Annotated in this window: 53 protein-coding genes and 1 riboswitch (1 of these 54 cut by a window edge); of the genes, 36 read left to right on the forward strand and 17 right to left on the reverse strand. The window is 69.8% G+C overall.

Annotated elements, in window-relative coordinates; genetic code table 11:
- Positions 1–88 precede the first annotated feature (88 nt).
- From folC to ABD798_RS22715, 4 genes are read left to right on the forward strand one after another with little or no spacing between them, the layout of a single operon-like run.
- Positions 89–1,468, forward strand: coding sequence for a bifunctional tetrahydrofolate synthase/dihydrofolate synthase (gene folC, locus ABD798_RS22700; protein WP_344878014.1), 1,380 nt, complete (start codon positions 89–91; stop codon positions 1,466–1,468).
- Positions 1,465–1,638 carry a hypothetical protein gene (locus ABD798_RS22705; protein ID WP_344878016.1) on the forward strand — a complete coding sequence of 58 codons (174 nt, stop codon included), beginning with the start codon at positions 1,465–1,467 and terminating at the stop codon, positions 1,636–1,638. The genes folC and ABD798_RS22705 overlap by 4 nt, the downstream gene beginning before the upstream one ends.
- Positions 1,635–2,024 (forward strand): DUF4233 domain-containing protein, encoded by a 390-nt coding sequence (locus ABD798_RS22710; RefSeq protein WP_344878018.1) that lies wholly within the window; start codon positions 1,635–1,637, stop codon positions 2,022–2,024. Before ABD798_RS22705 ends, ABD798_RS22710 begins: the two co-directional genes overlap by 4 nt.
- A 37-nt stretch (positions 2,025–2,061) precedes the next feature.
- The gene (locus ABD798_RS22715; RefSeq protein ID WP_344878020.1) at positions 2,062–2,766 is read left to right on the forward strand and encodes a M50 family metallopeptidase; all 705 of its coding nucleotides are present in this window, start codon (positions 2,062–2,064) and stop codon (positions 2,764–2,766) included.
- Between the two features lie 394 nt (positions 2,767–3,160).
- On the opposite strand, the gene ABD798_RS22720 is transcribed toward ABD798_RS22715, so the two are convergent.
- Positions 3,161–5,791, reverse strand: coding sequence for a glycoside hydrolase family 3 protein (locus tag ABD798_RS22720; RefSeq protein WP_344878022.1), 2,631 nt, complete (start codon positions 5,789–5,791; stop codon positions 3,161–3,163).
- 131 nt (positions 5,792–5,922) lie between these two features.
- On the reverse strand, positions 5,923–6,801 hold the full coding sequence (locus tag ABD798_RS22725) for an SPFH domain-containing protein (protein WP_344878024.1): 879 nt from the start codon (positions 6,799–6,801) through the stop codon (positions 5,923–5,925).
- A gap of 133 nt (positions 6,802–6,934) precedes the next feature.
- Here ABD798_RS22725 and ABD798_RS22730 point away from each other — a divergent pair, with 133 nt between their 5' ends.
- Both ABD798_RS22730 and pulA read left to right on the forward strand, forming a co-directional pair.
- Entirely contained in the window at positions 6,935–9,196 is a 2,262-nt protein-coding gene (locus ABD798_RS22730) for a M64 family metallopeptidase (protein ID WP_344878026.1), read from the forward strand.
- A gap of 116 nt (positions 9,197–9,312) precedes the next feature.
- A complete protein-coding gene (pulA, locus tag ABD798_RS22735; RefSeq protein WP_344878028.1) occupies positions 9,313–12,009 on the forward strand; it encodes a pullulanase-type alpha-1,6-glucosidase in 2,697 nt (898 codons plus the stop codon).
- Between the two features lie 10 nt (positions 12,010–12,019).
- Here the strand turns inward: pulA and ABD798_RS22740 are convergent, their stop codons facing one another.
- Entirely contained in the window at positions 12,020–12,511 is a 492-nt protein-coding gene (locus ABD798_RS22740) for a winged helix-turn-helix transcriptional regulator (RefSeq protein ID WP_344878030.1), read from the reverse strand.
- 218 nt (positions 12,512–12,729) lie between these two features.
- On the opposite strand from ABD798_RS22740, the gene ABD798_RS22745 reads away from it, so the two are divergent.
- Positions 12,730–13,497 (forward strand): SGNH/GDSL hydrolase family protein, encoded by a 768-nt coding sequence (locus tag ABD798_RS22745; protein ID WP_344878032.1) that lies wholly within the window; start codon positions 12,730–12,732, stop codon positions 13,495–13,497.
- Between the two features lie 66 nt (positions 13,498–13,563).
- Here the strand turns inward: ABD798_RS22745 and ABD798_RS22750 are convergent, their stop codons facing one another.
- Positions 13,564–14,301, reverse strand: a complete 738-nt coding sequence (locus ABD798_RS22750; protein ID WP_344878034.1) for an alpha/beta fold hydrolase — start codon at positions 14,299–14,301, stop codon at positions 13,564–13,566.
- 94 nt (positions 14,302–14,395) lie between these two features.
- On the opposite strand from ABD798_RS22750, the gene ABD798_RS22755 reads away from it, so the two are divergent.
- Both ABD798_RS22755 and ndk read left to right on the forward strand, forming a co-directional pair.
- A complete protein-coding gene (locus ABD798_RS22755; protein ID WP_344878036.1) occupies positions 14,396–15,643 on the forward strand; it encodes a cytochrome P450 in 1,248 nt (415 codons plus the stop codon).
- A gap of 54 nt (positions 15,644–15,697) precedes the next feature.
- The gene (gene ndk, locus ABD798_RS22760) at positions 15,698–16,108 is read left to right on the forward strand and encodes a nucleoside-diphosphate kinase (RefSeq protein WP_344878038.1); all 411 of its coding nucleotides are present in this window, start codon (positions 15,698–15,700) and stop codon (positions 16,106–16,108) included.
- A gap of 25 nt (positions 16,109–16,133) precedes the next feature.
- On the opposite strand, the gene ABD798_RS22765 is transcribed toward ndk, so the two are convergent.
- From ABD798_RS22765 to ABD798_RS22775, 3 genes are read right to left on the reverse strand one after another with little or no spacing between them, the layout of a single operon-like run.
- Complete coding sequence (locus tag ABD798_RS22765) at positions 16,134–16,772, reverse strand: TetR/AcrR family transcriptional regulator (RefSeq protein WP_344878040.1); 639 nt, start codon at positions 16,770–16,772, stop codon at positions 16,134–16,136.
- Positions 16,769–18,253 (reverse strand): AMP-dependent synthetase/ligase, encoded by a 1,485-nt coding sequence (locus ABD798_RS22770; protein WP_344878042.1) that lies wholly within the window; start codon positions 18,251–18,253, stop codon positions 16,769–16,771. Before ABD798_RS22770 ends, ABD798_RS22765 begins: the two co-directional genes overlap by 4 nt.
- Positions 18,254–18,262: 9 nt before the next feature.
- A complete protein-coding gene (locus ABD798_RS22775) occupies positions 18,263–19,450 on the reverse strand; it encodes a lipase family protein (protein WP_344878044.1) in 1,188 nt (395 codons plus the stop codon).
- A gap of 163 nt (positions 19,451–19,613) precedes the next feature.
- Between ABD798_RS22775 and ABD798_RS22780 the strand changes: the two genes are divergently transcribed.
- The 6 genes from ABD798_RS22780 (at position 19,614) to ABD798_RS22805 (ending at position 25,190) form a co-directional block, all read left to right on the forward strand.
- Positions 19,614–20,546 carry an ABC transporter ATP-binding protein gene (locus ABD798_RS22780; protein ID WP_344878046.1) on the forward strand — a complete coding sequence of 311 codons (933 nt, stop codon included), beginning with the start codon at positions 19,614–19,616 and terminating at the stop codon, positions 20,544–20,546.
- A gap of 10 nt (positions 20,547–20,556) precedes the next feature.
- Positions 20,557–21,381, forward strand: coding sequence for an ABC transporter permease (locus ABD798_RS22785; protein ID WP_344878048.1), 825 nt, complete (start codon positions 20,557–20,559; stop codon positions 21,379–21,381).
- Between the two features lie 25 nt (positions 21,382–21,406).
- The gene (locus ABD798_RS22790; RefSeq protein WP_344878691.1) at positions 21,407–22,237 is read left to right on the forward strand and encodes an ABC transporter permease; all 831 of its coding nucleotides are present in this window, start codon (positions 21,407–21,409) and stop codon (positions 22,235–22,237) included.
- Positions 22,238–22,411: 174 nt separating this feature from the next.
- The gene (locus ABD798_RS22795) at positions 22,412–22,591 is read left to right on the forward strand and encodes a hypothetical protein (protein WP_344878050.1); all 180 of its coding nucleotides are present in this window, start codon (positions 22,412–22,414) and stop codon (positions 22,589–22,591) included.
- Positions 22,592–22,837: 246 nt separating this feature from the next.
- Positions 22,838–23,170: an endonuclease domain-containing protein gene (locus ABD798_RS22800; protein ID WP_344878052.1), complete on the forward strand. Its 333-nt coding sequence runs from the start codon at positions 22,838–22,840 to the stop codon at positions 23,168–23,170.
- Between the two features lie 55 nt (positions 23,171–23,225).
- Positions 23,226–25,190 (forward strand): TIGR03960 family B12-binding radical SAM protein, encoded by a 1,965-nt coding sequence (locus ABD798_RS22805; protein ID WP_344878054.1) that lies wholly within the window; start codon positions 23,226–23,228, stop codon positions 25,188–25,190.
- Here the strand turns inward: ABD798_RS22805 and ABD798_RS22810 are convergent.
- Both ABD798_RS22810 and ABD798_RS22815 read right to left on the reverse strand, forming a co-directional pair.
- The gene (locus ABD798_RS22810) at positions 25,177–25,680 is read right to left on the reverse strand and encodes a DUF6578 domain-containing protein (RefSeq protein WP_344878056.1); all 504 of its coding nucleotides are present in this window, start codon (positions 25,678–25,680) and stop codon (positions 25,177–25,179) included. The two genes, ABD798_RS22805 and ABD798_RS22810, sit on opposite strands and share 14 nt — an antisense overlap.
- Positions 25,680–27,083 (reverse strand): S8 family peptidase, encoded by a 1,404-nt coding sequence (locus tag ABD798_RS22815; RefSeq protein ID WP_344878058.1) that lies wholly within the window; start codon positions 27,081–27,083, stop codon positions 25,680–25,682. Before ABD798_RS22815 ends, ABD798_RS22810 begins: the two co-directional genes overlap by 1 nt.
- Positions 27,084–27,293: 210 nt before the next feature.
- On the opposite strand from ABD798_RS22815, the gene ABD798_RS22820 reads away from it, so the two are divergent.
- The 8 genes from ABD798_RS22820 to ABD798_RS22855 all read left to right on the forward strand — a co-directional run bounded on the left by ABD798_RS22820 (position 27,294) and on the right by ABD798_RS22855 (position 36,269).
- Entirely contained in the window at positions 27,294–28,064 is a 771-nt protein-coding gene (locus ABD798_RS22820) for a TIGR03936 family radical SAM-associated protein (protein ID WP_344878060.1), read from the forward strand.
- Positions 28,065–28,246: 182 nt separating this feature from the next.
- Complete coding sequence (locus ABD798_RS22825) at positions 28,247–31,159, forward strand: translation initiation factor IF-2 N-terminal domain-containing protein (RefSeq protein ID WP_344878062.1); 2,913 nt, start codon at positions 28,247–28,249, stop codon at positions 31,157–31,159.
- Positions 31,160–31,427: 268 nt separating this feature from the next.
- The gene (gene rplU / locus ABD798_RS22830; RefSeq protein ID WP_086825198.1) at positions 31,428–31,736 is read left to right on the forward strand and encodes a 50S ribosomal protein L21; all 309 of its coding nucleotides are present in this window, start codon (positions 31,428–31,430) and stop codon (positions 31,734–31,736) included.
- Positions 31,737–31,750: 14 nt separating this feature from the next.
- Complete coding sequence (rpmA, locus tag ABD798_RS22835; RefSeq protein ID WP_344878065.1) at positions 31,751–32,014, forward strand: 50S ribosomal protein L27; 264 nt, start codon at positions 31,751–31,753, stop codon at positions 32,012–32,014.
- Between the two features lie 91 nt (positions 32,015–32,105).
- The gene (obgE, locus tag ABD798_RS22840) at positions 32,106–33,551 is read left to right on the forward strand and encodes a GTPase ObgE (RefSeq protein ID WP_344878067.1); all 1,446 of its coding nucleotides are present in this window, start codon (positions 32,106–32,108) and stop codon (positions 33,549–33,551) included.
- An 11-nt stretch (positions 33,552–33,562) separates the two neighbouring features.
- Positions 33,563–34,672: a glutamate 5-kinase gene (gene proB, locus ABD798_RS22845; RefSeq protein ID WP_344878694.1), complete on the forward strand. Its 1,110-nt coding sequence runs from the start codon at positions 33,563–33,565 to the stop codon at positions 34,670–34,672.
- A gap of 120 nt (positions 34,673–34,792) precedes the next feature.
- Entirely contained in the window at positions 34,793–34,963 is a 171-nt protein-coding gene (locus ABD798_RS22850) for a hypothetical protein (RefSeq protein ID WP_344878069.1), read from the forward strand.
- A gap of 787 nt (positions 34,964–35,750) precedes the next feature.
- Entirely contained in the window at positions 35,751–36,269 is a 519-nt protein-coding gene (locus ABD798_RS22855; protein WP_344878071.1) for a hypothetical protein, read from the forward strand.
- Between the two features lie 580 nt (positions 36,270–36,849).
- Here ABD798_RS22855 and ABD798_RS22860 read toward each other — a convergent pair.
- From ABD798_RS22860 to ABD798_RS22870, 3 genes are all read right to left on the reverse strand, one after another.
- Complete coding sequence (locus ABD798_RS22860) at positions 36,850–37,080, reverse strand: hypothetical protein (protein WP_344878073.1); 231 nt, start codon at positions 37,078–37,080, stop codon at positions 36,850–36,852.
- A gap of 320 nt (positions 37,081–37,400) precedes the next feature.
- A complete protein-coding gene (locus ABD798_RS22865) occupies positions 37,401–38,603 on the reverse strand; it encodes a TIGR03618 family F420-dependent PPOX class oxidoreductase (protein WP_344878075.1) in 1,203 nt (400 codons plus the stop codon).
- Between the two features lie 33 nt (positions 38,604–38,636).
- On the reverse strand, positions 38,637–40,739 hold the full coding sequence (locus ABD798_RS22870; RefSeq protein ID WP_344878077.1) for a RecQ family ATP-dependent DNA helicase: 2,103 nt from the start codon (positions 40,737–40,739) through the stop codon (positions 38,637–38,639).
- A 93-nt stretch (positions 40,740–40,832) separates the two neighbouring features.
- Here ABD798_RS22870 and ABD798_RS22875 point away from each other — a divergent pair, with 93 nt between their 5' ends.
- The 11 genes from ABD798_RS22875 (at position 40,833) to ABD798_RS22925 (ending at position 51,007) form a co-directional block, all read left to right on the forward strand.
- The gene (locus ABD798_RS22875) at positions 40,833–42,137 is read left to right on the forward strand and encodes a glutamate-5-semialdehyde dehydrogenase (protein ID WP_344878079.1); all 1,305 of its coding nucleotides are present in this window, start codon (positions 40,833–40,835) and stop codon (positions 42,135–42,137) included.
- 24 nt (positions 42,138–42,161) lie between these two features.
- Complete coding sequence (locus ABD798_RS22880; protein ID WP_344878081.1) at positions 42,162–42,746, forward strand: TetR/AcrR family transcriptional regulator; 585 nt, start codon at positions 42,162–42,164, stop codon at positions 42,744–42,746.
- A 48-nt stretch (positions 42,747–42,794) separates the two neighbouring features.
- The gene (locus ABD798_RS22885) at positions 42,795–44,006 is read left to right on the forward strand and encodes a cytochrome P450 (RefSeq protein WP_344878083.1); all 1,212 of its coding nucleotides are present in this window, start codon (positions 42,795–42,797) and stop codon (positions 44,004–44,006) included.
- Positions 44,007–44,021: 15 nt separating this feature from the next.
- On the forward strand, positions 44,022–44,246 hold the full coding sequence (locus tag ABD798_RS22890) for a ferredoxin (protein ID WP_344878085.1): 225 nt from the start codon (positions 44,022–44,024) through the stop codon (positions 44,244–44,246).
- Positions 44,247–44,412: 166 nt separating this feature from the next.
- Complete coding sequence (gene nadD / locus ABD798_RS22895; protein ID WP_344878086.1) at positions 44,413–45,012, forward strand: nicotinate-nucleotide adenylyltransferase; 600 nt, start codon at positions 44,413–44,415, stop codon at positions 45,010–45,012.
- 16 nt (positions 45,013–45,028) lie between these two features.
- Complete coding sequence (gene rsfS, locus ABD798_RS22900) at positions 45,029–45,412, forward strand: ribosome silencing factor (RefSeq protein WP_344878088.1); 384 nt, start codon at positions 45,029–45,031, stop codon at positions 45,410–45,412.
- Positions 45,409–46,020, forward strand: a complete 612-nt coding sequence (locus ABD798_RS22905; protein WP_344878090.1) for a histidine phosphatase family protein — start codon at positions 45,409–45,411, stop codon at positions 46,018–46,020. The genes rsfS and ABD798_RS22905 overlap by 4 nt, the downstream gene beginning before the upstream one ends.
- 3 nt (positions 46,021–46,023) lie before the next feature.
- A complete protein-coding gene (octT, locus tag ABD798_RS22910) occupies positions 46,024–46,728 on the forward strand; it encodes a diglucosylglycerate octanoyltransferase (protein WP_344878092.1) in 705 nt (234 codons plus the stop codon).
- Between the two features lie 11 nt (positions 46,729–46,739).
- Positions 46,740–47,585 (forward strand): DegV family protein, encoded by an 846-nt coding sequence (locus ABD798_RS22915; RefSeq protein WP_344878094.1) that lies wholly within the window; start codon positions 46,740–46,742, stop codon positions 47,583–47,585.
- A gap of 333 nt (positions 47,586–47,918) precedes the next feature.
- Positions 47,919–48,674: a ComEA family DNA-binding protein gene (locus ABD798_RS22920; protein WP_344878096.1), complete on the forward strand. Its 756-nt coding sequence runs from the start codon at positions 47,919–47,921 to the stop codon at positions 48,672–48,674.
- Positions 48,671–51,007, forward strand: a complete 2,337-nt coding sequence (locus tag ABD798_RS22925) for a DNA internalization-related competence protein ComEC/Rec2 (protein ID WP_344878099.1) — start codon at positions 48,671–48,673, stop codon at positions 51,005–51,007. The genes ABD798_RS22920 and ABD798_RS22925 overlap by 4 nt, the downstream gene beginning before the upstream one ends.
- 63 nt (positions 51,008–51,070) lie before the next feature.
- On the opposite strand, the gene thrC is transcribed toward ABD798_RS22925, so the two are convergent.
- Positions 51,071–52,333 (reverse strand): threonine synthase, encoded by a 1,263-nt coding sequence (gene thrC / locus ABD798_RS22930; RefSeq protein WP_344878101.1) that lies wholly within the window; start codon positions 52,331–52,333, stop codon positions 51,071–51,073.
- Between the two features lie 11 nt (positions 52,334–52,344).
- Positions 52,345–52,476, reverse strand: a riboswitch (SAM riboswitch).
- Between the two features lie 152 nt (positions 52,477–52,628).
- Between thrC and holA the strand changes: the two genes are divergently transcribed.
- Positions 52,629–53,609 (forward strand): DNA polymerase III subunit delta, encoded by a 981-nt coding sequence (gene holA / locus ABD798_RS22935; protein WP_344878103.1) that lies wholly within the window; start codon positions 52,629–52,631, stop codon positions 53,607–53,609.
- Positions 53,610–53,722: 113 nt separating this feature from the next.
- Here holA and ABD798_RS22940 read toward each other — a convergent pair whose 3' ends face one another.
- Both ABD798_RS22940 and ABD798_RS22945 read right to left on the reverse strand, forming a co-directional pair.
- Complete coding sequence (locus tag ABD798_RS22940; protein ID WP_344878105.1) at positions 53,723–54,127, reverse strand: SSI family serine proteinase inhibitor; 405 nt, start codon at positions 54,125–54,127, stop codon at positions 53,723–53,725.
- A 153-nt stretch (positions 54,128–54,280) separates the two neighbouring features.
- On the reverse strand, positions 54,281–54,691 hold the full coding sequence (locus ABD798_RS22945) for an SSI family serine proteinase inhibitor (RefSeq protein ID WP_344878107.1): 411 nt from the start codon (positions 54,689–54,691) through the stop codon (positions 54,281–54,283).
- A 350-nt stretch (positions 54,692–55,041) separates the two neighbouring features.
- Here ABD798_RS22945 and ABD798_RS22950 point away from each other — a divergent pair, with 350 nt between their 5' ends.
- Positions 55,042–55,602: an RNA polymerase sigma factor gene (locus ABD798_RS22950; RefSeq protein WP_344878109.1), complete on the forward strand. Its 561-nt coding sequence runs from the start codon at positions 55,042–55,044 to the stop codon at positions 55,600–55,602.
- A 175-nt stretch (positions 55,603–55,777) separates the two neighbouring features.
- Here ABD798_RS22950 and rpsT read toward each other — a convergent pair whose 3' ends face one another.
- Both rpsT and ABD798_RS22960 read right to left on the reverse strand, forming a co-directional pair.
- A complete protein-coding gene (gene rpsT, locus ABD798_RS22955; RefSeq protein ID WP_344878111.1) occupies positions 55,778–56,038 on the reverse strand; it encodes a 30S ribosomal protein S20 in 261 nt (86 codons plus the stop codon).
- A 151-nt stretch (positions 56,039–56,189) separates the two neighbouring features.
- Positions 56,190–57,671, reverse strand: the 3' portion of a protein-coding gene (locus tag ABD798_RS22960) for a glycoside hydrolase family 3 N-terminal domain-containing protein (protein ID WP_344878113.1). Its footprint extends 831 nt past the window's final position; the window shows 1,482 of its 2,313 coding nt (coding positions 832–2,313); the start codon falls outside the window, past its right edge; it ends in the stop codon at positions 56,190–56,192.

The following is a 57,671-nucleotide window of genomic DNA, read 5'->3' on the forward strand; positions in this document are numbered from 1 at the left end:
CGGGGGCGAGGGGCATATGCGCCGGTCGTAGACTTGGCGGACGTGAACCGGACCCCCGTGCACCGAACCCCGTCGGGGGAGTGACGAAGTGCCTCGAACCGATCCCGCCGCCCTCGCCGCCTACGCCGCGGTCGAGGCCGAGCTGAACCAGCGCTGGCCGGAGACGAAGCTCGAACCGTCCCTGGACCGCATCCGCGCCCTGGTGGACCTGCTGGGCGAGCCGCAGCGCTCCTACCCGGTGCTGCACCTCACCGGCACCAACGGCAAGACCTCCACCTCGCGGATGCTGGACGCGCTGCTGACCGGCCTCGGGCTGCGCACCGGCCGCTACACCAGCCCGCACCTCCAGCTCGCCACCGAGCGCATCAGCGTGGACGGGGCGCCGATCAGCGTCGAGCGCTACGTGGAGGTCTACCGCGACATCGAGCCGTACCTCGGGATGGTCGACAAGGCCTCCCAGGACGCCGGGCAGCCGTCGCTGAGCAAGTTCGAGGTGCTGACCGCGATGGCCTTCGCCGCCTTCGCCGACGCCCCGGTCGACGCGGCCGTCGTCGAGGTGGGCCTCGGCGGCTCGTGGGACGCCACCAACGTGGCCGACGGGCAGGTGGCTCTCATCACACCGATCGGCGTCGACCACGTCGAGTTCCTGGGCGATGACGTGCTCAAGATCGCCGAGGAGAAGGCCGGGATCATCAAGCCCGGCTCGGTCGCGGTGCTCGCCGAGCAGACCGGCGACGTGGCCGCCGTGCTCCTGCAGCGGTGCGTCGAGGTGGACGCGACCGTGGCCCGGCAGGGCATGGAGTTCGGCGTTCTGGAGCGCGAGGTCGCCGTGGGCGGGCAGATGCTCAAGTTGCAAGGCCTGAGCGGCGTCTACGACGAGATCTTCCTGCCGCTGCACGGTGAACACCAGGCGAAGAATGCCTCGCTCGCACTGGCCGCCGCCGAGGTCTTCTTCGGTGCCGGGCCGGATCGGCAGCTCGACATCGAAGCCATTCGGGTGGCGTTCGCCGGTGTCTCCACGCCTGGGCGGATGGAGCGGATGCGGGCAGCACCTGCGGTTCTGGTCGACGCGGCGCACAATCCACATGGTGCCCGCGCGCTCGCGGCCACCATCACGAGTGAGTTCGCGTTCCGTCGACTGATCGCTGTAGTCGGGGTGATGCGCGACAAGGATGCTTCCGGCATCCTGTCAGAGCTGGAACCGGTGGTCTCCGAAGTGGTGCTCACCCAGAACTCGTCCCCGCGCGCGATGGACGCCGACGAACTCGCCGGCATCGCCCGCTCGGTGTTTGGCGAGGACCGCATCGTCGTCGAGCCCAGGCTCGAGGACGCTATCGAGGTCGGCGTGCAGCTGGCCGAGGAGACCGACTCCCCGGACGAAGTCCTGTCCGGTGGCGGTGTGCTGATCACCGGTTCCGTGATCACAGCTGGGGATACCCGCGCACTTTTTGGCAAGGAGCCGTCATGAAGTCCTGTTCCCGTCCCACGACGCCGGTACACACGGCCAACCGGGACGCCGAGTTCGATGATCGTCCCTGGCGCGTCGTCCGCGGGTTCTCCGTGGTCAAGGTCGCCCAGGAGCGCGCCATGCGGTCCGTCGTGGCGGGTGGCCCCGCCAACCGGCGGCGCTCGCGATGACGGAGGCGCCGACGACGCCCGGCCCCCAGGTACGGCGGAAGGACCCGTGGAAGGGTCTTCGCGGCATCCAGGCGGGAACACTGGTGATGGAGGCGATCACGGTGGCGCTGTCGCTGCTGGTCATCGCCAAGTTCGACGGCATCACCAGCACGGGCGCCATTCTGGTCGGCGCGCTCGCGGTGGCGATGGTCGTGGCCAGCGGGGTTCAGGGCAAGCCGTGGGGCGTCGGCCTCGCGGTCGCCCTGCAGGTCCTGATGATCGCCTCCGGTTTCGTGGTTTTCGCACTCGGCGTGCTCGGAGTGGTGTTCGCCCTGGTCTGGGGCGCGCTGCTGTGGCTGCGTCAAGATCTTCGACGTCGAGAGGCCGCGCACGCCGCGGCCTCCTGACGCTTCCCCGCCACCCCGCTTCTGCTAACAGTGTGGGGTGGACTTCTGGACGGAACTCATCGGGAACCAGGCCGCGCCACCGCCGCCGGTCGTCCTGGTGACGGGCGCGCTCGCCCTGGTCGTCGTGCTCTCGGGCACGCCGTGGCGGGTCGCCCGCAACATCATCACCATCGTGCACGAGGCCGGGCACGCGCTGGTCGCGGTCCTGGTCGGCAGGCGGCTGAACGGGATCAGGCTGCACTCGGACACCTCGGGTGTGACCGTCTCGCGCGGCCGCCCCACCGGCCCCGGCATGGTGTTCACCTCACTGGCCGGCTACATCGCCCCGTCGCTGGTCGGCCTCGGCTTCGCCGCGCTGCTCGGCTCGTCGCGGATCACCCTGCTGCTGTGGGTGTGCACCGCGGTGCTGCTGCTCATGCTGATCATGGTGCGCAACGCCTACGGCGCGCTGTTGCTGCTGGTCACCGGTGGCGCGCTGGTGTCGGTGTCGCTGCTGACCACCAGCGGCGTTCAGGCGGCCTTCGCCTACCTGATCACGTGGTTCCTGCTGCTCGGCGGAGTGCGACCGGTCAGCGAGCTCCAGCGCAAGCGCAGCCGTGGCCGCGCGCGGGACTCCGACGCCGACCAGCTCGCCCGGCTCACCAGCACCCCCGCGATCACGTGGGTGCTGGTCTTCTTCGTCGTCACACTCGGCTCGCTCGGCCTCGGCACCGCGTGGATGCTCACCGGCATCCTCTTCTGACCCGCTGAGGCGAGTTGGGTGGTCTTCAAATCCCACGAACCCCACCCGCAGCGGTCGCCAACCGCCCCCTACCTCGCGAGCGCGGAAGGTAGTGGGCGGTTAGCGATGTTCTGCGAGGGGGTTGGGCGTACTTGAAGACCACCCAACCTTTCGCCCGTGGCATTCGCTGACGTCGGCGACCCGGTGTGGTCTGTCCCTGTGACGGCAGAAGGGCCAGCCGTGTGGCTGGCCCTTCTGAGTAAAAACGGGGGCTCTGCTTGAGCTACACCGGCTTTCGCCGGGCCGGGACTCGCACCTCGGACCTCCCCGCTCCGGTTACCGGGTTACCAGGTGTGTGACTTCTGGCGGGTAGTCCGCCGTCCAGCCGGAAAGCTGGCTTCGAGTTCCTGTACCACTACGTGAGGTCTGTGCACTTCTTCGCGTCGGGGTCCGCTCCGGCCTTGGGGACCCAGCGGATGTTGGCGAAGGACGCCTGGAACGCGGCGTCGGTGTAGACCAGGAACGGGGTGTTGACGGTCTCCGGGTCCAGGCCCTTCTCGGCGAAGCAGGCGATCGGGATCTTCACCGTGGACTTGGTGCCGACGGGCAGGTCGGTGAAGAGCTTGGTCGCGGCGACCTCGCCCTGGCACGGGTACACGCAGTGCGAGCTGATCACCGTGCGGCCGGCGGGTTTCTGGCCGACGATGACGTCGAAGGTCAGCGCGGCGTTGGCGTTGAGGTAGCCGCGCAGATCGGTGCCACCGGCGGGGTTCTGCAGGAAGACCTGGCCGGGTGCGGTGCCGTTCCAGGTGACCTTGAGGCCGTCGCCCTGGAGGTTCACGTCGGTCGGGACGGTGGTGATCGACGCGTGCGATGCGGTGCCGTCGGGGCCGATCTCGGTGCCGCCCCAGTTCTCCGGGGAACCGATGAAACCCTTGTACGGCGCGATGTCCTGGCGCACGAAGACTTCCAGGTCCTCATCGGCCTCGCCGCCGCCACCGCCGCCGCAGTTGGCGGGCGAGGTCTCGGGGAGCTTGCCGACCCTGCCGGTCTCCCAGTTGTTCAGGCCGTAGCCGAGCCGGAACAGCGGGTCGTAGCCGGCGGTCTCCGGGTTCAGCGGGGTCTGGCACGCCTCCTTCGGCCAGGAGTACGGCAGCTTGCCGGTGTAGCCGATGCCGGTGTTCCACCCGCGCACCAACATGTCCGCGACGCCACCGCCCTCGGTGCCGGGCAGCCACGCGGCGACGAACGCGTCGGAGCGGTTGAGCTCCTTGTTGACGTGCATCGGGCGCCCGGAGACGTAGACGGTGACGACCGGGGTGCCCTTGCCGCTGACCTTGTCGAGCACGGCGAGGTCGTTCGGGTAGAGCTTGGCGGCCTCCAGCGTGCGCTTGCCGATGTCGCCGTTGCCCTCCGCGTACGGGGTTTCGCCGATCACGGCGATCACGGCGTCGAAGCCCTTGGGGTCGACGTCGCCGTTCTCGCTGAAGGTCACGTTCGCCTTGCCGAGCGCGTCCTTCAGGCCACCGAGGATGGTGGTGCCGTTGGGGAAGTCGGCGTTGGTGTTGCCGGTGCCCTGCCAGGTGAGCGTCCAGCCACCGGTCTGGTTCTGCAGGCTGTCGGCGCTCTTGCCGACGACGAGCACCTTGGCGCGGGGCGACAGCGGCAGGACGCGGTTGTTGTTCTTCAGCAGCACCTGCGACTTGCGCACGGCCTCGCGGGCGATCTTGCGCGCGTCCTTGGCGTCGGGCTTGCCCGCGTGAGCGCGCGCGGAGGGCTTGGGCGCGTCGAGCACACCGGCGCGAGCCTTCACGCGGAGGATGCGGGTGACGGCGTCATCGATGCGCGCCAAGGGGATCTGGCCGCTCTCGACCTGCGCGACCGTGTTGGTGATGAACGCCTTCCAGTCGTGCGGGACCATGAAGACGTCGATACCGGCGTTCACCGCGCGGGCGCAGCTGGCGTTGGTGCAGCCCTCGACCTGGCCGTGGCCGTTCCAGTCGGAGACCACGACGCCGTCGAAGCCGATCTTGTTCTTGAGGATGTCGTTGAGCAGCAGCTTGCTGCCGTGGATCTTGCCCTCGGTGATGCCGAGCTCGGGGTTGGTCCAGCTGTTGAACGAGGCCATCACGGTCTGCGCGCCCGCGGCGAGCGCGCCGTAGTAGCCCTGCCCGTGCGTGTTGATCATGTCGGCCTTGGACGAGGGGTTCACGCCCTGGTCCTTGCCGCCCTGGGTGCCGCCGTCACCGATGAAGTGCTTGGCGGTGGCGATCACGCCGTTGCCGCCGATGCCCCTGGTGTTGTCGCCCTGAAGGCCGCGCACGGCCTCGTAGCCGTAGGCGCGGGTGATCCTGGGGTCCTCGGAGAAGCCCTCGTAGGTGCGGCCCCAACGGTCGTCCTTCACCACGGCCAGCGTCGGCGCGAACGCCCAGTCCTGGCCGGTCGCGCGGACCTGCTCGGCGGTGGCCTGGCCGATGTCGCGGATGAGGCACGGGTCCTGCGCGGCGCCGAGGCCGATGTTGTGCGGGAAGACCGTGGTGCCGAAGACGTTGTTGTTGCCGTGCACCGCGTCGATGCCCCAGATGGCGGGGATCTTGGTGCGGCTGCTGACCGAGGCCTGCCAGTACGCGTCGGCCAGGTCGAGCCACTGCTTCGGCGTCGCGTGCTTGTTCTTGTCCGGCCAGGAACCGCCGCCGTTGAGCACGGTGCCGATGGAGTACTGCTTGACCTCCTCCGGCGTGATCGCGGCGATCTCCGGCTGGGTCATCTGGCCGATCTTCTCGGCCAGGGTCATGTTCTTGAGCAGCCCGGCGACGCGGCGCTCCACCGCGGCGTTGTCGGTGATGTTGCTGCGCACCTTGGGCCAGTCGGAGTAGGTCGGCAGCTTCTGGTCGATCCGGGCGCAGCCGTTCCAGCCGAGGTCGGGCTTGCCGACTACGGGTTGCCGCGCGGTGTCGGGCGCGGGGGCGGCCTGTGCCAGCCCCGGTGCCGTGCTCAGCCCCAGCAGGGCGGCGAGCCCCACGGCGAGCAGACGTGATCTGGCCATGACGATCCGATCTTGAGCGGGACACGGTCAGGAGGCGGCGGCGCCGATCCTGACCGTCCCGTCACGGCCGTGTCAAGGTTTTCATGAAAGCGCTCTCATAGGTCCAGGCTGGGCGTTTGCCTCATTCGCGGTCACTTCGGCTGGACGATGATGGGGGAGCCCTGGGGCACCGGGAGCACCTGGACCTTGCCGGACTTGATCGCCTCGTTCACCGCCTGCTGCTGCTGGTACTGCTGGTAGCCCGCGATGCCACCGGGGAAGTTGGCCGCGGCCTGCTTGTCCACCTCGGCGGCCTGGCTGCGCAGCTCCGCCGCCTGCTTGTCGGTGAGGCCCTGCACCAGGGCGGGCTGGATGCTCGGCTTCTGCAGCAGCACCGAGTTGATCGTGATCAGCTCCACGCCGAGGGTGAGCGTCTTGAGCGTGGCGGGCAGCTGCGTGAGCACGTCCTTCTCCCACTGCGCCTTGGAAGCGGCGTCCGTGTAGAGCTTCTGCCACGGGTACTTCAGCGCCTCGTTGTCGGTCGCGCGGTCCAGCGCGGCGCCGACGTAGTTGCGCAGCAAGGAGGTCCAGCCCGGCTTCATCTGCTCGCCGCCGTCGTCCGGTGCCGCGTCGTACTTGTAGGCGATCAGCTCGTGGAACATCTGGAGCTTGCCGCCGGGCCACTTCTTGCCCGTGGGATCGGTGAACTCGGCGCAGTCGGTGTTCAGGGTGAACTTCACCGTGCCGGTCACCTTGATCTCCTGCGAGTCCTGCGTGGTGGAGGTCAGCGGCGCCGAGTCGATCCCGTCGCCCTCGCCGAAGGTGAAGTCGCGCTGGCCCGCCGGGTAGTAGTAGTGGTCGTCGTTGACGTCGCTGAAGTCGAGGTCGTTCTCGCACTCCACGAAGTTGCGCGAGTCGAAGGGGCCGTTGCCGTACTGCAACGACACCTCGCTGGAGGTCGGGTTGGCGATCGAGCAGCCCGTGGCGAACAAGGCCAGGGCGAGCAGGGTGACACTGGCACGGGTCCTCATTTCCGCTTGGTACCACGGAATCCGCGGGACCCCTCCCGTACTGCCCAAGTCCAGATCCGATCGGTAGGGCTCCGTCATGAAGGGGCCATGAGGGGGATAGGCGAGGCGGCCTCGCGTACCTAGGCTCGCTGTCGTGCTGAGCCGAATCGCGGGCCTTGTCGGAGCGTTGACCATCGCGCTGAGCGGCGTGCCCGCGCAGGCCCAGACGGCCGATCCGCCGGGGACCGTGGTGCCCGTGCAGGTGTCCGGCGACCCGGCGAAGCGCTTCAACCTGGTGATCGTGCCCGACGGCTACACGGCGGCGGAGCTGCCGAAGTTCCGCGAGCACGTGAACAAGCACCTCAACGTGATGTGGACGCTGGAGCCGTTCAAGTCCTACCGCAGCTACGTCAACGTGTACACGGTGGAGGTCGCTTCGCCGGAGTCCGGTGTCAGCTGCGACCCGAACCTCACCTCGCCGCAGAAGAAAACCCCGCTGCGCATGGGTTTCTGGGGCGGTTGCAACGCGTCGAGCGTGCAGCGACTGCTCACAGTGGACAGTGCGGCGGTGAACCGGTACGCGGATCTGGTCACGGGCACTTCGGGTTCGAACCGCCAGCTGCTGGCCATCGCCAACAGCGACACCTACGGCGGCGCGGGCGGAACGTACGCAACAGCCTCCGGCGGGAACGCGTTGTCCGCGCTCATCACGCCGCACGAACTCGGGCACTCGTTGGGCAAGCTCGACGACGAGTACGACTACTACCAGCGCGGAGTTCGCGGCGGGACGTTTACCGGAAGTGAACCGGGCTCGGTGCACCACACGCTGCTGACCGAACAGCAGATGAAGGAGCAGCAGAAGAAGTGGTGGCGCTGGCTGGGCGAACCGAGCGAGTCGGGCGGCGTGATCGGTCGCTACGAAGCCGGACTGTATGCCAGCAAAGGGGTTTGGCGGCCCAGCGCGCACTCGATGATGAAGACGCTCGGCTACTACTTCGACCAGCCGAGCCGTGAGCGCATGACGGAGAAGCTGTCCGCGAAGACCACGCTCATCCAGGACAGCACGCCGGACGCCAAGCCGATCGGCGCGGATCGCGTGGTGTGGGTGGAGCCGCAGCACCCGGTCAGTCATCGGCTCGAAGTCACGTGGACGCTCGACGGGAAACCCTTGGACGCCAAGGGAACTCGTGCGGTTGACCTTGCCGCGCTGAAGCTCGCTCCCGGTAAGTACTCGCTCACGGCGACCGTGGTCGACCCGACCGAGTTCGTCCGCGATCCCGCGATTCGCGCGGCGTTGACGAAGAGCCGGACGTGGTCCGTGGACACCTCGATCACCACTCCGCGTGAGCCCGTCGCGGTCGACTTCCTCGCCTCGACGCCGATCGATCGCCCCGTTGGCGCAACGGATGTCGTGTACGTGCAGACCTCACGTCCTGTTGCGCAGCAACCTGAAGTGACGTGGAAGCTCGACGGCAAGCCGGTCAGCACTTCCGTTGACGGCCGCGACCTAGACCTTGGCGCGCTGCGAATCGCCAAGGGGCAGCACAACCTCACTGCGACGGTGGGGGAGCGCACGCGGACTTGGACGGTCGATGTCACGGGGCCGACGGTGCGGCCGGAACTGTCCAAGCCGTTGCTCACCATCAACAAGCCCGGCAAACCCGCCGAGTATGTGTTCAACGGTCCCTTCACCATGCGGCTCACGGCGACCGACAACGCCAAGGGCTTTGTCGTGCCGGAGTTCCGCACCAACGGCGATGGGTGGTTCAACTACTTCGGCTGGCCGACCGACGCGTCGAAGCCGTTTCTGTTCACTCCCAACGGCACCGTGATCGACGACCTCGTCTACGGCAAGCTCGGCAAGCCGCGACTGTCCCCTTGGGACGATGTGCCGCCGGGATATGGCAAGCACACCATCGAATACCGCGCGATCGATCCTGCGGGCAACATCGGCGGCTCTGAACAGTTCGGCGTGACGCTGCTGCGCGAGCCTCCGGCATGCACCACGACGATCACGGGCCGTCGCGTGGGGCCGCTGAACATCGGCTCCGGCGTCACGTGCCTTGACCGTGCCGACGTGGTCGGGCCGGTGACCGTGGCGGCTGGGGCGTCGTTGGTTTCCACGGGGTCTTCGATCGTTGGTCCCGTGACGTCCTCCGGCGCGGCGAACGTGCACCTGTTGGACAGCAACGTCACCGGCTCGGTGGAGGTCGTCGGCGCGACCGGAGACGTGACGGTGGTTGGCGGTCGGGTCAACGGGTTGGTGCGCTTGGCGGACAACAAGGCGCCCGTGTTGGCGGGAACCCAGGTCTACGGGGTCATCCAGTGCTCCGGGAACGCGTCGGTGCCCTCGAACCTTGGTGCTCCGGTCGCCGGGATCGGTGCCGCGCTCGGGCAGTGCGCGTCGCTGCGATGAGGCCGATCGGGTAAGCAAGCTTTTGCAGTCCGCCAAGCCTTGATCTGGCTTGGCGGGCATGGAAGCCTGCGGTTTCCCTGCCCTTAGGCTGCAAAAGTTTGCGACAAGGAGGTCGCATGACTCGGCGACCGCTGGCTGTACTGCTGGTTTCGTCCGTGCTCGCCGCGCTCTTCGCGGCTCCGGCGGAGGCAGCTCCGGCCGAGACGGACCTCACCAAGGCGAAGGCGGTCTGGGTCGGCCGCGACCACGTCGTGTGGAACGGGCCGACGACCGCCGGAGAACACGAGCTGCGGCACGACCCGCAGGGCTCGATCAAGGTCGTCAACGGCCGGATCGAAGGCGGAACGCCGATCACGTTGCGGCCGGAGCCGAACGGGCTTCCCGCCGGGATCGCCGCGAAGTTCCCGCACCTGCGCGGGAAACCCGTCTACAAGCTCGCCAGCTCGGCGACTGCGGCGGAAGCTCTGCGCGGCCAGGTCGTCGCGGCCCACCGCGAAGGCGGAGCGCTCAAAGACGCGACGGGCGTGCAGATCGCAGGCGTGCTCGACGATCTGTATGCGGCGCAAGCGAGTCAGCGCACGTATGGGCCGACTTTCTCTGGCGCGCAAGCAACTCTGCGTGTGTGGGCGCCCACCGCGCGATCGGTGAAGCTGCGCCTGTTCGACTCGGTGAGCGCGCAGCCGAAGGTGCTCGACCTCGCGCGAGACGCGGCTTCGGGCTCGTGGTCGGGCACGGGTGCCTGGCGCGACAAGTACTACCAGTTCGAGGTTTCCGCCTGGCAGCCCGCGACGCAGCGCGTGGAGACGGTCGCGGTCACTGACCCGTATTCCCTTGCGCTGAGCGTGGATTCGACGCACTCCCAGATCGCCGACCTCGCCGAAGCGCGGACGATGCCGAGCGGCTGGCAGGCCGACGTGGCCAAGGGGCTCGGCGACGATCCGACCGAGCACGCGATCACCGAGCTGCACGTGCGGGACTTCTCGATCGCCGACTCCTCGGTGCCGGAGAACGATCGCGGCACCTACAAAGCCTTCACCCACCGCGAATCCTTCGGCATGAAGCACTTGAAGCGGTTGGCGCAGGCGGGCATGGACACCGTGCACTTCCAACCCACGTTCGACATCGCCACGATCCCGGAGCGCCGCGCCGACCAGGCGAAGCCCGCGTGCGACCTCGCGTCCCTGCCCGCCGACTCCGACCAGCAGCAGGCGTGCGTCGGCGCGGTCGCGGCGAAGGACGGCTTCAACTGGGGCTACGACCCGCTGCACTACGACGTGCCCGAGGGCTCATACGCGACGCCCGACGCGCAATCTGGCTGGGCGCGGTCGAAGCAGTACCGCGAGATGGTGAAATCCCTGCACGACAACGGTAACCGCGTTGTAGTGGACGTGGTCTACAACCACACGGCGGCTTCAGGCAACGCGGCGCACTCCGTGCTGGACCGAGTCGTTCCCGGCTACTACCAGCGGTTGCTGGACGACGGGTCGGTCGCGAACTCCACGTGCTGCGCGAACACCGCCTCGGAGAACGCGATGATGGGCAAGCTCGTCGTGGACTCCGTCGTGCGATGGGCTCGACTGTACAAAGTGGACGGTTTCCGGTTCGACCTGATGGCCCATCACCCCAAGGCGAACATCCTTGCGGTGCGGTCCGCGTTGAACGCGCTCACGGTGGCGAAGGACGGCGTGGACGGCAAGCGCGTGCACCTCTACGGCGAGGGGTGGGACTTCGGCGAGGTCGCGGGCAACGCGCGCTTCGAGCAGGCCAGCCAGGTCAACATGGCCGGGACCGGCATCGGCACGTTCTCCGACCGGCTTCGCGACGCGGTGCGCGGCGGCGGGCCGTTCGACGGTGACCCGCGTGTGCAGGGTCTCGGTTCCGGGCTGGCCGGAGCCGCGAATGGTTCGCCTGCCAACGGTTCCGCCGAACAGCAGGCCGCGCGGCTGGCGAACTACACCGACCTCGTGAAGCTCGGAATGGCGGGCAATGGCGCGAACTTCCGCTTCCGGTCCACCGCCGGGCATGACGTCAACGGCCGCGACGTTTCCTACAACGGCAGCGCTGCGGGCTACACGGCCTCTCCGGTTGAGGCGGTCACGTACTCCGACGCGCACGACAACGAGGCGCTGTACGACACCCTTGCTTTCAAGTTGCCGCAAGGGACTTCGATGGCCGACCGCGTCCGCATGCAGGTGGTCGCGCTCGCGCCGACCCTGCTCGGGCAAGGGCAGCCGTTCGTGCTCGCGGGCACCGAGTTCCTGCGCTCGAAGTCCATGGACCGCAACAGCTATGACTCGGGTGACTGGTTCAACCGCTACGACCCTTCGCTGCGCACTTCGGGCTTCGGCGGAGGTCTTCCGCCCGCGCGCGACAACCAGGACAAGTGGCAGTACTCCAAGCCGCTGCTGGCCGATCCCGCGCTCCGACCGTCCACTTCGGACATGCAGACCTCGTTGGACCGCACCGTGGACCTGTTGCGGATCAGGAAGTCCTCGCCGCTGTTCACGTTGAAGGACCAGGCGATCGTGCAGCAGAAGCTGTCCTTCCCCGATCCCGGGCCGCAGGCCGAGGCGGGCGTTGTGGTGGCGCACCTCGACGATCTGGTCGGCGCCAACGTGGACCCGAACCGCGAGGGCGTGCTCGTGGTGATCAACCCGAGGCCGACCGCGCAGTCCGTGCTGCTGCCGCCGGGCATCCCGTGGAAGCTGCACGAGATCCAGGCCGCGGGCACCGACCGGACGGTCAAGGAGGCCGGTACGGAGCGCGGCGTCGGGCAGATCCCGGCTCGCACCGTCGCGGTCTTCGTCAGGTGAGCGGTCTTCGTCAGGTGAAGCGGGCCTGAACCTCGGGCTTCCCGGCCAGCTCGGCCGGGAAGCCCGGCCCCATCCGCGAGCGCACCGAGTCGGCGGTGAACGGCTCGCCGCACTCCGAGCACACGGTCTTGGCGTGCGCGGCACTGCCGCAGGAGTGCACGAGGTGCACGGGCGCGCCGTCCTCGCTGGTCAGCCACTTGTCGCCCCAGCGGACCATCGCCGCGAGCACGGGAAAGAAGTCCCGGCCCTTCTCGGTCAGCACGTACTCGTGGCGCGCGGGTTTGTCCTGGTAGAGCACGCGGTCCAGCAGGCCCTCCGCCGTCAGCCGGGCGAGCCGGTCGGCCAGCGTGTTGCGCGCGATGCCCAGCACGCGCTGCATCTCGTCGAAGCGGCGCACGCCGTAGAACGCCTCGCGCAGCACCAGCGGTGTCCACCAGTCGCCGAGCAGGTCCATCGTGCGTGCCACAGAACACGGGAGCTGGTTGAAGGCCGTGCGCTTCACCCGGGTGATACTAAGTCCGGTTCGCGGGGGCCGTGTTCGCGATAGCCGCGCCCAGCCCGCCCCTGGCGGCGCCGCCGGGCAGCCCACGTACAACACCGGTACGCAGACTACCCGCCGACTTGCCAGGAACGACCTCGATCCCGACTCTCATCGAACGAGCCCCCACGAACCGGACTAGGGTTGCCTAGATGAACTGAGCTGGTTGGAGGGGTTTGTCCGTGTTTCAGCGCTACGTGGCCATCGGGGACAGCACGGTGGAGGGCCTCGACGACCCGGACGGCCGGGGTGGCTACCGGGGCTGGGCGAACCGCCTCGCCGAGAAGCTGGGCGAGGCCAACCCCGAGCTGCTCTACGCCAACCTGGCCATCCGTGGCCGGACCAGCGACGAGGTGCGCGCCGAGCAGCTCGAACCCGCGCTCGCCATGGAGCCCGACCTGGTGACCCTCGTCGTGGGCACCAACGACCTGCTGCGGCCGAAGTTCTCGCTGCACGCGACCATGACGAACATCCAGGTCATGCACACCGCGCTGATCTCGGCCGGCGCGCGGGTGCTCACCTTCACCATGCCCGACCTGACCCCGATCGCCCCGGTCACCAAGATCGTCCGCAAGCGGCTGCTGGCCTACAACGACGGCCTGCGCGTGCTGTGCCGCCGCACCGGCGCGACGCTCGTGCAGGTCGACCGCGAGCCGATCTGCGCCGACGCCCGGCTGTGGAGCGACGACCGCCTGCACGCGAACTCCCTCGGCCACGAGCGCATCGCCGCCGCGCTGGCGGAGGGCCTCGGCCTGCCCGGCTCCGACGGCTCGTGGCGGGACGCGCTGCCCGCGCAGCCCGCGCCGAGGTGGCAGAACGTGGTCGCCGCCGAGATCGCCTGGCTGCGCAACCACTTCGGGCCGTGGGTCGTGCGCCACGCCAAGGGCGTCTCCTCCGGCAAGGACATCACCCCGAAGCGCCCCACCCTGGCCCCGCTCACCCCCAACTAGTCCTCCTTCGCGTTTTGGCAACCTGAAGCGCGACGCGTTGCCAAAACGCCAAGGGCGGAGTGCGAGCTACAGGGTGCGGAGGAGGGCCAGGACGGCGTCGGGGTTCTGCACCTGGGCGTTGTGGCCGAGTCCTCGGAGGATGACGGGGTTGGGGACGAGGGCGCGGAGGTCGGCGGCGGGGCTCATCGGGTCGTGCTCGCCCGCCGCCAGGGTCACGCGGGAGCGCGCCGCCGCGAGCAGGCCGGGCATGTCGGGGGCCCCGATGCCGAACGCGCGCTGGTCCATCGCCAGGCGCCAGCCTCCGTCGGCGAGCACGAGGCCGCCCTCCACCTCGGAGGAGTCGGCTTCGACCAGGCCGTGCAGGCCGGAGACCTTGAGGTAGCGCTCCGCGGCTTGGGCGCGGTTGTCGAAGGCGCGCGCGGGTTTCCCGGCGGCAGCGGCGGCTCCGGCCAGCTCCTGGTCGGACCAGCTGGCCTTGATGCCGAGGCCGCACACCGCTTCCACGCGCACGCCGAACCAGCCGCTGGCCAGCGCGAGCCCGACGACGCCTCCGAGGGAGTGCCCGAGCACGACGACCCGCTCCGCACCACGGACGCACTGCGCGACGGCCGCGGCCATGTCGCCGAAGGAGTAGTGCTCGGCGGGCTCGGAGTCGCCGTGCCCCGGCAGGTCGGGGACCGCCCACGAGCCGTCCCAGTACTGGTCCAGCCTGGCGATCACCCCGTTCCACGCCTCGCTGGTCGCACCCATCCCGTGCAGCAGCAACAGGGTTGGGCCGCCTTCTCCGCCTCTACGCACGCGCAACGTCACACCATGATCATCCACCTAGCGGTAGCTCTCTGTCGCGGGTGGAGCACCGATCGTTGCCTTTCTGCTCCAATGGGCCTCCAATGGGCTCGTGCAGCGCGTCCTTGATCCGGAGACGTACGTGCGCGAGGTCCCGTACGAGCGGCTGCGGGAACTGCGCGAGAAGGGCCCCGTCCTGTGGGCCGACGAGGGCTTCTGGGTGGTGCTCGGGCACGCCGAGGTGCGCAGGGTCCTCCGCGACCCCAAGGTCTTCTCCTCGCAGCTCGGGGCCACGCAGATCCGAGATCCCGCGACACCGGAGGACCTCCGCTACGTGCGGCGGATGATGCTCAACCTCGATCCGCCCGAGCACACGCGGCTGCGCGGACTGCTGACCAAGGCGTTCACCCCGCGCGCCGTCTCCGCGATCGCCGACCGTATTCAGGCATGGGCCTATGAACTCGTCGGCGCGGTCGCGGCGGACGGCGAGTGCGACTTCGCCAAGGTCGCCGCCGACCTGCCGTTGCTGACGCTCGCGGAGGTCTTCGGCGTGCCGGAGCAGGACCGTGGCCTGATGTTCGACTGGAGCAACCGCGTCATCGGCTACCAGGACCCGGAGTACGCGGTCAGCTCCACCGTCGATCGCGCGCGCGTTTCGGACATGGCACGTGCCGCGCTCGCGCTCTCACCCCAGCCGGTCGACGGCGTGATGCCCGATCCGCGCACGCGTGCCGGCATGCCCGATCTCTACGCCTACGCGCACGCGCTCGGCGAGTACAAGCGCGCGAACCCCGGCTCCGACGTGATGAGCAACCTGATGCGTCAGGACGTGGGGATCGAGGAGTTCGAGAACCTGTTCTGGCTGTTCTCCGTCGCGGGCAACGAAACGCTGCGCAACGGCATCCCCGGCGGGCTCCTCGCGCTGATGAGCCACCCCGAGCAGCTCCGCGCGCTGCTGGCCGACCGGTCGCTGCTGCCGGACGCGGTGGAGGAGATGCTGCGCTGGTGGACCCCGGTGATGCACTTCCGCCGCACCGCAGCCGAGGACGTTCGTCTGTCCACTGTGGACATCCGGCGCGGTGACAAGGTCGTCGTGTGGTTCTCCTCGGCCAACCGCGACCCCGCCGTCTTCGCCGAGCCCGATCGCTTCGACATCCGCCGCCGCCCCGGCGAGCACCTGGTCTTCGGCCACGGCCCGCACTTCTGCCTCGGCGCGCACCTGGCCAGGGTGCAGCTGCGGGCGATCTTCGGCGCGGTGCTGGACCTGCTCGGCGAGGTGGAGCTCGCGGGCGAACCGGCGCGGCTGCGCTCGAACTTCCAGAACGGTGTGAAACGGCTGCCGATCAGGTGGCGGAGCTGACCGGATACCCTGCGCACACCGAATCGTCCACTTGCACGAAAGAGTAGGAACGCCGTGAGCGAGCGCACCCTTGTCCTGGTCAAGCCCGACGGTGTGGCCCGCGGCCTGGTCGGCGAGGTCATCTCCCGCATCGAGCGCAAGGGCCTGAAGCTGGCCGCGCTGGAGCTGCGGACCGTCACCCGCGAGCTGGCCGAGCAGCACTACGCCGAGCACTCGGAGCGCCCGTTCTTCGGTGACCTGCTGGAGTTCATCACCTCCGGCCCGGTCGTCGCGCTCGTCGTCGAGGGCCCGCGCGCCGTCGCCGCCTTCCGCCAGCTGGCCGGCGGCACCGACCCGGTCGAGAAGGCCACCCCGGGCACCCTGCGCGGTGACTTCGGCCTGGAGACCCAGTACAACCTGGTCCACGGCTCCGACTCGGCCGAGTCCGCCAAGCGCGAGATCGACCTCTGGTTCGCCGGTCTCTGACGCGCTCGCCGCTGTCCGGGGCTGATCAGCTCCGGACAGCGGTCAGGCTGGTGATCGCCAGGTTCAGCAGTTCGTCGGTCACCTCGGACAGCGGGCGCTGAGCCCCGCAGACCGACCAGTAGTGCACCAGCTCGTTCACCGCGCCGATGAACGCCACGGCCGTCAGGTGGAAGTCCCTCGGCTTGGCCTCGCCGCGTTCCACCGCCCGCGTGGCCTCCGCCTCGATCAGCGCCCACCAGCGCCGCCGCCAGGCCATCCGGTGCTGCTCCACCGCCGGGCTCACCCCGATGATCTCCACGTAGGACAGCCGCGCCCAGCGCGGGTCGCTCGCGGTCGTGCCGACGTAGGCGTTGATCAGCGCGGTGATCCTGGTCAGCGTCGTCGCGTCCCGGCCGGCCTCCTCGGCGGCGGCCACCACGGCGGCCAGCGCGTTGTCCAGCACGCGGTCGTGCAGCGCGATGAGCAGGGACTCCCTGCTGGGGAACTCCTCGTAGAAGTTCCTGGTGGAGACCGAGGCGGCCGAGCACAGCCGCTCGATCGAGATCGCCGAGTAGCCCTCCGTGCCGAACAGCTCCAGCCCGGCGGCCATCAGTCGCTCGCGCCGCTCGGTACGGCGGTCCTCGGCCGACCGGCCGCCGTAGTGCCGTTGCTGTGCCTCCGTCATGACCGCAGATTACCGCCGTACAGCGCGGAGAACAGCTCTGTGAACCGATCGTGGACGATCTTCCTGCGCAGCTTCATGGTCGGCGTCAGCTCTCCCGTTTCCTGGCTGAAATCGTGCTCCAGCACGGTGAACCGGCGAATCCGCTCCGGCGGCGAGTACGCGGAGTTGGCTCGTTCGACCGCGTCCTGCACCATCTCCAGCACTCGGGGGTGCCGTGCGAGCTCGGCGATGTCCTCGGGCAGGCCGTTCTCCCTGGCCCAGGGCAGGATCTCCTCGGCGTCCAGGGTGATCAGCGCGACCGCGTAGGGCCTGCGGTCGCCGTACATCACCGCGTGCGAGATCCACCGGCAGCGCCGCAGGTCGTTCTCCAGGTTGGCGGGCGAGATGTTCTTGCCACCGGCGGTGATGATGAGGTCCTTCTTGCGCCCGGTGATGTGCAGGTAGCCGTCGTCGTCGAGCGCGCCGAGGTCGCCGGTGTGCAGCCAGCCGTCGCGCAGCGCATCGCGGCTCGCGCCGTCGTTGCGGTGGTAGCCGGGAAACACGTTGCGGCCCTTGGCAAGCACCTCACCGTCGTCGGCGATGCGGACCTCCACGCCCGGCAACGGCCGCCCGACACTGCCGAAGCGCGTGGCACCGGGGCAGTTCGCGCTGATCACGGCGGTGGACTCGGTCATCCCGTACGCCTCGTACACGGGAACTCCGCACGCCGCGAAGAACTCCAGGATCTCCGGCGAGATCGGCGCCGCCCCGGTCAACGCCTCCCGCAGGCGCCCACCGAAAGCTCCGCGCACCAAGGCGTGCACGCGCTCGCGCTCCATTCCTTCGGTGAGCGCGGTGACCTTCGTGTAGACCTTCTCGAAAAGCCTTGGTACCGAAGGAAGATGCGTCGGTCGGACCTCGGTCAGCTCGGTGACGATCTCGGTGATGTCGCCGCCGAAGTACGCCAGCGTCGCGCCCCGCGCCAACGTCATCGCCTGCGTCATCCGCGCGAACAGGTGCGCCAACGGCAGGTAGAGGTAGACGACGTCGCCCGCGCCCACGGTGACCAGGCTGTCGAGGGATTCGTACGCCGCGCGCAGATTCGCCGGTGTCAGCACGCATCCCTTTGCGGGACCGGTCGTTCCGGACGTGTAGATGATCGTGCTCGGCTCGTCGTCCGCGCGGGGGACCGGGGCGACGGGCTCCCCGCGCGGCAGCTGCGGCGGCTCGACGAGCATGCGCGCGCCCGAGTCGCTGAGCACCCACTCCCTTTCCTGGCGCGAACTCGTCGGGTAGATCGGCACGCACACCGCGCCGACCCGGTCGATGGCGAGGTCGCAGATCGTCCACTCAGGACTGGTCTGGCCGAGCACCGCGACCCGGTCGCCGGGTTGGATTCCTTGTGCGACAAGCCCTCCGGCGACTCGTGCGACCTCATCGTCGAGTTCCGCGTAGGACATCTCGTGCCACTTGCCGTCTCGTTTGAAGCGGAGTGCGACCATCACAGCTCCTCAGCAGGTGCTCGGGGCGGGCTCGCCCGCGAAACGGTCGGCGAGCCAGGACACCGCTCCGGGAGCGCCCGTGACGGCCAGGGAGATGTGCTCGCTGACGACACTCTCGGTGTACTTCACAGTGGTGCCTGCGGCGCAGTACTTCCCGGCGAGCGCGCGGGCGTCGGCCGCTGGGATGATCTCGTCGTTCAGCGACTGGTAGACGAACATCGGCCCGGACGGCCTGCGCTTGCCGAGTTCGTTGGCCGCCAGCACTTCCTGGAACTGCGGGAGCTGGATCGGGTCGCGGACGGTGGTGTACTCGGAGATGCGGTGGAAGGCGTAAGTGGGCGTCCACTGCACCTGGCACATGTCCTTCACCTGCTCGACAGCCTTGCGCCCCTTGTCGTTGAGGAAGCCCTGGAGCCCCATTTCAGGGTGCGCTTGGCTCAGCCCGGTCGCCGCCGCGAGGAAGAAGCCGAAGAACGGGCCGCCGTCGATCTTGTGTCCGACGTTGCCGATGTTGGGTGGAACTCCGCCCGCCGCAACGCCTTTGAGGTTCAACTCGGGCGCGTAGGTCGGGTGCAGCTCGGCCGCCCACGACGACGCGAGCCCGCCTTCGGAGTACCCCCAGATGCCGACCGGCCCGTTCACGCCGAGAAGTCGTTGTGCGGCACGGATTCCGTCCAGGACCGCATGGCCCGTGGCAGGCCCGGCGGTGTAGGTGTGCGGGTTCGGCGACGCGGAGCCCTCGTAGTCGGTGACCACGACCGCCCAGCCCTTCGCGAGCGCGAGCGACTGGAGCGCGAACTCGTACTCGATGCCCTGGCGCAGCCAGTACGACGGCGCGCAGTTCGCGCTCAGGCCGTGCGAACCGACGTTGTAGGCCACCACGGGGCGCGGTCCGCCGCCGAGCCACGGGGTGATCGGGACGAGCACGGTGGCGACGACGGCGTTGGCGCGGCCGTGGGTGCCCGTGGAGCGGTAGAGCACCTGCCACGCCTTTGTCGGCACGGGGACTACCAGGGCCTTCACGGTCACCTGGCGGGAGCGGAGCACGGTGCCCGGCACGGCGTCGGGGAGCGGGGCGGGCGGCTTGTAGAAGGCGTCCGCGGCGGGTGCGGGGACGGTCAACGCGATGGCCGAAGGGGCAGACATCAGGCTGAGCAGGAGGAGCAGGGCAGCGAGGAATCCACTTCTGGGTGACATTGTCAAAGCCTTTCGTGAGGCCGACAAGAAAGGGAAGTCGCAGCTCAGGAGCTGGTAAGAACTCTTTTCAGATGAAAGTACAATCTGGCAAGCGTCCTGACCAGTCCGGACCGATCCAGTAATCCGCTCGGCGCTGTCGGGCCCCCCGGCTAGCCTGCTCGGCGTGACTGGGGTTGATTCACTGGTACAGGCGCGCGGCCTGGTCAAGCGCTTCGGCGACTTCACCGCCGTCGACGGCATCGACGTCGAGGTCCGCCAGGGGGAGGCCTTCGGCTTCCTCGGGCCCAACGGCGCCGGCAAGTCCTCGACCATGCGCATGATCGCGTGCGTCTCGCCGCGGTCGGGCGGTGAGCTGCGGGTGCTCGGCGACGACCCCGACGTGCACGGCCCGCGCGTGCGCGCCCGCATCGGGGTGGTGCCGCAGCAGGACAACCTCGACACGGAGCTGTCCGTGCGCGAGAACCTGTTCGTCTACGGCCGCTACTTCGGCCTGTCCAAGCGGCACGTGCGCGAGAAGGCCGAGGAGCTGCTGGACTTCGCGCAGCTCGCCGACCGCGCCGACCACCAGGTCGAGCCGCTCTCCGGCGGGATGAAGCGGCGGCTCACCATCGCCAGGTCGCTGGTCAACGACCCCGAGCTGCTGCTGCTCGACGAGCCGACCACCGGGCTCGACCCGCAGGCGCGGCACCTGCTGTGGGACCGGCTGTTCCGGCTCAAGCAGCAGGGCGTGACGCTGATCGTCACCACCCACTACATGGACGAGGCCGAGCAGCTCTGCGACCGGCTGGTCGTCATGGACAACGGCAAGATCGCCGCCGAGGGTTCACCGGCCGAGCTGATCTCGAAGTACTCCACCCGCGAGGTGCTGGAGCTGCGCTTCGCGCCCGGTCAGCAGCACGCGGCGCTGCCCGACGTGCAGGGCCTGGCCGAGCGGATCGAGGAGCTGCCCGACCGGCTGCTGCTCTACACCGCCGACGGTGAGGCCGCGCTGGCCGCCGCGCACCAGCGCGGGGTGTCGCCGGTGGCCAGCCTCGTCCGCAGATCCAGCCTGGAGGACGTGTTCCTCCGGCTCACCGGCCGCACGCTGGTGGACTGAGGGAGCCGGGATGACTGTGACAACGCGACGCGAGGCCGCCAGGTCCACCGGGCGCGCCGTCGGCTCGGTCAGGGCCTCGCTGCTCGTGGTCGAGGGCCTGTGGACGTGGTACCGCCGCAACTGGCGCGCCACGGTGTTCTCCAGCGTGGTGACGCCGGTGCTCTTCCTGCTCTCGCTCGGCCTCGGCCTGGGCACGCAGATCCGCGCGGGCGCCGTCCCCGGCGGAGCGACCTACCTCGCCTTCCTCGCCCCGGCCCTGCTGGTCTCCTCGGCGGTGCAGAACGCGGCGATGGACTCCGCCTACCCGATCCTGTCCGGCTTCAAGTGGCAGAAAACGTTCTGGGGACTTGTTTCCACGCCGATCACCCCCGGTCAGATCGTTGCGGGCCGCTTCGTCTGGCTGGCGGCCCGGCTGCTGTTCTCCGGGATCGCCTTCGCCGTGGTCGCGGCCTTCTTCGGCGGGGTGCAGGGGCCGAGCGTGGTGATCTCGCTGCTCGCGGCGGTGCTCGCGGGCCTGGCCTTCGCGGCGCCGATCGTGGCCTTCGCCGCCACCATCGAGAAGGAGGGGCAGGAGTTCAACCTGCTGTTCCGCTTCGTGGTCATGCCGATGACGTTGTTCGCCGGCACCTTCTTCCCGGTGTCACAGCTGCCCGTGTACATCCAGCCGCTGGCGTGGATCACGCCGCTGTGGCACGGCACGGAGCTGTCCAGGGGAGCCGCCTTCGGCACCCTGGAGGTGTTGCCCTCCCTGGGGCACCTCGCCTACCTGCTGCTCTGGCTCGGCGTCGGCCTCGTGCTGGCCCGCAGGAGCTTCCGCGCCCGGCTGATGGTCTGAGGGGACTGCCGTGCCTGCTGATGTGATGGCCGCTGACGTGACGGCCGTGCCGCGCTCCGGCCTGCTGCTGCGCGTGCTGCCCAGCTCGATGTACGCGGGCCGGGCGAGCGTGCTGGTCGAGCGCTCGTTCCTGGTGAACCGCCGGGCCTGGCTGGCGATCTTCTCCGGCTTCTTCGAGCCGCTGTTCTACCTGCTCGCGCTCGGGGTCGGCTTCGGCAGCCTGGTCGGCGAGGTGACCGGTCCCAGCGGCGAGGTGATCAGCTACGCGGCCTTCGTCGCCCCGGCGCTGCTGGCCTCCTCGGCGATGAACGGCGCGGTCTACGACGCCACGTTCAACATCTTCTTCAAGTTCAAGTACGCCAAGCTCTACGACGCCATGCTCGCCACCCCGCTCGGCCCGGTCGACGTGGCCATCGGCGAGATCGTGTGGGCGCTGCTGCGCGGGGGCATCTACGCCGTCGGCTTCCTCGCGGTGATGCTCGGCATGGGCCTGATCGCCTCGCCGTGGGGGCTGCTCGCCCTGCCCGCGGCCCTGCTCGTCGCGCTCGCCTTCGCCGCCGTCGGCATGGCCGCGACCACCTTCATGCGCTCGTGGCAGGACTTCGACCTCGTGCAGCTGGTGATCCTGCCGATGTTCCTGTTCTGCACCACCTTCTACCCGCTGTCGGTCTACCCGGGCGCGCTCCAGGCCGTCGTCCAGTGCCTGCCGCTCTACCACGCCGTCGAGCTGATGCGCGCCCTCACCACCGGCGTCGTCGGCTGGGGCGTCCTCGTCCACGTCGCCTACTTCGCCGTCATGTCCGCCATCGGCCTCTTCTACGCCTCCCGCCGCCTCGGCAAGCTCCTCCTCACCTGACCCTCCACCTGTCCACGGCTGGGTTCCGCAGTCTTCAAGACCCACAAACCCCCATCCCGGCTGTCCGTAACCACCACAAACCCAAGTGCGCCAAGTTGTCCACATCGACCCCGGCCGTCCACAGATTCCCGCCAGCGCACTCCGGCCCGGCTCCGGGCGAGGCACGCTCGATCCATGGACGACTGGTGGAAGCCCTTGTTGGAGCCTGACGGACTGCTCCTCCGCGAACGCGCACTGGCGGAGGTCGACCCTGATGCGCTGCTCGTCGCGCTGCGGTCCTGTCGGCGTGCCATGACACCGCCGCTCGTGTCCACGGCATCGCCCTGCCCGAGGCAGCCAGGCGCGAACACGTGACCGTTCCCGGTGATGTGCGCAGGCGGGACCGCCCGGACCTCGTCTTCCACACGCGGGCGCTGGAGCTGGGTGAGGTCGAGGTGCGCCAAGGGATACCCGTGACGACCGTGCCGCGCACGCTCGCAGACCTCGCCGCCCGGCTGGCGAGGTTGCCCGCTGTGTGGGCGCTCGACGACGCCTTCCGCCGTGGGCTCTGCACGCCGCAGCAGGTCCAGCGCGCCGTGGCCAACTGGCGCGGAGTCGATCTTGGAGACGGCCGCCAGGCTCGCCCTCGCCGACGCCGGACTGCCGCTGCCGCAGACGCAGTTCGAGGTCCTCGACGGCGCGGGGCGGTTCCTCGCGCGACTCGACGGGGCCTTCCCCGAGGAGCGCGTGGGGTTGGAGTTCGACGGGCGATCGGTGCACTCGGCTCCGGAAGCGCTCTACCGGGACCGCGCGCGGCAGAACGACCTCATGGAGCTGGGGTGGGTGCTGCTGCGCTTCACCTGGTGGGACGTCGTGGAGCAGCCGGGGCGGTTCGTCGACGCGGTGTCGCGCACAGTGGCCATGCGCCGCGCGACGCTTCATACGGCCAGGTAGGAGGCTTGTGGGCGGCGATGTGGTGCTTGGCGCCGGAGGAACTACCCTGGTCGACGTGAGTGTGCAGTCTGTGTTCGCCCAGTTGGAGCCGTTGCTGCCGCAGGTGTCGAAGCCGGTCCAGTACGTCGGTGGCGAGCTGAACGCCACCACCAAGGACTGGGAAGCCACGTGCGTGCGGTGGTGCCTGATGTACCCCGACGCGTACGAGGTCGGCCTGCCCAACCAGGGCGTGATGATCCTCTACGAGATCCTGAACGAGCAGCAGGACGTGCTCGCCGAGCGCACCTACGCGGTGTGGCCGGACATGGAAGCGCTGATGCGCGAGCACGACGTCCCGCAGTTCACGGTCGACGCGCACCGCCCGGTCGGCGACTTCGACCTGTTCGGCGTGAGCTTCTCCACGGAGCTGGGGTACACGAACCTGCTCACGGCGCTGGACCTGGCGAAGATCCCGCTGCACGCGGCCGACCGCACCGACGAGCACCCGATCGTCGTCTCCGGTGGGCACGCCGCGTTCAACCCGGAGCCGATCTCCGACTTCATCGACTGCGCGGTGCTCGGCGACGGCGAGGAAGCCGTCCTGGAGATCACCGACATCGTCCGGAAGTGGAAGAACGAGGGCAGCCCGGGCGGGCGCCGCGAGATCCTGCTTCGCCTGGCCGAGACCGGCGGCGTGTACGTGCCGCAGCTCTACGACGTGGAGTACCTGCCGGACGGCCGCATCCAGCGCGTGGTGCCCAACGCCGACCGCGTGCCGTACCGGGTCTTCAAGCGCACCACCATGGACCTCGACGAGTGGCCGTACCCGAAGCAGCCGCTGGTCCCGCTCGCGGAGAGCGTGCACGAGCGGATGAGCGTGGAGATCTTCCGCGGCTGCACGCGCGGGTGCCGCTTCTGCCAGGCCGGGATGATCACGCGCCCGGTGCGCGAGCGCTCCATCGAGGGCATCGGCGCGATGGTCGAGAAGGGCCTCGCCGCGACCGGCTTCGAAGAGGTCGGCCTGCTCTCGCTCTCCAGCGCGGACCACTCCGAGATCGCCGAGGTCACCAAGGGACTGGCCGACCGCTACGAGGGCACCAACACCGGACTGAGCCTGCCGAGCACCCGCGTCGACGCGTTCAACATCGACCTGGCCAACGAGCTCTCCCGCAACGGCCGCCGCTCGGGCCTGACCTTCGCGCCGGAGGGCGGCAGCGAGCGCCTGCGCCGCGTGATCAACAAGATGGTGTCCGAGGAGGACCTCATCCGCACGGTCAGCGCCGCGTTCTCCAACGGCTGGCGCCAGGTGAAGCTGTACTTCATGTGCGGCCTGCCGACCGAGACCGACGACGACGTCCTGCAGATCGCGGAGATGGCCAAGAACGTCATCCGCGCGGGCCGGGAAGCCTCCGGCCGCAAGGACATCCGCTGCACGATCTCCATCGGCGGGTTCGTGCCGAAGCCGCACACGCCGTTCCAGTGGGCCGCGCAGTGCGACCCGGACACCGTGGACTCGCGCCTGCGCAAGCTCCGCGAGGCGGTCAACTCCGACCGCAAGCTCGGCCGCAACATCGGCATGCGCTACCACGACGGCAAGCCCAGCCTCATCGAAGGACTGCTCTCCCGTGGCGACCGCCGCGTCGGCAGGGTCATCGAGCGGGTGTGGCGCGAGGGCGGGCGCTTCGACGGCTGGAGCGAGCACTTCTCCTACCAGCGCTGGATCGACGCGGCCGGGGCGGAGCTGCCGCCGCTGGGCGTGGACCTGGACTGGTTCACCACCAGGGAGCGCGAGGAGAACGAGGTCCTGCCGTGGGACCACCTCGACTCGGGCCTGGACAAGGAATGGCTCTGGTCGGACTGGCAGGACGCACTCGACGAGCACGAGCAGGACGACTGTCGCTGGACGCCGTGCTTCGACTGCGGCGTGTGCCCGGCCATGAACACCGACATCCAGGTCGGCCCGACCGGTCGCAAACTGCTGCCGATCTCCCCGGTGGGCAAGGGATCCCCGGTCAGCAACCCCGCCTTCAGCGGAGGCTGACCTCCAGGTCGACGAGCATCCCGATGCCCCAGCGCCCCTCTTCGGGCTCCGCTGGGGCATCGGCCCGGAGCCCGCTCTCCCACAGTTCCGTGAACGCCTCGGTGCCCGGAATCCGGTGCCACACCGGCGTTCCCGGGTCGTTGCGGTGCCGCATGGAGATCAGCCGGATGCGTTCGACGGAGCCGGTGGTCTTCGGCACGACGGGCTCCGAGTGGCGCTCCTCGTGCAGCACGCCGGAGATCTCCACCAGACCATCCTTCATGGACGGATCGGGCCAGAACACGTGCAGCTCGCCCGAGCTGAGGTGCGCGCCCGGGCTGTCCGGAATCGCTTCCACGCCAAGGGAAAGCCTCATCCGCTCGGGCGGGCTCACGATCACGGCGGGGTTGGTGAAGTAGTACAGCTGCCACGTCACGCGGTCGCCGATCTTGAACGGATCGCCGCAGCACTCGTACTGCCAGTCCTCGATCAGCACAGGGACAGTCGCCATCAGCGCACCGCGTTCACCGCGTTGACCAGACCGTGCCCGTAGAAGCCGTTGTAGTCCGCGTACCCGGAGCAGGCCGCGTCCTGGGCGCCGTCGTCGTTGAGGTCGTAGTCGGTCGGGCAGGGCAGCGTTTCCGCCTGGTTGCTCAACATCTTCGTCAGCGCGGTGGGCCCCGCCGACGGGAAGCGCGATGCCAGCAGGGCCGCGACGCCCACCACGTGCGGGGTCGCCATCGACGTGCCGCAGTAGTAGCCGTAGCCCGCGGGCACGGTGGACAGCACGCAACCCTGGTTGGCGGACTGCGGCTTCTGCCGGTGGTCACCGCCGGGAGCGGTCAGGTCGGCGACGCCAAGCCCGTAGGAGCTGTAGCTCGCCTTCGTGCGGTCCGCGCCGATCGAGGACACGCCGATCACGCCGCGCAGCTCGCCCGGGAGCGCGTCGCACTTCGCGCTGGCGAGGTTGGTGCCCTCGTTGCCGATCGCCGCGACCGTCAGCACGCCGCGGTTGGTGGCGTAGGTGACCGCGCGCCGCATGGCCTCGTGCACCACCCACTGCTCGCTGCCCTTGTCCTTGCACGTCAACGTCCAGGGCCCCGCGGTGAAGCTGCTGTTGACCAGGCGCATGCCCTTGGTCGCCGCCCACATGAAGCCGCACACGGCCGACTCCGGCGAGACGTAGCCGTCGTCGTCGACCACCTTGACCGAGGCCAGCCGCACGCCGGGCGCGACGCCGGTGGTGCCCTTGCCGTCGTTGGCCGCCGCGATGGTGCCCGCGACGTGGGTGCCGTGCTCGAAGGCCGACGGCTGCCACGCCTCGCGCCTGGTGTCGGGGGCGCCGGTGACGCAGCCCGCCGAGACCGAGGCGTCCACGGCCGCGGCCAGGTCCGGGTGTCCCGCGTCGATGCCGGAGTCCAGCACGCCGACGACGACCGAGCGGCTGCCGACCGAGTACCGGTGCGCCTCGTCGGCCTTGATCATCGACATGTCCCACTGCTCGCCGGAGCGGTCCGTGGTGGCCACCGACGGGCTCGCCTTGATCGCCGCGGTGAGCCGGGTGCGGTTCTTGCGCTTGCTCGCCGAGCCCTGCCCGCCCAGCTCCTGCTGGGTGCTGAAGGCGCGGCCCTCGGAGAGGCGGTCGGTGAACGCGCGGTCCTTGGAGCTGGCGACCGCGACCCCGATCTGGGAGTAGAAGGTCACGGTCTCGCCACAGGCCGCGCCGATCCGGCGCTGGGCCTCCTCGGCCCGCGTGCCCTGGTCGAAGACCACGATGTAGCGCAGCGACTTGCCGATCCCGCACGGCTGCCCCGGCTCCGCTCCCGCGAGCCCGGGGGCCGCCACCAGTCCCGCGACGAGCAGCGCGGAGCAGACCGCGGCGCGGCGCGCACCGTTACCGCGGGTCAGCGGCACGGGGGACCTCCATCAGGGGGAGAAGGTGGTGGGGAGTGCTTGCTTCGATGAAACCGGAAGGTAGCCATCCAGGCACCGGGCAGACAAGCGGGTGACAGCCTGAATGCGTTCCCGGGGGTTGACGGGGCACAATGACCTGCCTGGTTAGACCACCTCCGCCGAGGAGCAGTCCTGAGCGCTCAGCACCAACCCAACCCGTCAGCGGCCGCCGTGCAGAAGCTGCGCATCCGATACGCCAAACGGGGGCGCCTGCGTTTCACGTCACACCGTGACGTGGCGCGCACCTTCGAACGCGCGCTGCGACGTGCCGGCGTCCCGATGGCCTACTCCCAGGGCTTCAACCCGCGCCCCAAGGTGTCCTGGATCGGCGCCGCGCCGACCGGCACGGCCAGCGAGGCGGAGTACGTGGAGGTCTCGGTCGTCGACCGGGTCGACGCGGCGGCACTGGTCGCGGAGCTGGACGCGGCGCTGCCGCCGGGGCTGGACGTCATCGAGGCCGTGGAAGCGGGATCGGGCTCGCTCGCCGACCGCATCGACGGCTGCCTGTGGCGGATCGAGCTGCCCGGCGTCGACCCGGATGAGCTGGGCAGGGCCGTGGAGCTGCTGCTCGACGCGCCCGAGGTCGTGGTGCAGAAGTTGACCAAGGACGGTCGCCGGGACATCAACGCGCGAGCTGCGATTGTGTCCGCCGAGGTCGTCAGGGAAGTTGAAGTCACTACCACTCGGGTGGGCGATGGAGCCGAAGGCACCCGGAGGTGTGGGATACTCAGCACGGTCGTACGGCAGACACAGCCTGTTGTCCGGCCGGATGACGTGTTGAGTGCGCTTCGCGTCGTCGCCGACCTGCAACCGCCGGTACCCGCGAAGGCGATCCGGATGGCTCAGGGGCGGCTCGACGACAGTGGAGCTCTCACGGACCCGTTCGCCAGCGACCGGGAGCCGACTCGGGCCACGAGCGGCTTACCCGCAGTCGCGGAGTAGGGGTCGGGCCCGGCGCGTCGTCGCTCGATGACCTGTTGCCCTGGTACCCGTGTCCAACCGATTCGGGCACCGGGTGACGAAGGCAGGATTTCCGCCGCCGCACGCGGCGGCGACTGGACGAGAGAGGAGCCCCTGCGCGGCCGCGTCGGCACTGTCGACGCGCCCGGGGGCGAGGGAGCTACATGCCGAAAACCGAGAGCCCTGCCGGCGGCGCCGGCGGGGACAGCACCGCATTCGACCTTCCAGCCAAGCTGCGGGTCCACGCGCTCGCCAAGCTGCTGGGCGCCAGCAGCCGCGAGGTGATGGCCACCCTGGTCGAGCTGGGGTTCGCGGTCAGCAGCGCGCAGTCGAGCATCACCAGGGAGGTCGCGACCCAGGTCGTCGACCACCTGGCGCCCGACACCGACTCCGCCGAGTTCGACGACGAGGGCGGTGAGGTCGGTGAGTCCGATGAGGCCGGCACCGTCGCCGACGAGGTCGTCGAGGTCGCGGAGCCGACCCCGGCGCCCGCCGCGCTGACGCCGCTGTTCGCCGCGCCGCAGGCGGTGTTCCTGCCGCCGCAGCCCGCCGAGGCCGCGCCCGCCGCGCAGGAGGCCCCCGCCAAGGCGAGCCGTTCCGGCAAGGCGGCCAAGCCCAGCCGCAAGCGGGTCGCGCTGACCGAGGCCGACCTGGACCCGGACGCCACCGAGGTCGACGACCTCCCGCACGACGAGGACCTCGGCGGCGAGGACGACGACGACTCGGCCACCCGCCGCCGCCGTCGCCGCGGCCGTCGTGGCCGTGGCCGTGGCAAGGGCCACTCCGAGCTGGGCGACGACGCCGACGACGAGGACGTCTCCGACCAGGAGCTGCCCGCGCACGTCGCCGCCGACGAGTCCGAGCAGGCCGAGGACGACGACTCCGCCGAGGACGCCGCCGACGACTCGGGTGAGGGCGGCACCAAGCGCCGCCGTCGCCGTCGCCGTCGCAAGGGCAACTCCGACGACGACGCGGCCAGCCGCGACGACGACCCGCCCAACACCGTCGTGCACGTGCGGGAGAGCCGCCCGGAGCGCGAGACCACCACCTCCTCCGACGACGAGGTGCGCAGCGTCAAGGGCTCGACCCGCCTCGAAGCCAAGCGCCAGCGCCGCAGGGACGGCCGCGAGGCCGGTCGCCGTCGCGCGCCGATCCTGAGCGAGTCGGAGTTCCTGGCCCGCCGCGAGTCGGTCGACCGCAAGATGGTCGTCCGCGAGCAGGGCGAGCGCATCCAGATCGCCGTGCTGGAGGACGGGGTGCTCGTCGAGCACTTCGTCACCTCGGCGGGCTCCGGCTCGCTGGTCGGCAACGTCTACCTGGGCCGCGTGCAGAACGTGCTGCCCAGCATGGAGGCGGCCTTCGTCGACATCGGCCGTGGCCGCAACGCGGTGCTCTACGCGGGCGAGGTCGACTGGGACGCCGCCGGTCTCGAGGGCAAGTCCCGCAAGATCGAGCAGGCGCTGTCCACCGGTGACAGCGTGCTGGTGCAGGTCACCAAGGACCCGGTCGGCCACAAGGGCGCCCGGCTGACCACCCAGATCAGCCTGCCCGGTCGCTTCCTGGTCTACGTGCCCGCGGGCGGTGCCACCGGCATCAGCCGCAAGCTGCCCGACGTGGAGCGGCGCAGGCTCAAGGAGATCCTCAAGCGGATCGTCCCCGACGACGCGGGCGTGATCATCCGCACCGCCGCCGAGGGCGTCAGCGAGGAAGCGCTCGCCCGCGACGTGACCCGGCTGCAGGCGCAGTGGGAGGTCGTCAAGGGCAAGGCCCACGGCGCCCCCGGGGTGTCCAAGGCCGGCGCGCCGTCGCTGCTCTACGAAGAGCCCGAACTGCTGATCAAGGTCATCCGGGACATGTTCACGGAGGACTTCTCGGCACTGGTGGTCCAGGGCGCGCACGCGTGGGAGACCATCGAGCCCTACGTGCAGCACGTGGCCTCGGACCTGGAGTCGCGGCTGCGCAGGCACACCGGCGTCAACGACGTGTTCACCGAGTACCGGGTGAACGAGCAGATCACCAAGGCGCTGGACCGCAAGGTGTGGCTGCCCTCCGGCGGCTACCTGGTCATCGACCGCACCGAGGCGATGACCGTGATCGACGTCAACACGGGCAAGTTCACCGGCTCCGGGGGCAACCTGGAGGAGACGGTCACCCGCAACAACCTGGAGTCGGCGGAGGAGATCGTCCGCCAGCTCCGGCTGCGCGACATCGGCGGCATCATCGTCATCGACTTCATCGACATGGTGCTGGAAGCCAACCGGGACCTGGTGCTGCGCAGGCTGACCGAGTGCCTCGGCCGCGACCGGACAAGGCACCAGGTCGCCGAGGTGACCTCGCTCGGGCTGGTGCAGATGACCCGCAAGCGGGTGGGCACCGGTCTGCTGGAGGCCTTCAGCAGCACCTGTGAGCACTGCCGCGGCCGTGGCCTCGTGGTCACCACCGACATCGGGAACGGCAACGGCTCGCACAACCACGGCAACGGTGGTGGCGGCAACAACGGCAACGGCAACGGCAACGGCAACAACGGTGGCGGCAAGGGCGAGAGCAAGCGGCAGCGCCAGCGCAACCGAGCCAACGCCGAGGCCGCGCAGGCCGAAGCCGACGCTCAGCAGGAGAAGAAGGCCGACGAGGCCAAGATCTCCGAGCCCAAGATCTCCGAGCCCAAGGCCGTCGAGGTCGTCGCCCAGCCCGAGCCCGTGGCCGTCGAACCCGTGGTTCAGCAGCCCGTGGCGGAGCCGGAGTCCGCTCCCGCGGAGGTGGCCCCCGAGGTCGCCGCCGACGCGGCCCCGCCGGAGCGTCGCCGTCAGCGCCGTCGCCGCAGCAGCGAGCGCCCGTCCGGCCCGCCGAAGGAACAGAGTTCCCAGAACGGCGCGGCGGACGTGCAGATCGCGACTCCGCGCGAGGAGACCGCCGCGACGGCCCCCTCGGCCAAGGCGGAGGAGCACGCCCCGGCCGAGCCCGTGGCACCGCCTCAGGACCCGGTCGCGGCGGTGTCGGTGACCACGCGTCGCCGCACCTCCCGCCGGGCCGCCTCGCGGCCCGCGGGCCCGCCTCAGGGCGCTGCGAAGGAAGCCTGATCCACCGCGTCACCCGGGAACGCCCATCGACTCTTCTTCGGTGGGCGTTCCGGCGTTTTCGGGGCTGGTCAGCAAGGGTGTGGCGAAGCGCGTGACCACCCGGTTTGACCCTGTTCCCGGCCGCCCCGTACTCTGTCGTACGGCCCGCCATCAGGCGGGTTCTGTTGTGCGAAAGCCCGCCAAAGTGCTGTGGCAACGCACGCGTCGTCCCATCGCGGAGAACCACAGAGCGCGATATCGACACCGAGCAGCAGGAGACTTCCGAACCATGTACGCGATCGTCAAGACCGGCGGCAAGCAGTACAAGGTGGCTGTCGGGGACGTCGTCGAGGTCGAGAAGCTCGAAGGCGAGCCGGGCACCGAGGTCAACTTCCCGGCGCTGCTCGTCGTCGACGGCGGCGATGTGATCGCCGACACCGACACCCTCGGCAAGGTCGCCGTGACCGGCAAGGTCGTCGAGCAGACCAAGGGTCCCAAGATTGTCATCCACAAGTTCAAGAACAAGACCGGCTACCACAAGCGACAGGGTCACCGTCAGCGGCTGACTCGCGTCGAGGTCACCGGCATCAACAAGTGAGGGTCTGACCAGCCATGGCACACAAAAAGGGTGCATCCAGCTCTCGTAACGGCCGCGACTCCAACGCCCAGCGGCTCGGCGTGAAGCGCTTTGGTGGTCAGGTCGTCAGCGCGGGCGAGATCCTGGTTCGCCAGCGCGGTACCAAGTTCCACCCGGGTGTCGACGTCGGCCGCGGCAGCGACGACACCCTGTTCGCGCTCGCCGCCGGTGCGGTGAAGTTCGGCATCAAGCGCGGTCGCAAGACCGTGAACATCGTCCCGGTCGAGGCCACGGTCTGACCGAGCGATACACGCTCAACCACTTCAGGGGCGGGACCGGGCTAGCACCGGACCGCCCCTGAAGTGTGTTCATCGGCAGTAGGAGGAAGTCGTGTCACGTTTCGTCGACCGCGTGGTCCTGCACGCGGCGGGAGGCGAGGGCGGCAACGGGTGCGCCTCGGTGCACAAGGAGAAGTTCAAGCCGCTCGGCGGGCCTGACGGGGGCAACGGGGGCAACGGCGGTGACGTCGTGCTCGTCGTGGACTCCAGTGTGCACACGCTGCTCGACTTCCACTTCCGCCCGCACCACGCGGGCGGCAACGGCAAGCAGGGCCAGGGCGGCATGCGCAACGGCGCGATGGGCGCCAGCCTGGAACTGCGCGTGCCCAACGGCACCGTGGTGATGACCGAGGACGGCGAGGTCATCGCCGACCTCGTCGGTGAGGGCACCCGGCTGATCGCGGCGCAGGGCGGTCGGGGTGGCCTCGGCAACGCCGCGCTGTCCTCCAAGGCGCGCAAGGCCCCCGGCTTCGCGCTGCTCGGCGAGCCCGGCGAGCGCAGGGACCTGGTCCTCGAACTCAAGTCGGTTGCCGACGTCGGCCTGCTCGGCTTCCCCTCGGCGGGCAAGTCCTCGCTGATCGCGGTGCTCTCCGCGGCCCGGCCCAAGATCGCCGACTACCCGTTCACCACCCTGGTGCCCAACCTCGGCGTGGTCACCGCGGGCGAGACGGTGTTCACCGTCGCCGACGTGCCGGGGCTGATCCCGGGCGCGAGCCAGGGCAAGGGCCTCGGCCTGGACTTCCTCCGGCACATCGAGCGCTGCGCGGTGCTGGTGCACGTCATCGACTGCGCCACCTACGAGCCCGACCGCGACCCGATCTCCGACATCGACGCCCTGGAGCGGGAGCTCGCGCTCTACACGCCCTCGCTCGGCGGGGACCTGGCCGCGCGGCCCAGGATGGTCGTGCTCAACAAGATCGACATCCCCGAGGGCCGGGACATGGCCGAGTTCGTGGAGGCCGAGCTCAAGGAACGCGGGCTGCCCGTGTTCAAGATCTCCACGGCCAGCCGCGAGGGCCTGCGCGAGCTGACCTTCGCCATGGCCAAGGTGGTCGAGGACTACCGTGCCAGCAAGCCGGTGGAGGAGGTCACGCGCGTCGTGCTGCGGCCGAAGGCGGTCAACGAGACCGGCTTCACCGTCGAGGCCGACCCGGAGACCCCCGGCGGCTTCATCGTCCGCGGTGAGCGGCCGGAGCGCTGGGTCCTGCAGACCTACTTCGGCAACAGCGAGGCCGTCGGCTACCTGGCCGACCGGCTCGCCCGGCTCGGCGTCGAGGACGAGCTGGCGAAGCGAGGCGCTGAGCCCGGTTGCTCGGTCACCATCGGCGAGATGACCTTCGACTGGGAGCCGACGACTCCCGCGGGCATCGCGCTCGCCATGGAGGTGCGCGGCGAGGACCCGCGCCTGGACCGCACCGACCGGATCTCGGCCGCCGACCGCAAGCAGGCCCGCCGGGTCCGCCGCGGTCAGGTGGTGGAGGACGAGGACGAGGAGTGACCTCGGGCGTGTTGTCCCCGGCCCGCACAGAGATCGCCGAAGCCCGACGGATCGTGGTCAAGGTGGGGTCCTCCTCGCTGACCACGGCCGAGGGCGGGCTCGACGCGAGCCGTCTTGAGGCGTTGGTGGACGCGCTCGCCGCGCGGTGTGCGGCGGGCAGCCAGGTCGTCCTGGTGTCCTCCGGCGCCATCGCGGCAGGGCTCGCGCCTCTGGGCCTGGCGAAGCGCCCGCGCGACCTCGCCACCCAGCAGGCGGCGGCGAGCGTTGGCCAGCTCCAGCTCGCGCACGCCTACGCGGCTTCCTTCGCGCGGCACTCGCTGACCGTCGGCCAGGTTCTGCTGACCGCTGACGACGTGGTGCGACGCGCGCACTACCGCAACGCGCAGCGCACGTTCTCGCGGCTGCTCGCGCTCGGCGTGGTGCCCGTGGTGAACGAGAACGACACCGTTGCCACGGACGAGATCCGCTTCGGCGACAACGACCGCCTCGCCGCTCTGGTGGCGCACCTCGTCGGAGCGGACGCACTCGTTCTTCTGTCCGATGTGGACGGTCTGTACGACGGCGACCCGCGCCTGCCCGGCTCCGTGCTGATCCCCGAGGTCCTCGGACAGTCCGATGTGGACGATGTGGACGTCGCTGCCGTCGGCTCCGGACTGGGAACTGGTGGCATGGCGTCGAAACTGGCCGCCGCGCGCCTCGCCGCGGCTGCGGGGATTCCCGTGCTGCTGACCGCTGCCGCCGCTGCCGGTCCCGCGCTCGCCTCCGCTTCGGTGGGCACGGTGTTCGCCGCGACCGGGCCTCGGATGTCCGCACGCCGCTTCTGGCTCGCGCACGCCGCTGACGCGGTCGGCCGCCTGCACCTCGACGACGGCGCTGTCGCCGCTGTGGTGGGGCGTCGCCGCTCACTGCTCGCCGCGGGCATCACCGCCGTCGAAGGAGACTTCGAGGCGGGCGACGTGGTGGAGCTGCTGAACACCGGCGGCGTGGTGGTCGCCCGGGGCGCCGTGGCCTTCGACGCGGCGGAACTGCCCGCCCTGATCGGCCACTCCAGCCACGAACTCCCCCCGGAACAACGCCGCGAAGTCGTCCACGCCGACGACCTCGTCCCCTTTAAGCGCTGAATGACTCATTGCTGCCCTCATTGCTGACCGACACGAACGGTGCAGCCGGAGCGTGAGGGGCCTGACATGGGGTTCAGCGTGTCTAGGGTGGATGGGGACGACGTTGAGGGGGGTGGCGTGGTGGCCAAACGTACCCCGAGGCGGGCGGCCAAGCGTGCCCTGAAGCGGGTTCGGGCTGCGAAGCGGTTCGAGATCCCGTTCACCTCTGACAACGACGCGGCGGTGATCTACGCCCGGGAGTCGTACACAAAGGACGGTTCCACGGCGGAAGCGGTTCAGTCCTCCGCCTGATGACCCGAGCGTGCCAAACCAGCTTGCCAAGCCTGTGATCAACAGCCAGGCGAGTGCAGCCCGCGCACTGTTCGCGTTGTTTATGTCCAATGTGGACGCAGAGAACGACGCGGCTAACGACGAGTTGATAGCGCTCATGGATCAGCGCCGTTATCGCACAGTTGGCGATTCATGGAAATGCAGTATTCGTTGCTATGCAAGGGATCTGAGACTGTGAACGACAACCCGGACGCTGCCACATCGGTCCGCCAACACGTGGAGCAAGCGCACCGCAACATGACCTTGGCGCACTCGTCGCTCAACGCGGCCGTGAAGCTGGCAGCCGCGCACGCATCGGCGATGCCGTGGGGGGTGGGCGTGGAACTGTGGGATCTTCGCAACACCCTCGCTGAGGACCGGTCGCCGGGGAGCAGGCTCAAAGTGCTCCTCGATCGTATGCCCCCGGCAACTGGAGACCTGCGATGAGGGACAAGGGTGATTGCAGCGAGGGCGACGACCTTACGAACGACAGGCTATTGGTCGGCCCGTTGATCGAGCACGCGGCCTGCGAGGCGGAGCGAGGGGCGAACGAGGAAGAGCGCGCCTACTTGGCTTCGTCGTGGTCATGCTGCTCGCGGCCCTTGCTCCGGTTCTCCGGGTGGTGGGCGGGGTGCGCCCGGTGCGACAAGGTCAAGGCGGTGCAGCCAATGCGGTTGTGGGAGACGGAGCACCACGCCGAAACCGGCGATGAACGAGCGCAGGACGAACTGTCCGCTACGGGCCTAGAACCGTTGGGGGACAAGCAGACATGAGCAGCGAGCTTGACCCTAAGGCATACGCGAAGCTCACCCGACCGCAACGCATCATCAATGCCTTTTACGACTGTGGGCGCAAAGTGTTCGTGGTGGCCAAGGCGTTCGACCTCCCGCCCAAGATGGTCGTCACCGTGTTGACTACCAACGGTGTGCATGTGTGCGCCTGCCGATGCGAACACCACCCGGACAACGTCGCCGCCCCGCCCGCGCAGCGTTCAGAAAGGACGCTGGTCGGCATCCCGCGCGGGGTACAGCAATCCTCGCTGTCAGGGAGCGTGCGCCGGTTGGTAGCTGCAAGCATGGTGATCGCACTCGCGGACGGACACCCCCGCGACGTGATTGCGATGCGGGCGGGTCTCAGCCGCACCGACGTTGACGCACTCGTTGCCGAAGCCGCAGACAACGGCCTGCGCCCTTGCGCGTGCCGCTGTCTGAATGCGGCCCGGTACCCGCCCGCGCCGCGTGAGTATGTGAGCAGCGGCCCGGAGACGTCAACCAAGCGCGGCACGTGATCGAGCAACAACTACGCGACCGCGAAGCACGCCGAATCAGCTTCTAACGGAAAGCCCATACGGGCGCCCCCAAGGGATTCCCTGAGGGCGCCCGCATTTTTCTACTGGGACAACCACGGCAAGGGCTCCGCAGAGTTCACCGGCGTGACCGCCGCGCGGGGACGAGTTGGGTGCGATATGGCCCAGGCCCGGGAGGCAGGCAAAACAGTCCAGAACAAACTGCTGCGCGGAGGCCCGCCGGAGGACCCGCGCGCCTGCGCGCACCTGCTGGCCTTCGCCGGACACCTGCGTGAGGACAGCGGCGCGCTCCGTGCGTTGGTGTCGAGCACGCCATCGACCACGGAACCTTCACGACGTGATCACCCTGATAGCCGGTCGTACGGACCTGCGGAACTGACCACCTGCTACAGGTTTGGTTGTGCACACGGCGATCGTGTTCACCGCCTCATCCGCCACCGGACTCTGCCCCGGAATCACCGCTCCACCCGACACCCTTCAACACCGGCATATCGGACAGGGACTGATCACCTACGCCTTTGGTGGCATCCTCGGTCGGGTTGACCTCAATCAAGTCCGCACCCTACGAGTGAGTGTCCTCGTTCCCGAAGTACCGGCTGACCACCCGTTCCATATGCCCCCGCCGCATGTCCTCAGCCGAGAGGCTGCGCGTAGCTGGCGCGGATGCGGCGGGTGCTTGCATGTTGGACGGGGACACGGTTTCCGCCTCGTCCGTCGTCGACTCGGCCTCGGATGCCGACGACTCGATGATCGTCATACCGACGTTGTCCACGGGATCTTTCTTCTCTGCCATGCTCTGCCCTTCATCGCCGGTCACTGACTTTGGTCGCTTCCCGCGCGACGGTGACCGGCCAGCCATCCGCTGACGAGATGATCACCGAAACCCGAAGTATGCACGATCATCGGCAAAGCGCGCTTTATGACGCAGATGCTCGTCTGCACGACGTCGTGGCGGTCATCGCGCAGGCTGAGGGACAGGGGGGCTTTGTGTCCATCAGCGACGGTTGCTATGAGGTACTTGAGCGTCCTCAATGACTCATTCAGCTACCTCAACTCCCTGAAGGAGTCATTCAGGGAGTTGGACGCACCGAAGGCGGCGTTGATCGCTGAGAGTCAGAGGCGGCCGGAGATGCGGGTGGGGGTGACGCGGACGGTGGTGATGGTGGCGTCGCTGTGGTCGGCTTCGGGCGTGCGGCGGATGTGCTCGGCGTAGGAGGTGCCGATGTACTTCATCGTCAGCTCCTCGCGGAGCGCGTGCGTGCCCTCCCGGGAAACCGTTGCGGTGCCGTGGATCGACGCGTAGGTGTGCGGCGCGTCCGCCGGGCTCACGAGCACGTTGATCCGCGCGTCCCGTCGGAGGTTCAGCTCCTTGCGGCTGCCGACGGCGGTCATGAACAGCACGTCGTCACCGTCGCGCTTGAGCCACACCACCGCTTGGTGCGGCTCACCGCCGGGCTGGACGGTCCCGATCACGCCGAAGACCGGCGAGTCCAGCAGCGCCCGCAGCTTCATCACCGAAACGCCGCGCAGCACCGGCATCCCCAGCAGCTCGCGCGTCAGCGCGTCCAGCCGCCGTGCCGAGGTGGGGTCGGGAACGGTCTCGTAGGGCTGGTCCTGGATGAAGACGCTCAACGGGCTCTCCGGCGGCGAGTCCAGCAGCGCCACGAGCGGCCGGATCGCGTCCTCGACCGGCTTCGCCGACGAGCGGATCGCCTCGATCTGCGCGGCGACGGCCTCGTCGTAGGAGCCGGAGAAGCTCGTGTTCACCGTCCCCGGGTTCACCAGGACGTAGCGGATCTTCTCCGAGGGCGGGTTCAGCGCGAAGCCCTGGCCCAGCAGGTCGTTGAGCACGCCGCTGTGGAACATGGCCGCGATGCCGTCGTAGCCCGACTCCATGCCGAGGTCGTCCCAGCGCACGCGCTCGGGGTTCGGGCCGGGCCCCGCCACGTTGAGGATCACCGGGTCGTCGGCGGCGTGCAGCAGCTCGGTCAGCTCGTAGCTGAGCAGGAAGCGGCTCAGGTAGTAGAGCGCGAAGTTGTGCTCGAAACCCTCGGCCGTGACCTGGCGCTCCGACTGGAGGTGCCGTGCGCACAGCACCACACCGTCGATCTTGGTGTAGCGGGAGCGCAGCTCGGCGATGGCCGCCCTCGTTTCGCTGACCAGGCTGAGGTCGGCACGGACGAAGTGCGCGCCCTCGGGAGCTTTCGCCTGGTCGCGGCCGATGACGACCACCTCGTGACCACGCTTGAGGTAGGCGCGGGCCAGCGCCTTGCCGATGCCGTCGGTGCCACCGGTGATCACGTAGATTGAACCCATGAGTTCAATCTACTGTTCAGTCGAGTAAATTCGCTACGCCGTCGCGGCCAGGACGAAGGGCAGCACCTCCTGCGCTCCGGCCCGGCGGAGCATCCGGGCGGCGACGGTGAGGGTCCAGCCGGTGTCCGCGCGGTCGTCGATCAGCAGCACAGGCCCGTTCGCTCCCGCCAGGTTCTGCTCCAGCTCGGGGGACAGGCTCAGCGAGGTGGTCAGCCCGGCCAGCCGCTGCGCGCTGTTCACCGCAGACGGGGCCGTGCCGTCGGAGAGCACGCGGCCCAGGAACGGCAGCCTGCCGATGGTGGCGATGCGCGTGGCGAAGCTCGCGACCAGGCGCGGGTGCTTCTGCGAGTCGATCGCGACGACGCCGACCGGGCGCCGCTCCCAACCCCAGCCGGCCAGGACCTGAACGCACGCCTGGAAGAGCTCGTCGGTGATCTCGGCGTCCTTGGCGTCGGGCGCGAACAGCGGGCGGAGCCGGTTGCCCCAGCCGATGTCCGTCAGCCTGCCCAGCGCGCGCCCCACCGACGCGGCTTCCGCCGCCGGGATGCGACCGCTGAGGTCGACGCCGAGCGCGCTCATCCCGCTCGGCCACTGCTTGCGCGTGCTCAGGTCGATGCCGGGGCGCAGCAGCCGCTGCTCGACCTCGGCGACGGCCTCGCCCGGCACCTCCGTGGACAGCCGCTCTCCGGTGCAGTTGTCGCAGCGCCCGCACGGAGCCGCGTGCGGATCGTCGAGCTGGCGCAACAGGAACTCCATGCGGCAGCCCGTGGTGGCGAGGTAGTCCACCATCGCCTGCTGCTCCGCCTGGCGCGCCTTCGCCACCCGCGCGTAGCGGTCGGCGTCGTAGGTCCACTCCTCGCCGGTCGAGGTCCAGCCGCCGCGCACGCGGTGCACCGCGCCGTCCACGTCGAGCACCTTCAGCACCGCTTCGAGGCGGCTGCGGCTCAGCTCCACGCGCGGTTCCAGTGCGGCGGTGGACATCGCGCCGTCCGCTTCGGCGAGCACGGACAGCAGGCGCCGCACGACGTGCTCCGACGGGAAGGCCAACGAGTCGAAGTAGGCCCAGATGTCCCGATCCTCCGGGCCCGGCAGCAGCAGCACCTCCGCGCGCTGCACGCCACGGCCCGCACGGCCGATCTGCTGGTAGTACGCGATCGGCGAGGACGGAGCGCCCAGGTGCACGACGAACCCGAGGTCGGGCTTGTCGAAGCCCATGCCCAGCGCCGAGGTCGCCACGAGCGCCTTCACCTTGTTGGCGAGCAGGTCCTCCTCGGCCTGCTGGCGCTCCGAGGTCTCGGTCTTGCCGGAGTACGAGGCGACCTCGAAACCACGGTCGCGCAGGAAGGACGCGACGTCGTCGGCCGCCGCGACGGTGAGCGTGTAGATGATCCCGGAGCCCGGCAGCTCATTGAGCTTGTTCGCCAGCCACGCCAAGCGCGCCTGCGCGGTGGGCAGCCGGACCGCGCTCAGCCGCAGGCTCTCCCGGTCCAGCTGTCCGCGCAGCACCAACGCCTCGCGCTCGCCCAGCTCCAGCTGCTCGGCCACATCGCGCACCACGCGGTCGTTCGCCGTCGCGGTCGTCGCGAGGACCGGGATCTCCGCAGGCAGCTCGGCGATGAGCGTGCGCAGGCGGCGGTAGTCCGGCCGGAAGTCGTGGCCCCAGTCGGAGATGCAGTGCGCCTCGTCCACCACGATCAGCCCGGCGTCGGCGGACAGCTCCGGCAGCACGTTGTCGCGGAAGTCGGGGTTGTTGAGCCGTTCCGGGCTGACCAGCAGCACGTCGAGCTCGCCCATGGCGACCTGCTCCTGGACGTTCTCCCACTCCTCCTGGTTGGCGGAGTTGATCGTCGCCGCGCGCACGCCCGCGCGTTCGGCCGCGACGACCTGGTTGCGCATCAGCGCGAGCAGTGGCGAGACGATGACCGTCGGCCCCTCGCCCAGCTCGCGCAGCAGCGCCGTCGCGATGAAGTACACGGCCGACTTGCCCCACCCGGTGCGCTGCACGACCAGTGCGCGGGAGCGGTCGACGACCAGTGCGCGGATCGCGGTCCACTGGTCCTCGCGCAGCTTCGCGTGCTCGCCCGCGAGGGAGCGGAGCTTCTCCTCGGCCAGTTCGCGCAGTCCCTGTTCTTCCACGTCGCCCAGGGTGCCCCATGGGACCGACAGTCCGGCGTCCGGGCTGTGGGATAACCGGATCGGGTGGGCCCGCGAGCGGACTACTCTGGGACCGTGACGACCGCTGTTGAGCCCCCTGTGTCCACTGTGGACGAAGATCTCCGCGCTCAGGTGCACGACGCCGCCCGCCGTGCCCGCGTCGCGGCGTCGGACCTGGCGCTGGCCACCCGCCAGGTCAAGGACGCGGCGCTGCACGCCATCGCCGACGCGCTGGTCCGCAGGGCTCCGGAGGTGCTGGCGGCCAACGCCGAGGACGTGCGCCGGGGCCGCGAGTCCGGGCTGGCCGAGTCGATGATCGACCGGCTGTCGCTGACCGAGGCGCGGATCGCCGCGATCGCCGAGGCGCAGCGCACGGTCGCCGGTCTGCCCGACCCGGTCGGCGAGGTGCTGCGCGGCGGCATCCTGCCCAACGGCTTGGAGACGCGTCAGGTCCGCGTGCCCATGGGCGTGGTGGGCATGGTCTACGAGGGGCGTCCGAACGTGACCGTCGACGCGGCCGGACTGACCTTGAAGGCGGGCAATGCCGTGCTGCTGCGCGGTTCCTCCTCTGCGGAGAGCTCGAACACCGCGCTCGTCGCCGTGCTCCGCGACGCCGTTGCCGAAGCCGGTCTGCCCGCCGACTCGGTGCAGCTGTTGCCGTGCCACGACCGCGCGTCCGTGCGGCACCTGATCACCGCGCGCGGTCTGGTGGACCTCGTCATCCCGCGCGGTGGTGCAGGGCTGATCAACGCCGTGGTCCAGGGCGCGACCGTGCCGACGGTGGAGACCGGTGTCGGCAACTGCCACGTCTACGTGGACTCCGCGGCTGACCTGGACATGGCCGTGCGCATCGTGCTCAACTCCAAGGCGCGTCGCCCCAGCGTGTGCAACGCCGCTGAGAACCTGTTGGTGCACAAGGACATCGCCGAGCGCTTCGTGCCCGAGGTGGCCCGTGAGCTGAGCGCGGCCGGTGTCACGCTGCACGCCGACTCGCGGTTCGCGGCGCTGGCGGGGACCGCGACCGTGCCCGCGCAGGACGAGGACTGGGACACCGAGTACCTGTCGTTGGACATCGCCGCGAAGGTCGTGGACTCCCTCGCTGACGCGGTCTCTCACATCGCCGAGCACGGATCCGGGCACACCGAGGCGATCGTGACCGCCGACGTGCGCGCGGCGCGCGAGTTCACCGCGAGGGTGGACGCGGCCGCTGTCATGGTCAACGCGGCCACGTCCTTCACCGACGGCGGCGAGTTCGGCATGGGCGCGGAGATCGGCATCTCCACGCAGAAGCTGCACGCGCGCGGGCCGATGGCGCTGCCCGAGCTGACCTCCACCAAATGGGTGGTGTGGGGAGACGGGCACGTCCGCCCTTCTTCCTGAGGGCGTTTCCCGCAGAATGTCCCGATGTCGCAGAACCCACCGCCGCGCCGCCGGGACTCGCAGGCCACCCGTGCCGCGCTGCTGAAGGCGGCCGGTGAGCTTTTCGCCGAGCGCGGCTACGACCGCACCACGGTGCGCGACATCGCCGCGCGCGCCGGAGCCAACCAGGCCCTGCTGTTCCGGTACTTCGGCACCAAGGAAGACCTGTTCAACGCGGTCGTGGCGCACCGGGGGATGGACCTGCTGCACTCCGGGCCGGTCGAGCAGCTGCCGCGCCGCATCCTGGAGATCTTCCTCGCCGAGCCGCCCGAGGGCGGTGACCACCCGATCCAGGCGATGCTGCGCTCGGCCGTGCTCGGCGCGGAGTCGATGGCGCTGCGCAAGGAGATGGGCCGCGCGTACGTGAGGTCGCTCTCCGAGCTGACCGAGGGGCCGGAGGCAGAGCTGCGCGCCGAGCTGGTGCTGGCCTGGCTGGTCGGCATCGGGTTCTGCCGATCGGTGCTGGGATCTGACGTTCTGCGAGCGGCTGACGCCGATCGGGTGGAAGCCGAGGTGCAACGCGGGATCTCCGCGCTGCTGGATCTTGACGCGCCTGTGACCCCCTCGTAGCTTGGAAAGTAAGCGACTGCTTACATCTCTTGGCGAAGGGAGATCACGGTGACCGCCGTCGATCCCACCACCTCGGCGCCGTCGTACCCGTTCAGCCTGCCGAGGGCACTCGACCTCGACCCCGCCTACGAGCGCCTGCGCCGCGAAGAGCCGATCACGCGCGTGCGCATGCCCTTCGGGGAAGGCACGGCTTGGCTGGTCACGCGGTACGCCGACGCGCGGGTCGTGCTCGGGGACCCCCGGTTCAGCATGGCCGCCGGGACCACGCCGGAGACTCCGCGCAGCACGCCGTTGCCCTTGGACCCCGAAGGCATCCTCGGCATGGACGCGCCCGAGCACACGCGTCTGCGGCGCCTGGTGGCCAAGGCGTTCACCGCGCGACGGGTCGAGCAGATGCGCCCCCGGCTCCGCGAGGTCGTGGACGCCGCGCTCACCGAGATGGAGCAGCAGGGCGCGCCCGCCGACCTGGTGCACCACCTGGCACTGCCGCTCCCGGTGACGGTCATCTGCGACATGCTCGGTGTGCCGTACGAGGACCGGCACCTGTTCCGCGCGTTCTCCGACGCGGCGCTGTCGACCACGAAGTACACGCCGGAGCAGATCCAGGACGCACGCGACAACTTCCTCGCTTATATGGGTGGCCTGGTCGCACAGCGTCGTGCTCAGCCCACGGACGACCTGCTCGGCGCGTTGGTGCTCGCCAGGGACAACGACGACCGTCTCTCCGAGATGGAGCTGGTGCGCCTGGGCATCGGTCTGCTCGTCGCGGGCCACGAGACCACGGCCAACCAGCTGACGAACTTCACCTACCTGTTGCTCAGCGACCGGTCGCAGTACGCGTCGCTCGTCGCGGACCCGTCACTGATCCCTGCCGCCGTGGAGGAGCTTCTGCGCTTCACCCCGCTCGGAGCTTCCGGTGGCTTCGTGCGCGTCGCGATGGAGGACGTGGAGCTGGCCGGGGTGACCGTGCGCAAGGGCGAGTGCGTGTTCGCTCAGCTCGCTTCGGCCAACCGGGACGACGCGGTCTTCGAGACTCCAGATCTGCTCGACTTCGCGCGGCAGCAGAACCCGCACATGGCGTTCGGGCACGGTGTGCACCACTGCCTCGGCGCACAGCTCGCGCGACTGGAACTTCAGGTGGCGCTTGAAGGCATGACCGCGCGCTTCCCGAACCTGCGCTTCGCCGTGCCGGCCGAGGAGTTGCCGTGGCGTACAGGGATGCTCGTCCGGGGCCTTGAAGCGCTCCCGGTGAGCTGGTGACGGTAGGAATGTGCCATGAGTGATAGTTGGTTGGTCACTGTCGACCAGAACTGCATCGGCTCCGGAATGTGCGCCGGCGCGGCCCCGGACCACTTCGAGCTGATGGACGGCTACGCGCGCGCCATCAAGGACGAGGTCGACCCGGACGAGGCCGTCATCGACGCCGCCGAGTCGTGCCCCGTGGAGGCGATCCTGGTCAAGCACGCCGCCTCCGGCGAGGTGGTGGCCCCCACCGACTGAGCGCCGCACTCCGGCGTAAGCCCTGAACGGGTCGTTTGGTGCGTTGAACGCACTGAACGACCCGTTCAGTGCGTTCAACGCGTCAAAATAGGCGTTGATCTTGGGCCTCGAACGGGTGACCGTGCTCATCACCGCCGCCGTGGGGCGCCCCGTAGGCTTTCCTGCCATGGCCAAGCGCCGAATCGGAGTAATGGGCGGCACGTTCGACCCGGTGCACAACGGGCACCTCGTCGCCGCGAGCGAAGTGCAGGTGCGCTTCGAGCTCGACGAGGTCATCTTCGTGCCGACGGGCAACCCGTGGCAGAAGTGCCACAGCGCGGTCAGCCCGGCCGAGGACCGCTACCTGATGACCGTCGTCGCCACGGCGTCGAACCCCCGGTTCTCGGTGAGCAGGGTCGACATCGACCGCACCGGCACCACCTACACCATCGACACGCTCGGTGACCTGCGCACGCAGTACCCTGATGACGAACTGTTCTTCATCACGGGGGCGGACGCGCTGGAACAGATCCTGTCCTGGCACCGCGCCGACGAGCTGTTCCGGCTGGCGCACTTCATCGGGGTGACGCGGCCGGGCTACCGCCTCGTCGACGACCACCTGCCCCCGGGCGCGGTCAGCCTGGTGGAGGTGCCCGCCATGGCGATCTCCTCCACGAACTGCCGCGACCGGGTCCGCGACGGGCTCCCGGTCTGGTACCTCGTGCCCGACGGTGTGGTGCAGTACATCAGCAAACGCGAGCTCTACACCGCGCCCGAACGGGCGTAGGAAAGGAACTACTCAGGTGGCAGCCACCGACCAGGCACGCGACCTCGCGCTGGTCGCCGCGCAAGCAGCGGCTGACAAGAAGGCGCACGACGTCGTCGTGCTCGACGTGTCCGACCAGTTGGTGATCACCGACTGCTTCGTGATCGCCTCCGCGCCCAACGAGCGCCAGGTCGACGCGATCGTGGAGAACGTCGAGGACCGGATGCGCGAGGCCGGCAGCAAGCCGGTCCGTCGCGAAGGCGCGCGCGAGGGCCGTTGGGTCCTGCTCGACTTCGTCGACGTCGTGGTGCACGTGCAGCACGCGGAGGAGCGCACCTTCTACGCGCTGGAGAAGCTCTGGAAGGACTGCCCGCGCATCGCCTTCGAGGACGGTCCGGCCGCCGAGGAATCCGCCGAGTGACCCTTCAGCGGCTCGTGCTGTGGCGGCACGGCGAGACCGGCCACAACGCCACCGGGCGGATCCAGGGCCACCTGGACGCGCTGCTCAACGACGCGGGCTTCGCGCAGGCGCGCGCGGCCGCCCCGGTGGTCGCGCGCTTCGAGCCCGGCATCGCGCTCAGCTCCGACCTGCGCAGGGCCATGGACACCGCCGCGGAGTTCACCAAGGCGACCGGGCGCGAGGTGCGCATCGACAAGCGGCTGCGCGAGACCCACGTCGGTGAGTGGCAGGGCCTGTCCCACACCGAGGTCGAGCAGGGCTGGCCGGGCGCGCTCCTGCAGTGGCGCAAGGACCCCGAGTGGGCTCCGCCCGGTGGCGAGAGCCGGGTCGAGGTCGCGGCGCGCGCCGCGGAGGTGGTCTCCGAGCTGGACGCCGACCACGACGGGACCGCGCTGCTGTGCGCGCACGGCGGGCTGATCACCGGCCTGACCGCGTCGCTGATCGGCCTGCCCGTCGCGTGCTGGCCCTCCGTCGGCGGGCTGAGCAACTGCCACTGGGCGGTGCTGGCGCGACGCGGGGACAGCCTGGACTGGCGGCTCGTCGCGTACAACGCCGGTGTGACCGGCTGAGCGGTGCGGCTGCTGGCGCTGGCTGATTCGCTGGCCTTCCACGGTCCGCGCGAGGCGATGCCCGCCGATGATCCCCGGCTCTGGCCGAACGCGGCCGCGCGCCTGCTCGGCGGGTCGTCGGAGATCGTCGCGGGTTTCGGCTGGACCGCGCGCGACGCGTGGTGGGCGATCACGCGCGACCCGCGCGTGTGGGCGCTGATGCCGGAGATCGACGCGCTCGTGCTCGGCGTCGGCAGCATGGACACGTTGCCGTCGCCGCTGCCCACCTACCTCCGCGAAGGGCTGCGCTACCTGCGGCCGGAGGGGCTGCGGCGGCGGGCCCGCGAGACCTACCTCGCCGCGCAACCGCACCTCGCGCGCTTGCTCGGCGGGCGCCCGGTGGCGCTCCCGCCCCGGCTCAGCGTCGCCTACCTGGACAAGTGCCTTCACGGAGTGCGCTCGCTGCGCCCCGACCTGTCCGTGATCGCCGTGCTGCCGTCGGTGCACCGCTCGGCGGCCTACGGCTACGTCCACACCGGCAGGGCGCCCGCTGCCTCGGCGATCACGGCTTGGGCGTCCACTGTGGACGTTCCTTTGCTCGACCTCGCGGCCCTCGTGCGGGCGGACGTGGCGGCCGGGCGCGGCAATCCCGACGGCGTGCACTGGGGCTGGGCGACCCACGCGGCGGTCGGCGCGGCGTTGGCGGAGGAGCTCCGACGCGCCACGTAGGCTGCTCGCTCGTGGCCGTAGCCGTCGTGACCGACTCCACCGCGTACCTGCCTGAGGGCTTCGCGGACCGGCGCGGCATCTCCGTGGTCCCGCTGCACGTCACCGTGGACGACAGCACCGGTCTGGACGGTGTCGACATCACCCCGGCCAGCCTCGCCACGGCCCTGTCCGAGCGCCGTGCCGTCAGCACCTCCAGGCCCTCCCCTGAAGACGTTGCCGAGGTCTACCGGCGTGTGCTCGACAACGGCGCCGACTCAATCGTTTCCGTGCACCTGTCGCGCGAGCTGTCGGGCACGTGGGACGCGGCCCGGATCGCCGCTGAGCAGGTCGGCGGAGTGCGCGTGGTCGACTCCCGCTCCACCGCGATGGGACTGGGTTTCGCGGTGCTCGCGGCCGTGAAGGCTGCCAGCTCCGGCGCGTCCGGCGCCGACGTCGAGGCCGCCGCTGTCCGCACGGCGGCGCGCACGCGCACGTTCTTTTGCCTGGAGACGTTGGAGCACCTGCGTCGTGGCGGTCGCATCGGTCCCGCCGCCGCGCTCCTGGGCACAGCCCTCGCGGTGCGCCCGCTGCTGCACGTGCAGGACGGGCGCATCGTGCCGTTGGAGAAGGTGCGTACGACCAGCCGCGCGATGGCCAGGCTCGTCGACCTCGCGGCGGAGGCTGCGGGTGATGGGCCCGCAGGCGTTGCGGTGCACCACCTCTGCGCTCCGCAACGCGCTGCCGAGCTGGCGAGCAAGCTCGACGAGCGCATCGGTGACGGCGAGGGCTGCCTCATCTCCGAGGTGGGCGCTGTGATCGGAGCGCACACCGGACTGGGCGTGCTCGGCGTCGTCGTCCTCCCCGGCGGCCTCGCCTGAGCCCTCTGTCGATCATCGTCAACCGCCGCAAACCCGGCGCCTCATGAGGGTTTGCTGTTGTTGAAGACCGCCGAACCCGACGACCTGCGTGACGTGGCGGCCCAGCTCCCGGTTCCGCGTTGTGGCAACTCGTCGTGATGTGAGAGCGCTCCTTCGCGCAAGTCGTTGCCATAAAGCGAATTCGGGTGCGCTGGCCGAGCCCTAGCACGAACCCCTGACACACCAACGAAAACCGGGACCAGCAACGCCCGACTGGTCCACATCGCCGCTACTTGTCCACAGCCAGCCACATTCACCCGCCACCACCCCCACCACCTCCCTAACGTCGAAACGGTGACGAACCCCCACCTCGACCACCCAGCGGGCACGGCCAGGGTCAGGCAGGAGATCCTGGCGAAGAAGCGCCTGGCAGCCCTGTCCGGTCCGGCACCGCAGGACCCCGACCCACCGGCGGGACCAGTGGAGATCCACATCGGCCCCGCGCCCCGCATCGCCCTGCTCGACCGCCTGGTGCCGGAGTGGCTGCGCCGCGCGAGGCTGAACCCCGGCCGCTCCGGAGCGCTCGCGCTGGTGGCGGTCGCCGCCTTCGCCGCCCTCGTGGCCGTCCTGCTGTGGCCGGGCGGCGTCGCGGCCGAACCGGCGCCCGTGGTCTCGCCTCCCGTTGCGCCACAACAGAAAACGGCCCAGCTCGTGGTGAGCGTGGTGGGCCGGGTCGGCAAGCCCGGCCTGGTGTCGCTGCCGGAGGGCGCGCGGATAGCCGATGCCGTGCAGGCGGCCGGTGGAGTGTTGCCCGACGCAGACCCCGCGACGGTCAACTTCGCGAGGAAAATCAGCGACGGTGAGCAGATCGTCGTCGGCCTGCCCGCGCCGTCGGGGGAGTCCGGCCCGTCGGAGAGCGCGAAGATCAGCCTCAACACCGCGACCGTCCACCAGCTCGACGGTCTGCCGGGCGTGGGGCAGGTGACAGCGCAGCGGATCGTGCAGTGGCGCACCAGGCACGGGCGGTTCGCGTCCGTGGACCAGCTCCGCGAGGTGGACGGCATCGGAACTTCGCGTCTGGCGAAGCTCCGTGAGCTGGTGACGCTGTGATCCCGGCACAGCTGGACATCCGGCTCGTACCCGCCGCGGTCGCGGTCTGGGCGGTGGCACTGGTCGGGCTGCACCTCGGCTGGCTCGCCACGGTGCTGTGCGGCGTGCTGGCGGCAGCCTTCGCGTTCCTCGCGGTGTGGCGGGGAACGGGTGCGTGGGCCAACGGACTGCTCGCGGCGAGCGTCCTCGCGGGCGCGGCTGCGGTGGTCGTCACCAGCCACGCCCTGCCCGCCGCCACGCACCCGCTGCGCGAGCTCGCGAGCAAGGGTGCGACCGCGACGATCAGGGCGACGTTGTCCGAAGACCCAAGACCGTTGCGCACCAAGGGATACGCCGGTCGGCCCGCTGGTGCGGACCAGGTGGCGGTCCGCGCTCGGTTGAGCGATGAGCCGGGTGGTTCGGTGTTGCTGCTGGCTCCGGCGGTCGCGTGGTCGGCGTTGTTGCCGGAGCAGGAGGTCACGGCGACCGGAGCGCTGATCATGCCGCGCGGCGGGGACTTCACGGTGGCGGTGTTGCGGGTCCGGGGACCACCGATCGCTGTCGGCCCCGCGCCGAGCTGGCAGACCGCCGCTGATGGCGTGCGCGCCGGGCTCCGCGACGCCGCGAAGGTGCTTTCCCCGGAGCTCGCGGGGCTGCTTCCGGCATTGGTGGTCGGTGACACCGCTGGACTGTCTCCGCGCGTGGTGGAGGAGTTCCGGTTGTCCGGACTGGCCCACCTGTTGGCCGTGAGCGGGGCGAACCTGGCGATCGTGTGCGGCGCTGTCCTGCTGCTGTTCCGGTTGCTGACGGCAGGGCCACGATTGTCGGGCTTGGCGGCGGTGCTGGCTCTGGTCGGCTTCGTGGTGCTCGCGCGGCCCGAGCCCAGCGTGCTGCGCGCGGCGGTGATGGGCGGAGTGACGCTGCTGGCGTTGGTGTTGGGGCGCAAGGGTTCCGCGATTCCCGCGCTCGCCGGAGCCGTGATCGTGTTGCTGCTGTTCGATCCTGGACTGGCCAACACCGCGGGTTTCGCGTTGTCGGTGCTGGCGACCGCGGCACTGGTGATCCTCGCGCCGAGGTGGGCCGCGGCACTGCGCGATCGCGGAGTGCCGGTGGGGCTCGCCGAGGCCATCGCGGTTCCGGCGGCGGCACAGCTCGCCACGGCTCCGTTGATCGCGGCGCTGTCCGGAGAGATCAGCCTGGTGGCGATTCCGGCCAATCTGCTCGCGGCTCCCGTTGTGGCGCCTGCGACGGTGTTCGGTGTGCTCGCTGCGCTGGTCTCGACGGTGCACGAGGGCGCTGCGGAGCTTCTGGTCCACCTGGCGGGGCCCGAGGTGTGGTGGCTGATCACCGTGGGCAGACGTGCCGCCGCGGTGCCGGACAGCGGTGTTCCGTGGCCTTCCGGTGTGCTTGGTGGACTGCTGCTCGCCGCGCTGCTCGTTGTGGTCGTGTTGCTGCTGCGGAGCCGCCGGTTCCGGATCGTGTTGGTGCTCGGCGTGGTTGTGCTGGTGTTGACCGCGGTTCCGGTGAAGCTGCTCAAGCCGCAGTGGCCCGCTGACGGCTGGGCGGCGGTGGCGTGTGACGTCGGGCAGGGCGACGCCGTGGTGCTGGCGGTCGCTGAGCCCGGGCGCGCGGTCCTGGTCGACACCGGGCCAGAACCGTTGGCGGTCAACGCTTGTCTGGATCGGCTGGGCGTTGATCGCGTTCCTGTGGTGGTGCTGAGCCACCTGCACGCCGACCACATCGGCGGGCTCGCGGCGGTGCTCGCGGAGAGATCTGTGGGAGCGGTCGCGGTCGGGCCACTGAGAGAGCCCGCTTGGGCGATGAAGGAGGTGCGTGACACCGTTGCGGCGGCGGGAGTTCCGTTGATCGAACTGAGTCGCGGTCAGCGGCTGGAGTGGCCCGGGTTGGCGCTGGAGGTGCTGGCACCGCTGAGGTCTCCGGCACCGCGGACTTCGGAGACACCCTTGCCGGGGACCGTGGTCAACGACGCCTCACTGGTGCTGCGGGCGCACACACCAGCGGGGCGGATGTTGCTGACCGGAGACATCGAACTGGCCACGCAAGCCGAGCTGCTGGCGTCCACAGTGGACGTCAGCGCGGACGTGCTCAAGGTGCCGCACCACGGGTCCCGCTACAGCCTGCCCCGGTTCCTGGGCGCGGTGCGGCCCCGAGTCGCGTTGATCTGCGTGGGCGCGGGCAACGACTACGGCCACCCGAGCCCACTGGTCCTGCACTCGCTCGCCGGAGTGCGCGTCCTGCGCACCGACCTGGACGGTGACGTCGCCGTTCTGGCCACCCGCGATGGTCTGGCGACCGCACGGAGAGGAGAACCACGGCCACCGCCCAGGCGGTGAGCGCTTGCCAGTGACGCTTTGCCGGTGACGCTTTGTCTGTGACCTGTCAGAGGCCGTGACCTGTCAGAGGCCGAGTGCTTCGCGGACGGCGGCGCTCGACGGCGGCACGGTGGCGCGCGGGCCGATCTTGTCCTCCACCGCGTCGAGGGTCTTCAGGCCGTCGCCGGTGATCAGCAGGACGGTCTCGGCGTCCGGGTCGAGCTGGCCGGACTCGATGAGCTTCTTCGCCGTCGCGACGGTCACGCCGCCCGCGGTCTCGGCGAAGATGCCCTCGGTGCGGGCCAGCAGGCGGATCGCGTCGACGACCTCCTCGTCGCTGACGTGCTCCACCGAACCTCCGGTGCGGCGCACGGTGTCCAGCACGTAGGGACCGTCGGCGGGAGCACCGATCGCCAGTGAGCGGGCGATCGTGTCCGGCTTCACCGGCTGGATCACGTCGTGGCCCGCCTGGAACGCGGCGGCGACGGGGGAGCAGCCGGTGGCCTGGGCGCCGAAGACCCGGTACGGGGTCGGCTCCACCAGGTCCAGCTCACCCAGCTCGCGGAAGGCCTTGTCCACCTTGGTCAACTGCGAACCGGAGGCGACCGGCACGACGATCTGCTGCGGCAGGCGCCAGCCGAGCTGCTCGGCGACCTCGTAGCCGAGGGTCTTGGAGCCCTCCGCGTAGTACGGGCGGACGTTGACGTTGACGAACGCCCAGTCCTCGTGGTCGGCGGCCAGCTCGGTGGCCAGCCGGTTCACGTCGTCGTAGTTGCCGTCGACGGCGATCAGCGCACCGTCGTACACGGCGGTGGTGAGCACCTTCGCGCGCTCGAGAGAGGAGGGGATCAGCACGACCGACTCCCAGCCCGCCCGCGCCGCTGCCGCGGCGACGGCGTTGGCCAGGTTGCCGGTGGAGGGGCAGGCCAGCACGGTGAACCCGAGCTGGCGCGCGGCGGCGAGCGCCACCGCGACCACGCGGTCCTTGAAGGAGTGCGTGGGGTTGCCGGTGTCGTCCTTCACCCACAGCTTGCGCACGCCGAGCGCGGCGGCCAGGCGGTCGGCCTTGACCAGCCGGGTCAGGCCCGGATCGGTGTTGGGGTGCTCCTGGACGTCCGAGGGCACCGGAAGGAGGTTGCGGTAGCGCCAGATGGAGCGGGGCCCCGCCTCGATCTCCGCGCGGGTGATCTTGCCGAAGTCGTAGCCGACCTCAAGGGGGCCGAAACACTCCGCACACGCGAACTCCGCGGCGAGCGGCACCTCGTTGCCGCATTCGCGGCACACCAGGGCGCGGGCCGGGCCGAGGTCGAACTGGTGGGCGCTGCGGCGCGCCTCGATGGTCGTCATCGCGAGGTCTCTCCTCATCTTTCCCGCTCGTGCGGGCCGGATTTGGCACCGTGATCGCCGGTGGCCTCGCGGAGATCCCGCGTGGTCTGGCGTCGGTTGCCGGGGTGTCGTAGGGCCGATCCCTCTACCCCTCTGGATGAGCTGTTCAGTTGTGGTGGTGCTGTGCGGAGGCGCGCCCTTCGGCGGCCGTCCGGTGGTCACGCTACGGCAACGTCCCACGGGAGAGCCACCGTTGCCCATGATGCGGGACGTGCGCGGCGGCCGCGCCGTCCGACCCTCGTGCGAGGATGGCGCGGTGAGTGCTCCCGCCGCAGCGCCAGCCCCGTTGCACCTGGTCATCGGAGAGGAAGAGCTCCTCGTCGAGCGGTCCGTGCGGGCCACGCTGGACGCCGCGAGGCAGGCCGATCCGGAGGCCGAGCTGCGCCGGGTCCGGGTGACCGATCTCACCCCTCCCGAACTGGTCGAGCTGCTCAGCCCCTCGCTGTTCGCGGAGGGCAGGGTGATCGTGCTGGAGGCGGCCCAGGACGCGGGCAAGGAGATCGCCGAGGCGGTGCTCTCCTACATCCGCGACCCCGCCGAGGGCGTGACCCTGGTCCTCACGCACACGGGGGGCGGGCGCGGCAAGCTCGCCAAGGAGCTGCCCGCCGCGTTGCGCAAGGCGGGGGCGGCGGTCGCGGAGTGCGCGAAGCTGACCAAGGCCAGTGACCGGGAATCCTTTGTGCGCAACGAGGTTCGGCGCGCGGGTGGCAAGATCGACGGGCCCGCGCTCGCGGCGCTGATGGAGACGGTCGGCAACGATCTGCGCGAGTTGGCGGCCGCGGCCTCGCAGCTCGTCGCGGACACCGGCGGCAAGGTCGACGAGCAGGCGGTGCGCCGTTACCACCGCGGCCGTGCCGAGATGACCGGCTTCGCGGTGGCGGAGAAGGCCGTTACCGGCGACCGCACCGCCGCGCTGGAATCGCTGCGCTGGGCGTTGCAGCTGGGCGTTCCGCACGTGCTGCTCGCCGACGCGCTGGCCGACGCGGTGCGCACCATCGCCAGGGTGGCCGGAGTGGGGCGGGCGGACCCGTTCCAGCTCGCGGGTCAGCTCGGCATGCCGCCGTGGAAGGTCAAGAAGGCGCTCGGCCAGGCGCAGGGCTGGTCCCCGGAGGGCCTCGTCGAGGCGATGGGACTCGTCGCCACCCTCAACGCGGAAGTGAAGGGCATGGCCGCCAGCGCGGACTACGCGGTGGAGCGCGCCGTGCTCAAAGTGGCCGCCGCGCGCAACCGCCGCTGAAGCGGGACGTACAGGACGCAACGGACACATCCGGCGAGCGGTCGCGGGGGTTCCTCCGCCAGCGGCACGCCGAGGAACCCCCGCTTGCTCCGCCCTGCCGGGAAAATCCCAGCTCAGAAGCGGAAGATCGAGCCCGTCGCCGCCAGTGCGAGGCAGCTGTTGGCGTAGGCGGCCCGGTGGCTGACCGGCCGTCCACGCCAGAAACCGCTCGCGCTCACAGTGCGAGGTGCATATTCCTTCGTGCACTGTGGATGTGGACCGACATTCAATCGGGTGAAGTTTCCGTCGACCTCCGCCAGCTGAGGGCAGGCCGCGGCGGCGAACGGGTGGTTACCGCCCGTGGGGTCGCATCGCAGGGTCACCCTCCTGGCGGGGGTTCCCCGGTGCTCGTCGACCACGGACAGTGCGAGAACTGAGGGAGCGTTCATGTCGGTTCCGGCAACTGCCGGGGGCGGGGTGAGGCAGAGCATGACCGCGCCCGCGGTCAGGAGCGAGCCGGGCAAACGGTTGCGGAGCATTGCAAACCCTTTCCGTGATCTGAAGATTTTTCTTCGGAATTCATGTCAATACAGCCTACGAGTGACGACTTTGACGGTTGCGTGAACTGCGCGTGACTGAATATGTGATTGTCGCGGCAACAACCTTGTCGAGCTCGGCTCGGTGAGAACTCGTCAGAATCGGAATAAGGGTCCGGTTTTTGCGATCAGCACACATCTGTTCGGGAAAGTGATCTGTTCGCGAACCCGGCGGCCGAACCACGTTCCGGTTGCCGTGGTGGTCACCGGGGCGTAGATCAGCGGGCAGCTGGCGCCGGGGTCGAGGTGCAGCGCGGCGACGCTCCCGCCGGTCCGCGCCAGCGCCGCGCAGCTGGCCACGGGCGCGGGGTGGCCGCCACCGTCCGGCGAGCAGGTCAGCGGGACCCGCCTCGCCGAGGGCGCGGGAGCCTCGCCGGGCGTGCTGGTGAGCACGAGCGCGGCGGCGGGCGGCGCGGGTGGGAGGATCGCTCCCGCCGGTGTCGCCAGCGCCGCGAGCAGCGCGGTCACCGCGATCGGAACGAACCTGAGCGGTCGGTTCCAGGACATGGACTTCCCTTTCCTCGAAATATGTTCGGATATATCTCGGGTCACCTGTGGGTGTCCCACTCCGAATACGCGGGCGGCTTCCGGTCGCGCTCAGTGAGCGTCCTCACAGACGGGGGAAGCAGGGGGCGATCCCTCCAATGGCGGTATGCGCCCTGCTGTCCGAGGGAACCATGTTTTCCTGCGCAACGAAGCCTTGCCAAAGTACCGTTCTTACGGTGGTATCTAAGGCGGTCGAGGGGGCTTCGGGTTGCGCCTCGTGAAGACCTTGGTGCTTCGAAGGGAATTGGCCGGATAACTCGTTCAGACGTGCTTGTCGGTCCCGCCGATAATTCCTGTCGATGCTAGGAGTCGTGTTGTTGACCAATCAGGAGGCCGGACCGCTGCTCGACGGCTGCGCCCGGTCGCGGAGCGAGGAGTTCTGGCGGGAATGCGTCGACCTGCGTCCCGCGCTGATCAGGATCGCGGTCAGGGCGGGCGCCGGTGAGGCGGCGGAGGACCTGGTGCACGAGGCCTTCATCAGGGCCATGGAGTTCCCCGCCCTGGACCCGCAACGGGTGATGCCCTTTCTGGTGGCCGTCGTGAAGCGGTTGTGCGTCGACGAGGCCCGCAGGAGCACCACCGCGCGGCAGGTCGCCACGCACGCCAGGCTGCTACCGTTGGACGTGACAGATCCGGCCGAGTCGATCAGCGATCAGGCCGAGGCGGAGTGGCTCGTCGCGCACTGCGGCAAGCTCAGTCGGCGCGAACGTTATGTCCTGCTCTGGCTTTCCCACGGTCTCCCGCACGACGAGATCTCACGAAGGCTGGGCACGACACGACGCGCGACCGAGTGCATCGCCAGCCGCGCGCGCTGCCGGGTCCGTCAGTGGATGGCTCGCCGTTCGCCCGTCAACAGGGTGTTCGGCTGCTGAAAGGGCCTAGGTACGGGGAGCAGGGCCCCGTACCTAGGCCCTTTTCCTTGCCAGGGCCGGAAAACCGCCAGGGCCGCAACTCCGCCGGGCGGGAACCGCCGGCACAGACGAAGAACGCCGCCCCGCTGGTCGCGGGGCGGCGTTCTCGTGTCCGTGGGACCCGATCGGGATGCGATCAGATCTTGTTGGCGCGCAGGGCCATCGCCGACTTCTTGTTGGCGGCCTGGTTCGCGTGGATGACGCCCTTGCTGGCGGCCTTGTCCAGCTTCTTGCTGGCCTCGGCGAGCAGCACGGCGGCCTTGTCCTTGTCCCCGGCCTCGGCGGCCTCGCGGAACTTGCGGATGGCCGTCTTGAGGGCCGACTTCACGGACTTGTTCCGCAGGCGCGCCTTCTCGTTGGTCTTGATGCGCTTGACCTGCGACTTGATGTTGGCCATGACTGGACCCTCTTCCGTTCGAGTGGGGTGGTGCACCGCGCCTGATCGGCACTCGCCCGAACTCGGCGAGCTCTCCTCCACGACGGAACGCCGCGCGGCACAACGCCCGGAATCGTAACAACCGGGCGCCGTGCCTCCCACAACGACCCGGTCAGCGCACCGTGAACGGGGCGCGGCCGTCCTCCACGAGCACCTCGTAGGCGGTCCTCGGAACCTCTCTTCGGCCGGCTCCGTCGACATCGCCGCTGTTCAGGGCGAGCTGGTCGACGGAGAACTCCACTTCGACGGCCCGCTGCGCGCCCGCGGCCAGCTCCACGCGCGCCCAGCCGACCAGCCGCTTGTCAGGGACCTGGAGCAGCGCCACGGGCTGGTGCACGTAGACGGGAACGACCGCCGTGCCCGTGCGCGAGCCGGTGTTGCGCACGGTGAAGCCGACCTTGACCTTGGCATCCGCGACCTTGGCATCCGCCCGGACCGTCGAGGGCACGCTCGGCGCCCCGACCGCGAAGCTCGTGTACGACAGGCCGTGGCCGAACGCGTAGGCCGGGTCGTACTTCGAGCTCTCGCCGCCGTTGGTGCCGGGCAGCTGGTCGTAGGACATCGGCTGGTCACCGATGCGCTTCGGCCACGACACCGGGAGCTTGCCGCTGGGGTTGGCCGTGCCGAACAACACATCCGCGACGGCGGTGCCGCCTTCGGTGCCGGGCAGCCACCCCGCGAGCAGCGCGTCCGCGTCAGCGACCGAACCGAGCACCTGCGGGCGGCCGGTGAGCAGGACGACGGTCACCGGCTTGCCCGTCGCGCGCACGGCGTCGACCAAGCGCTGCTGAGCCGCGGTGAGCGCGGGTTCCTCGGTGTCGGCAGGACCCTCCGCGCCGGGTTTCTCGCCGAGCACCACGACGACGGCCTTGGCGTCCTTGGCCTGCGCGACCGCGTCGGCCTGGTCGGGGGCGTGCGTGACGGTGGCCCCGGGGGCCGCCGCGCGGATGCCCTCCAGCACGGTGACCGCCTTCGGAACCGGCCCCTGCTCGGGGACGCCCTGCCAGTCGACGGTCCAGCCGCCGAGCTGCCGCCGCACGTCGTCGGCGGTGTCGCCGGTGACGACGATCTTGCCGTCCTTGGCCAGCGGCAGGGTGGACTTCTCGTTGCGCAGCAACACCATCGACTCGGTCGCGGCCTTGCGGGCGAGGTCGAGGCCGACGCCGTTGACGCGCTCGTCGGCGACGGCGGGGTCCACGTAGGGCCGTTCGAACAGGCCGAGTTCGAACTTCAGCCGCAGGACGCGCCGCACGGCCTCGTCGACGCGGCGCTCGCTGACCCGCCCGTCGCGAACGACCTGGCGCAGCCCTGAGGTGAACTCCCCGGCGGCGGAGGGCTCCATCGCCATGTCCACACCCGCGTTCACCGCCATCGCGATCGCCGAGGGGTAGTCGGCGGCGGCCTTGTGCTTGGTGACCAGCGAACGGATGTCCTGCCAGTCGGTGATCGCCACGCCGGTGAAGCCGAGGCGGTTCCGCAGCTGCTCGGTGAGCATGTAGCGCGAAGCGTGCACCGGAACGCCGTTGATCGAGCCGGAGTTGATCATGACTGTGCGCACGCCCGCGCGGAACTGCGCGGTGAACGGCGGCAGCAC

This window comes from Allokutzneria multivorans (genome assembly GCF_039537405.1).
GTDB lineage: Bacteria > Actinomycetota > Actinomycetes > Mycobacteriales > Pseudonocardiaceae > Allokutzneria > Allokutzneria multivorans.

Bases quoted from the DNA above. Each gene is read 5' to 3' on its own strand.
- ABD798_RS22705 (WP_344878016.1), top strand. From the start codon at position 1,465: ATGAAGTCCTGTTCCCGTCCCACGACGCCGGTACACACGGCCAACCGG.
- ABD798_RS22710 (WP_344878018.1), top strand. From the start codon at position 1,635: ATGACGGAGGCGCCGACGACGCCCGGCCCCCAGGTACGGCGGAAGGAC.
- ABD798_RS22720 (WP_344878022.1), bottom strand. From the start codon at position 5,791: ATGGCCAGATCACGTCTGCTCGCCGTGGGGCTCGCCGCCCTGCTGGGG.
- ABD798_RS22725 (WP_344878024.1), bottom strand. From the start codon at position 6,801: ATGAGGACCCGTGCCAGTGTCACCCTGCTCGCCCTGGCCTTGTTCGCC.
- pulA (WP_344878028.1), top strand. From the start codon at position 9,313: ATGACTCGGCGACCGCTGGCTGTACTGCTGGTTTCGTCCGTGCTCGCC.
- ABD798_RS22765 (WP_344878040.1), bottom strand. From the start codon at position 16,772: ATGACGGAGGCACAGCAACGGCACTACGGCGGCCGGTCGGCCGAGGAC.
- ABD798_RS22770 (WP_344878042.1), bottom strand. From the start codon at position 18,253: ATGGTCGCACTCCGCTTCAAACGAGACGGCAAGTGGCACGAGATGTCC.
- ABD798_RS22775 (WP_344878044.1), bottom strand. From the start codon at position 19,450: ATGTCACCCAGAAGTGGATTCCTCGCTGCCCTGCTCCTCCTGCTCAGC.
- ABD798_RS22785 (WP_344878048.1), top strand. From the start codon at position 20,557: ATGACTGTGACAACGCGACGCGAGGCCGCCAGGTCCACCGGGCGCGCC.
- ABD798_RS22790 (WP_344878691.1), top strand. From the start codon at position 21,407: ATGGCCGCTGACGTGACGGCCGTGCCGCGCTCCGGCCTGCTGCTGCGC.
- ABD798_RS22795 (WP_344878050.1), top strand. From the start codon at position 22,412: ATGGACGACTGGTGGAAGCCCTTGTTGGAGCCTGACGGACTGCTCCTC.
- ABD798_RS22810 (WP_344878056.1), bottom strand. From the start codon at position 25,680: ATGGCGACTGTCCCTGTGCTGATCGAGGACTGGCAGTACGAGTGCTGC.
- ABD798_RS22825 (WP_344878062.1), top strand. From the start codon at position 28,247: ATGCCGAAAACCGAGAGCCCTGCCGGCGGCGCCGGCGGGGACAGCACC.
- rplU (WP_086825198.1), top strand. From the start codon at position 31,428: ATGTACGCGATCGTCAAGACCGGCGGCAAGCAGTACAAGGTGGCTGTC.
- rpmA (WP_344878065.1), top strand. From the start codon at position 31,751: ATGGCACACAAAAAGGGTGCATCCAGCTCTCGTAACGGCCGCGACTCC.
- ABD798_RS22855 (WP_344878071.1), top strand. From the start codon at position 35,751: ATGAGCAGCGAGCTTGACCCTAAGGCATACGCGAAGCTCACCCGACCG.
- ABD798_RS22860 (WP_344878073.1), bottom strand. From the start codon at position 37,080: ATGGCAGAGAAGAAAGATCCCGTGGACAACGTCGGTATGACGATCATC.
- ABD798_RS22865 (WP_344878075.1), bottom strand. From the start codon at position 38,603: ATGGGTTCAATCTACGTGATCACCGGTGGCACCGACGGCATCGGCAAG.
- ABD798_RS22880 (WP_344878081.1), top strand. From the start codon at position 42,162: ATGTCGCAGAACCCACCGCCGCGCCGCCGGGACTCGCAGGCCACCCGT.
- ABD798_RS22890 (WP_344878085.1), top strand. From the start codon at position 44,022: ATGAGTGATAGTTGGTTGGTCACTGTCGACCAGAACTGCATCGGCTCC.
- nadD (WP_344878086.1), top strand. From the start codon at position 44,413: ATGGCCAAGCGCCGAATCGGAGTAATGGGCGGCACGTTCGACCCGGTG.
- thrC (WP_344878101.1), bottom strand. From the start codon at position 52,333: ATGACGACCATCGAGGCGCGCCGCAGCGCCCACCAGTTCGACCTCGGC.
- ABD798_RS22940 (WP_344878105.1), bottom strand. From the start codon at position 54,127: ATGCTCCGCAACCGTTTGCCCGGCTCGCTCCTGACCGCGGGCGCGGTC.
- ABD798_RS22945 (WP_344878107.1), bottom strand. From the start codon at position 54,691: ATGTCCTGGAACCGACCGCTCAGGTTCGTTCCGATCGCGGTGACCGCG.
- rpsT (WP_344878111.1), bottom strand. From the start codon at position 56,038: ATGGCCAACATCAAGTCGCAGGTCAAGCGCATCAAGACCAACGAGAAG.